Raw genomic sequence first — 57,671 nt, forward strand, 5'->3', positions numbered from 1 at the left:
AAATTTCTAATTGATTTAATTATAAATTATCAAAACGAAGTATATGTGCATAAATTTTCAAAAAATTAAATTTGTACAGCTTCTTTCTGGGCTTAATGTTCTTTTCTAGCTTACTTATTCTTGTTTTTGGCCCCCACCCACTAATTTAGGGCAAACTGAGGAAATTTTTTCTTCTATTGTGGGGCAAAACCATTTTGCTTTTGCCTCACATGTGAATTTGCGACAGCGAGTGAAAAAAAGCAATTTAAAGTTGGGTAGGGGAGTACTTAGTAGATTGTGACAGATAGAAACCCGTAAACACACACAAAAAGCACAAGACGCGCATGGACGCGCATGGACGCGCCATAAAAGCTGTAATAAGTCAATATTGTGGGGGCAAATATGGGGGCGAATAATAATTAATATCCACAACCTATTGTTTCTATTATATTAATTATGTTTAAATGGCGGAGGGTTATGAATCCGAAAGTGATTAAGTGGCGGGAACAATTCTATCCAGAAGTAAAAGAGTGGGAAGGCTTGAGGTTAGATGATTAACTACTAGCCATACTATCTGTTGGTATCTTTCTTCTTAAATTAGATTAGCTCAGACTGCGGTATTGGCGTTTCCAGATATTGATATAGTACCAAATTTATTCTTTTGCTATCATCACAGAAGACGCTGGAAATAAACAAATCACCGTATCGTCTAACTTAAGATTTAACTCATCAACCTGGTCTACGGGAATTGAAGAATATATATTTTCATCAGTATTATATTCTAGTAAGTCAATTGTAACCATGCAAACACTAGGTCCTGGATCTAAGGCTATAATCTTACCTCTTATCTGATTTTTAGCTGATATGTTAACGCGTTTCAAAACAATCTCCAATCCAGTTTAAAATAAATGAACAACCACTATGATTAATTTTTAATACTCGCTTTTAGAACACATTCATGAGCCAAACATTCTTGGGTATCGAAATAATTATAGCAAGAAATTTCTGAGGCCAAAAGTGATAATTCTGTACAGCCCAAGATAATTGTTTTGTCACTTGCCTTTAATGATTTATGGGTATTTTTATCAAGAATTTTTTGAACACAACGTCTAGCTTTCTGAATTTTTCCACTTTTTACATAACCTATAGCTAAATTAATTAAATTCTGCGTAATCTCATCGGGCAAGCAAATCTCAAAATTGTGAATGTGAGCAGGTTTTTGAAAAATTGCCGAAGAGATGGTGCCATCCGTGGCCCATAATTCAGCTTCTTGAACTTCAGACTTTTGAGCAGCGGCGATTGTGATTTCAGGCATATTTAATATTGGTACATTTGAAATAGCCTGTAATTCTTCAAACCAAAAGTGAGCAGAATTGCAAGGCATAACAATGTATTTACACCCAAGAAAGTTAAGATATTTTACTCCCTTTATTAAATGCCTAAGTGGTTCGTTCGAACCTTCTATAATTGAAGTTGACCTGTCTGGGATCTTTGTGTCCATTAAAGTAACTGATGAGATATGATCTTGGTCACAACATGCAGGAGTAAGTTCAATTAATCTCTTCAAAAACGATGTTGTTGCTTCAGGCCCCATCCCCCCTAATACCCCCAATTCAAATGTCATTTATCGTCATCTCTGTTTTTTGGTGTTTTTTTGGACAAACTAAAGCAGAGATTGCCATGTTTCCTACCACGAGTAGAACTGTTCTCAGTACATCACTAATTACATCGACAGCTATAAATAAGATCAAAGCTGCTTCAAAGGGCAAACCTAGAAAACCGCAGGCTATGCTTACCATTGACAGCGCTACTATTCCACTTGCGCCAGCTGACGCCATCCCAGCTAAAAAACACGCCAATCCAACCAGTATTAATTCACCAAACTCAATTGGCCTTCCATAAAGTTCTGATATAAACATTGTAGCTATAATGTAAAATACTGTCGGTCCAATTCTTGCTAATGAAACAGATAAGGGCACTAAAAGTTCAGCCTCAAATTTTGAGAATTTAAGTCTATGCAACCCTTCAATCATTGAAGGCATGCTTGCAACACTGCTTCTCGTTGCAAGCGCAACAGATACAGGTAATTGAATCGCCTCAATCACCGACAAAAAAGTTTGTTGAGACCTCCTCCACAAAACAACCACAGATAGGAGTAAAATTACTAAAGAAGCAACTAAAAGTGTCCAGAGAAAGTCTCCCATAACTACAAAAGGTCCAAACCCGGTTTTTCCAATTTGGCTTGATACAGCTGCAAAAAGCGCTAGGGGAAGGGGGACGATTAACCAACTAGTGAACATTAAACAAGTTCTATAGACGCCTTCTACTGCCGAAGTGAGAGTGCCTTTTAGGGTGGCCGAGACTGAACCTAATGCAGAACCAAAAAAAAGAGCAAATATCAGAACAGATAAAGCTTTTCCTTCTGCCATAGCAGAAAAAATATTACTTGGGACAATGTCTAATAAAATTTCCGCGAATGATAATGTCGCTTCCTCAATATTATTACCAAAAAGTTTCATACTTTCGATAGGTTCGGAGCTTGTTTCTTCTACTAACAAACCCAAAGAGTTCTGATTTTCAGATCCAGAACCACCCCCCGGCTGAAATAAGAGCCCCACTATTAGTGTGATAGCTATTGTTAGGGGAAGAAAGATAGAAAAAACAAGCAAAAATCTTGCTAAAAGTTGTTTTGCGTTACCATCTCCAAACAGACGGCTGATGCTAAAAATAACTGCAGAAATCATCAAAGGTAGCGTCACAACCTTAAGAAGGTTTATGTAAACTGAAGACAAAAATTCTAAACTAATCGATAACTGAGGAAAATATTGACCAAAGACCAACCCACTAATAATAGCGAAGATTACGGCTAACGGATGTTTCAAGATTAAAATTAAAGTCGACATTAATATTTTTCATCTTCTATTTGTCGTGCTTTATCCAGTAATTCTTTTATACCTATATTGTTAAAATTTTGTTCCAAAAACATCTCTACAAAACTATGAAGAGTCGTATTTTCAATAGACACTGCTATACCAATAGTATCTAACTGATCATCAAACGCGACAGGTCTCAAAAGCAAAGAGTAAGATTTCTCAGATTGCATGATTTTTTGGACCTCAAACTCATCCAAATATAGGGCTGTGATGTTCCCTGAGATTAAAGAAAAAATAAGTTCTTCAAGATTTGCATATTCTTTTAGTATTGCTTTTGGAAAATTATTAATTGCATATCTTGAGAAAGAAGAGCCTTCAATTACGCCCAAAGTCCCATCAAAGTTTTGAACTAAAGACTCGAGAGATCTGCCTTTTTTAATTTTTGCCAACTCTTTTCTATTTAATAAAATTGCTTGTCGCAATGTCATATATGGAGAACTAAATACTACTCTTTTAGATCTTTCTAGTGTCCGAGAAATTTTACTTATGCCGAGGTCAGCTTTGCCTAAGGCAACCTGGTCAACAACCTCGTCAAAAGTATTTGCGTTACGTAAAAGTTTAAGTTTGACTCCCAGAGAGCTAGATATTTTGTTTGCCAGATCGACGTCTGTTCCAATTGTATTGTTATCATCAGTCCTATAAAAAAATGGAACGCGATCATTCTTATTCATAGCTACTGTCAAAAATCCTTTTTCAATGATTTTTTCTAAATCGGGGCTAAGAATTTCATTACGAACTGTATATTTAGCCATCTCATGTGAGGCTATACTTGTTGTAAACAAAAATGACAAAACCACTGTTATAGGAAAATACATAATTAACCAAATTTTTCGATTGGATAGTGTTTGTGTCATCGGGGCCAAGTGATTTTTGTTTTTTTTACTACTTGAAATATTGATTTGCAATGTGCCCAAGGTTATATTTTTTTTTTAAAAACCTACTATTTGTGGATAAAAAATGCGCAATTAAATGCTATCGTCTATTTTTTGTGCAAAACTAAACTGTGAATTGCTTCTCGTATCAAATAAAAGCTTAGTTGTAGTAATAAGCAGGGGCTTTTTGTCAATAACTGTATCATCGACCACTTCCTCTTCACTATTTTCCGTAATTTTAGCCTCTATGTTTTCAGTTACTATTGCCGTATTTTCAATTTTCAAAAAAATTAAAAGAGTGCTTCTTAAATAGGTATCATTTGTTTTTGCTACCATCGGGTTTCTGGGCATACTTCCAAGCAAAACAATAATTTATTTATGATTAAGTGGTGCCCCCACACGGACTCGATCCGCGGACCTATTACTACGAGACCGTTGCTAATGTTGCACTCGCTAAGGTGCGAATAACGGGTGTTATAGTTCTGATTAATGGTGGGTAGGCTGGTGGGTAGATAACGGCCAAATATATAATATATAATTATATCAATAATATATATTGGTATAGTGGCGGAGACGAAGGGATTCGAACCCTCGAGACGGTTTCCCGCCTACTCCCTTAGCAGGGGAGCGCCTTCGACCACTCGGCCACATCTCCAAGACTGTGTCTAAGCGGTTGAAAGATTGTTGACAAGAGCAATTTTTTTGATCCCATTCTAGACTGTTTCATTCTTTCAAAACAACGAATGACCTTGCCACCAAAAAGATCTAGGTATTGAAAAGAAAATGCATTACGTCTCCATCTTCTACTACGTACGCTTTGCCTTCAATCCGCATTTTCCCAGCTTCTTTAGCGCCACTCTCACCCTCAAATGCAATATAGTCTTTATATGAGATGGTTTCCGCACGAATAAAGCCTCTCTCAAAGTCGCCATGAATGACGCCAGCGGCTACTGGTGCTTTTGTACCCTTTTTAATAGTCCATGCCCTAGATTCCTTAGGACCGGCAGTAAAATAAGTTTCCAGATTTAGTAAATCATAACCAGCCCTTATAAGTCGATCCAAACCGGCCTCTGATAGTTTCATCTCTTCCAAGAACATCTGTGCTTCGTCAGACTCCAACTGGCTGATTTCTTCTTCAATTTGCGCACTGATAATTACCATCCCTGCATTATGTGAGGACGCCATTTCAGCAACTTTGTTTGAATGACTATTTCCAGTTGCTGCCGAATTTTCCTCAACATTACATACGTATAATATTGGCTTAGCAGTTAACAGCTGCAGCATTTGCCAATCCTTTTGATCTTCATCTTCCACTGAAACAGATCTAGCTGGCATACCCTGCTCTAACTGTTTTAATGCTGACTGTAACAGCCTTTCCTGTTGGACTGCTTCTTTATCTCCACCCCTCACTTTGCGGCTCAGGTTTTGCAAGCGCTTTTCAATGCTTTCGATGTCAGCTAACATCAATTCAGTTTCGATTGTGTCTGCATCAGCTAAAGGATCAACTCTTCCTTCAACATGGGTCACATCAGAGTCCTCAAAACAACGCAAGACATGTGCAACCGCATCTACCTCTCTGATATTTGCCAGAAACTGATTTCCGAGGCCTTCGCCCTTAGAAGCCCCTTTAACCAAACCAGCTATATCAACAAATGTCATTCTTGCTGGAATGACGTTTTGTGAAGCAGCGATTTTGGCTAACTTATCCAAGCGGTCATCCGGAACAGATACTTCGCCAATATTTGGCTCAATTGTACAAAACGGAAAATTTGCTGCTTGTGCAGTTGCTGTTTTCGTTAGCGCATTGAATAGTGTCGACTTACCAACATTTGGCAAGCCAACTATACCCATTTTAAAACCCATTAGAGACAACCTTGACTATAACTTCGTCTAGCTTTTAAGCTGACAGTCCTAGACTTGCAATAAACTATTAAGACTATCTCTTGCCCAACTAGAAATTTTGGTTCACAAGACTAAAATAACGGATGGGCGAAAGGAAATTTAATGACACGTATTGATAAAAAATTTGCTCAACTTAAAGCAGAATCTAAGAAAGCCTTCGTATCCTACATAATGGCAGGTGACCCCAATTTAGAACTATCTTACGAATTGATGGAGCGACTACCAGCTTCGGGAGTTGATATCATTGAGTTAGGACTTCCTTTCACCGACCCAATGGCAGATGGGTCAACGATACAATTAGCTGGTCAAAGGGCACTCAAAGAAGGAATGACACTTCAAAAAACATTGGATATGGCAAAGAAATTTAGATTGGTCGACGATGTAACCCCTATTGTTCTAATGGGCTATTACAATCCAATTTACAGCTATGGTGTTGAGAAGTTTCTGGAGAATGCCAAAGAGTGTGGCATCGATGGTTTGATAGTTGTTGATCTTCCTCCGGAGGAAGATGATGAACTTTGTATTCCGGCTCAAGCAGCGGGGATAAATTTCATAAGATTGGCCACTCCGACAACGGACGATAGAAGACTACCACGCGTATTGCAGAACACTTCTGGTTTTGTTTATTACGTGTCAATAACAGGTATTACTGGTGCAGCGTCGGCGAAGGCAAACAATGTCGGACCGGAAGTAGCCCGAATTAAATCAAAAACAGATTTGCCTGTAGTGGTAGGCTTTGGGATAAAAACCCCAGAAAATTCGCGTGAAATCGCATCCATAGCCGATGGCGCAGTGGTAGGATCTGCAATTGTAGAAAAGTTTGCTGATGGAGCATCTGTGGATGAAATTTGTAAATTTGTTGAAAGTTTAGCTACTGGTGCTCACGCTGCCTGAGGTTGCTAAGTAAACTTAAGATGCCATGTTTTGTAATATGAAATTTGTAAACCGTTACCTTGAAATCAGATAAAGCCGGATCATTATGCCAGTAATAACAAATATTTCAGACCTGCAAAGAATTTACAAAAAACGCGTTCCGAAGATGTTTCATGATTATGCTGAGTCCGGAAGTTGGGACGAGCAAACGCTCGAGGACAATTCGTCTGACTTCAAGAAAATCCGCCTGCGCCAACGTGTTGCAGTCGATATGACAGACCGCAAAACCAACTCGGAGATGATTAGGCAACCTGTAACAATTCCAGTAGCTTTGGCACCAGTAGGCCTCACCGGCATGCAGCGGGCTGATGGCGAAATTAAGGCTGCCAAAGCAGCTGAAGATTTTGGAGTGCCGTTCACCTTATCTACAATGTCAATTTGTTCAATTGAAGACGTTGCGAAAAATACCGACAAACCATTCTGGTTTCAGTTATACACCATGAAAGATACCGGATTTGTCCATAGTTTAATAGACAGAGCGAAAGCTGCTAAATGCTCAGCACTTGTAATTACACTTGATCTGCAAATCTTAGGTCAGAGACATAAAGACCTTAAAAATGGGTTATCAGCTCCGCCCAAACCAACTTTTAGAAATATGTTAGATCTTTCAACCAAATGGACTTGGGGCTTGGAAATGCTGCAAACTAAGCGTCGCACGTTTGGCAATATAGTTGGGCATGTATCTGGTGTTGGTGACACTTCGAGCTTGTCAGAATGGACCCACACTCAATTCGACCCTGCTTTAGATTGGGACAAAATTTCAAAAATTAGGGAATATTGGGGTGGCAAGGTAATTTTAAAGGGCATTCTAGACAAAGAGGATGCCAAGATGGCGCTTCAGGTTGGTGCTGATGCACTCATAGTTTCAAACCACGGTGGCCGCCAGTTAGACGGCGCTATCAGTTCTATGGAGGCCTTACCGTCTATACTAGAAGCGGTTGGAGATAAGATTGAAGTTCACTTGGATGGGGGAATAAGGTCTGGTCAAGATGTTTTAAAAGCGATTGCGATGGGAGCTAAAGGTACTTACATTGGTCGCCCATATATCTACGGCCTTGGGGCTTACGGCGAAAAGGGTGTAAAATTAGCCTTAGGACTGATGCAGAACGAATTAGATATTTCCATGGCATTATGCGGATACAAAAATATTAAAGACGTGGATCGCTCTGCGATTTTATTACCAAAAGACTTTGGTAAGGGCTGGTCGTGACCCCAAGTATTGGCAACCTAAACTTTCGACTTTAAATATTTTTTTTTTTGATATAAGGACATTTTTCAGTGGGCTACAGCCTTGGAGGAGCCCAAATATTAGGAGAAATTAAATGGCAAAAGAAATACCAGATTTAGTTGCTGTTGCGCGGACGGGGACAGGCAAGGGCGCCGCTCGTCAAGCTCGTCGTAATGGCATGGTACCCGGCGTAGTTTATGGTGGAGGCGTAGACCCCCTGCCTATCCAAGTACCATTCAATGAACTTTTTAAGCGCTTGAAAGCAGGACGATTTAAGTCCACTCTTTATAACCTGAAAGTTGATGGTCAGGATGACGTCAGAGTGATTTGTAGAGACGTACAGCGTGATGTGGTTAAAGACCTTCCTACTCATTTAGATTTTATGAGACTTCGAAGGACAACACAGATTAATTTATTCATTCCAGTTGAATTTATTAATGAAGCAGACGCTCCGGGGCTCAAGCGTGGCGGCGTTTTAACAGTTGTGCGTCCGGAAGTTGAACTCGTTGTTACCGCAGCAGATATACCAGAAAAAATTACTGTTGATCTGACCGGGCTCGATATTGGAGACGTTATTTCTATTTCATCAGTAACACTACCTGAGGGTGCAAAACCTACAATCGATCGAGACTTCGTAATTGCTAATATCTCAGCACCTTCCAGCTTAAGATCTTCTGAAAGTGATGAAGAGGAAACGTCAGAAGAAGAAGCAACAACTGATACAGAAGAAACCACTGAAGAAGAATAATTAACAACAAATTTTGTTTTTATCAGGGCGATGCATTGTATCGCCCTTTTTCTTTACAAACCTTCGGTCTATGCTAACGGTGGATTATTTATTTGCAGAGTTGCGCTATGAAGCTATTCGTCGGCCTTGGAAATCCTGGTGAAAATCATTCAAAAAATCGGCATAATATTGGTTTCATGGTCGTTGACGCCATTGTAAATCGGTACGGTGGAACACCTTGGAAAAAGAAATTTCAAGGCTTGGTAAGTGAAGTGACACTAAACCGGGGAAAACTAATTTTCTTAAAACCCTCGACATTTATGAATTTATCTGGACAATCAGTGATTGATGCATCCAGGTTTTTCAAGCTCCCTAGCACTGAGGTATGTGTATTTCACGACGAGCTAGATTTACCTTTTTTGAAGATAAAAACAAAAATTGGTGGAGGGCATGCAGGTCATAACGGGTTGCGCTCAATACAACAACACTTAGGACCTGATTATTTCAGAGTTCGCCTTGGTATTGGGCATCCAGGCGATAAAGCCAAAGTTGCCTCGTACGTCTTAAGTAATTTTCCAAAGAATAGTGAAGCTGATCTAAGTTTTTTGCTTGAAGCAGTCGCGGAAGGCTTTCCTCAACTACAAGAGGGAAATCAAGAAAAGTTTTTGAATATTGTAAGTGGGCAAAGTAACACTTCAAAAAAAACCTCAGATAGAAAAGTGCCGAAAACAAAGCCATCTCCTGGCAAACAGACACTCGATAGCAGTAAAGAAACAAAGAAAAGTGCTTTAGAGCGTTTACTAGAAAAATTTCGGTGAATTTTCATCATTTCCAATACTATCTGGATAAAATCAGAGTATAATCTAATTCACTAATTGGGAAATAAGTAAAGGTGGGTACATGAGTAGTGACTACAGTATGGCGGAAAGCTTAAATGTTTTAGGTGAAGAACTGCTTCCGTGTTCGAATGATCCTCTAACTGGTTTTTTCAGAGATGGTCATTGTAACACTTGTCAGGCCGACTATGGCAGTCATACAGTTTGTGCCGTTATGACGGAGGAATTCTTAGCCTTTTCTAAATATGTGGGCAACGATCTATCTACACCCAAACCAGAGTTTCATTTTAAAGGTCTTAAAGCTGGCGATCAGTGGTGTCTTTGCGCCAGTCGTTTCTTACAAGCATATGACGAAGGCTGCGCTCCAAAAGTTAACCTTAACTCTACACACAAGAAAGCTTTGGAAATAGTGCCAATAGACGCCTTAAAAGAATGTGAAAACATTTAGCAATACACTCATTCAGCCTGCACAGATAGTCAATTAAATAAAAAGTCGCCCACTTTCACTGATCTGTATACGTGAGCAATTCTCTCAACTGCCTTCTCAGGCGGAAGTTCCTCTGAAACGCCAGTTTTTCTGTTTGTAAGCTCTACCACTCCATTTTTCAAACCACGCGGCCCTACAGTCAAGCGCCATGGCAAGCCTATCAGGTCCATAGTGGCGAATTTCCCACCTGCTCTTTCATTCCGATCATCGTAAAGAGGTTCTAAGCCTAATAAGCTGAGAGAATTATACAGGGCTTCGCAAGCCTCATCCGCCTCCTCGTCACCCTGCTTCAAGTTTACAATCCCACAATGAAATGGGGTTACTCCTTCGGGCCAAATAATTCCATTTTGATCGTGTGATGCTTCTATAATCGCTCCAATAAGTCTCGAAACGCCAATCCCATGAGACCCCATATGAACAGGCATTTTACTACCCTCATCATCTGCAACATAAGCTCCCATAGCTTCTGAATATTTTGTTCCAAAATAAAAAATTTGACCAACCTCTATGCCACGCGCACTTTTTTGCCGCTCTTTCGGTAGCTCCGCAAATAACTTGGGATCATGTGTTTCATCAGTCCTGGCATAGAGCGATGTAAACTCATCCAGTATAGACTGGCACGCGGCTTTATCATTGTAGTCGATATCCCGATCACCAAAAGTCAAATCTGTCACTTTGGAGTCATAGAAAACTTCCGATTCCCCTGTTTCAGCAAGTACAAGAAATTCATGCGTGTTATCACCGCCGATTGGACCACTGTCAGCCCTCATCGGGATCGCTTGCAATCCCATCCGCTCATATGTCTTTAAGTAACTAACAAGGTGTCTGTTATAAGCATGCAATGCATCCTCTTTTGTTAAATCAAAGTTATACCCATCCTTCATGTAAAACTCTCTACCCCGCATGATCCCGAAACGAGGACGAATTTCATCGCGAAATTTCCATTGAATTTGATAGAGTGTAAGTGGCAAATCTTTATAACTCGAAACATGCGATCTGAATATATCAGTCACCATTTCTTCTGCGGTTGGTGTATATAGTAAATCACGATCTTGCCTGTCTTTTATCCTTAGCATTTCCTGGCCGTAATCATCGTAACGACCACTCTCACGCCACAAATCCGCAGATTGTAAAATAGGCATTTGTATCGGTATATGACCGGCCTTGATCTGTTCTTCATGAATAATGTTTTCAAGTTTACGCAAGACTTTGAAACCGAGTGGTAACCATGAGTAAATGCCAGCGGCTTGCTGCTTAATCATTCCTGCGCGCAACATTAATCGATGAGAAACCACTTGTGCTTCTGCTGGGGTCTCCTTTAAAACTGGTAAAAAGTAACTGGAAAGCCTCATAAAAACCCTCTTGTGATGGTATGTAACATAAACAATTAACGTTTAACGAGTGTATAGGGCACAAACAAGGGTTGTAAGATAAAAATACAACTTGAATCAAATGCTTGCATGCGCGATCTATGTAATAACAGTCTAGGAGAAACACATGGCCCTGCCAGTGAAAGATCAGATCAAATACTGGATGATTGCTGCGGCAATATTGCTTTTATTTGTTTGGCTTTTAGGAGATATTTTACTCCCATTTGTTCTTGGCGCTGCAATTGCATACTTGCTGGATCCAATTGTCGATAGACTAGAACGCCTCGGAACTGGAAGAGTGCTAGGAACAACATTGATTTTAGTGGCAGCTTTTTTTGTCGTATTTTTTATTTTCTTGCTAGTTATACCATTGGTAATCGATCAAATAAGACTTTTTGCTAAAGCCGCGCCAGATCTAATTAGTACAGTACAAGAGGTTATATTAAGTAAAATAGCCTCGATAGCTCCTGAATCTGGAGCTGTAAACTTAACTTTATCTAAGTTTACAGCAATTGCTCAGGAAAAATTGGGAAATATAGTTGGAAGTGTAATGGCCTCTGCTATTTCGCTGATCGATATAATAACACTTTTGGTAATTACTCCAGTCGTAGCCGTATATCTTCTGGTAGACTGGGACCGTATATTACTAAAAATAAATGAACTGCTTCCCCTTGATCACGCTGTAGTCATTAGAAGCTTAGCTGCAGAAATAGATACCACTTTGTCAGCATTCGTACGTGGCATGATTGCGGTTTGTTTGATTTTGGGGATTTACTATGCAACTGCTCTTAGCCTAATCGGGCTAGAATTTGGTCTCATAATTGGACTGATAGCAGGTTTGGTTAGTTTCATTCCTTACGTAGGCGCTTTGTTAGGCGGTGTTTTGGCAATTGGATTGGCTCTAATTCAATTCTGGGGAGATTTCGAACTCGTAGCGTTAGTTTTTGGCATATTTATTGTTGGTCAAATATTTGAGGGAAATATTTTAACTCCAAAATTAGTCGGTAATTCCGTGGGTTTACATCCTGTATCGTTAATCCTCGCACTTTCTTTGTTTGGAGCCTTTTTTGGTTTTATCGGTTTGCTGTTGGCGGTACCTCTTGCAGCCAGCGCAGGCATAATTTTAAGATTTTTAATCAAAAAATACAAAATGAGCAGGCTATTTTTGGGTGAAAATGGAAGCAAACCAGATACCTAGGCAGTTAGCATTTGATCTACCCTCTCGTCCCGCACTAGGGAAAAGTGACTTTTTCATTTCGGACTGCAATTCGATCGCTGTAAAGTTAATGGAGGACTGGTCTAACTGGCCCAACCGCCAGCATATATTATCGGGACCGTCAGGCTCTGGCAAAACTCATTTAGCACTAGTATGGGCCAAGTCGTTATCAGCAAACGTCATAAATATTTCGGATTTTTTTGATATTGATCTACAAAAGGTAACCTCAGCTTCCCTTGTAATAGAAGATATTGATGAACAACAAGGAAGCCCAGAATTAGAAAATAATCTTTTTCATTTGTTCAATATGCTACTTGCAAACAATTGTTACCTACTTCTTACAGGCAAAAAAGATCCAAAGTTTTGGAAAGTAAATCTGCCAGATTTGCGCTCACGAATTTTGGGTATGAGAAATGCACGTTTACTTCCACCTGACGATAAATTGTTTTTAGCCTTGATCGCTAAACTTTTTGCCGACCGACAAATTTACCCGAAGCCAGAAGTATTGCAATACATCGCACGCCACGGTGAGAGAAGTTTTAGCGCAGCCAGTAGATTGGTAGTCTTTTTAGACAAAGCAGCGCTTAGTGAAGGAAAAAAAATAAGTCTAAAATTTACTGCCTCACAACTGCACAAATTTAATGATTTACAATCATAAATTGAATGTTGACCCAATAATAATTGAATGCGAAATAAGTTAAGATAAAAATGCGCAAAGGTAACGATCGTAAATGCAAGACCTTGCCGTAACACCGCCTCTTTTCAAGGAAACGGTATTCGATGATCCATCTGTTCGAAACCTGTCCAGAGTAGGTGTTATCGATATTGGCTCCAACTCAGTACGTTTAGTAGTATTTGATGGAGCCGCCCGCTCACCAGCATATTTTTTTAATGAAAAAATAATGTGTGGTCTCGGTGTAGGGTTATCTTCACATGGCCGGCTGAATCCCGAGGGACGTACCAGGGCAATCTTGGCAATAGCTAGGTTTAAGCAGTTGGCAAAATCTATGGGCATTAAAGAAGTCACAGCAGTGGCCACTGCAGCGGTTAGAACTGCCTCTGATGGACGGGATTTCTGTCAAGAAGTTATGGAAAAAACTGGTCAGTTTATTGCCGTGATTTCGGGAGAAGAGGAGGCCAAACTATCAGCCCAAGGCGTACTGACAGGTTGGCCGGGAGCATACGGCTTGGTATGCGACTTGGGCGGGACATCACTCGAATTAGCGGAAATTAGCAACGGAAAAGTTGGAGCCTGCGCAAGTGCTGAACTTGGTCCATTAAAACTAATGGATATTGATACAAAGAAGGAACGTCTTGAATATATAAGCTCCCAATTATCTCACCTTGCTAAATCGTTTTTTCCCCAAAATAATCGATTATTCTTAGTCGGTGGATCTTGGCGTGCACTCGCACGAATAGATATGGAAAGATGTGATCACCCGTTAAGGGTTTTGCACGAATATCGCATGGAAAAAAAATCTATTAAAGAACTTAAATACTTTATTAAAGATCACGGTCTGGAAAACATAGCAAAACAATGCTCAATCTCAGCAAGTAGAATAATGTTTATCCCATATGCAATGGAGATTCTTGAAAAGTTATGTAGTGTTTTTAAACCTAAGGATATCGCCATATCAAGCTACGGGATAAGAGAGGGCATGTTGTACGAAAAAATGCCTCAGATGCTGAAAGATAGGGATCCTCTAATTGAAGCTTGTAGATTTGCAGAAGCAAAGGACTCGAGAGTGCCAGGCGCAGGAAAAGCGCTTTTTAACTTTGTTAAACCCCTATTCTCAAATGGTAAAAAGAGCCAAACGCGGCTAATTCAGGCAGCATGCTACCTGCACGATGTATCGTGGCGTGCTCATCCTGATTATAGACACGAAGCTTGTTTTGACTATATAACAAGGGCTAATCTAGGTGGCTTGAAACACTCGGAACGTGTGTTTTTAGGTCTTGCTCTCTTGTTTCGATATAAAAATAGTCACTCCAGAACATCTTTTGATCCTTTACTGCGCTTGCTAAGCTCGACGCAAATTAAAGATGCTGAAATTCTCGGTAAAGCCATGCGATTAGGCGCAAATCTCTGGGTTAATTCCCCACATTCAGAAGCATATTTAAAATATGCTAAAAAGAAGAACAAATTATTACTGAAAATAGGCGAGCTCGAGAAGAAGCGACTGGGCGAGGTTTCACTTATCAGACTAAACTCATTGGCTGAATCACTTAAAGCAGAAGTCGAAATTTCTAATGTTTAGTTACATATTTTCCACAATTTTCTCATAAGCATTATTAATCTGAGCCAGTTTGGTTTGAGCTAATTTAATGGCTTCCTCTGGCATACCCCTGGCAATAACTCGATCAGGGTGACATTCTCGTACTTTTTCTTTGTAAGCCCGTTTGATTTCCTGCATTTCAGAATTTGGCAAGACACCCAAAATTTCATGCGGGTCCAGATCCTCAAATTCCACGAAACGAGCTTTTAATTTCGAAAAATCACTATGAGAAAATCCAAATATTTCACTTACATTACGCAAAAATTCATTTTCTTTGGGATGATACTCCCCATCAGCAAGTGAAATATGAAACAAACTCTCCATAAGATCGGATAAAGTCTGATGCCGCTCTCCAAACATCTTTCTAATTCTGCGAGCATACACTTCATACCCAGCAACATCCTGTCTAGCTAAGTCAAATACTTTTCCGGCCGCCGCAACCTCTGACTCAGGGATATGGAAAATTCGCCGGAATACTTTAACTTCTTCTTTTTTAACGTTTCCGTCTGATTTAGCCATTTTTGCACCCAGTGCAATTACCGCAATTGTGAATGCAACAGATTTCTCAGGCGGAGTTTTTAATTTTGAAAAAATCTTAGCTAAAGGTTCGCCCTTAGCTAGCATGGAAATAGCAGTAGTTATTTTTGTCCAAATAGACATTTAAAAATCATCTCTGTGATCGGTTTGCAAAAATTTTTGCATCAAAATTAAATCAAGCCATTTGTCAAATTTGTATCCAACTCGGGGAAGTTCTGCCACAGCTTGGAATCCTAAAGATGCATGAAACTTAACAGCTCTTTCATTAGAACCACTAACGCCAGCAAAAATTGATTGAAAATTTTTTCTTTTTGCGTCTTCTAAAAGACTAGCCATTAGTGCTTTACCCACACCGCACCTTTGCATGTTTTCCGAAATAACTATCGTATGCTCTAACGTTTTTGCATAGCCAACACCGGCGCGGAATTGAAAATATGTGGCGAATCCAATTATCTTACCTTCGCATTCACTTACAAAAAAACCATAATTTTTTTTATTTGTTTCGAGAATTGTATCTTTAATTTCTACCTCAGTTTTTATGCGGCTATTAAACGTATTTAAGGTACAGCTAATGTTAGCATTCCAAATGTGCATAATAGCCTGAGCATCCTCGGCAGATGCATCGCGGACAATTATTTGATTATTACTGTATTGTTCTGTGGAGTTTCTATCCATAGTTCGTAAGATCCTGCTCCAGACGTAGAAAGAAATTCTATACGCTGATCAGATAATAATCCACTGAAAGATGAACACAAGTTGGTAGCAGATTTATGTTTGATAATAAATTTTTTTAAACGGATCCCGTTATCTTTAAGCGTCTCCGTAGGGTGCACTGATCCCCCCCAATCAATTAGTGCAGGCGCAAATCCCTCATATGGAAGTTGGCCGTCCTCCGGTACGGTAATATTCCACGTCAGGGATCCGCGCGAAAGATTTAGTATCTCCCCCATTCCATGCATTAAATCATTTGGAACAAATTCACTAAAACTAGTGCTGCAGACCCAATTTGTTATTCTCGGCTGACCATTGAAATTATCCAAGTTAAACCATCTAGGAACCCGCTCGGGAACTAATTCTGGAGATACAGCAATAATTTCAAGGTATGTGTCGCCGAAAGAAATTAATTTGTTGTGGGTGCCAAATACTGGATGTTCACCTCCAGGATCAGCCTTTACACCAAGCCTATCTTCGATAAATTCCTGACCAACCAATAAACTCTCTGCAGAAATCACAATATGATCTAAATTCAACATAGGCGGGCCCAACAGAGGAGTAGTTTCAATTATTAATTTAGGCTTTAGTTTGCCTAATTAACTCTAGTATTTTAGATGCTGCCGCAGGAATGTTGGTTCCAGGACCAAAGATTGCTTTGACGCCCTTTTCGTAAAGAAACTCATAATCTTGCTGAGGGATGACGCCACCACAAATCACTAAAATGTCTCCAGCATCGCGACTTTTGAGAGCTTCAATGAGCTTTGGTGCAAGTGTTTTGTGTCCCGCTGCTTGAGAGGAAATACCTATAACATGAACATCATTGTCAATTGCATCCTGTGCTGCCTCTTCAGGGGTCTGAAATAAAGGGCCCACGTCTACATCAAAACCTATATCTGCAAAAGCAGTTGCAATTACCTTTGCTCCGCGGTCATGGCCATCCTGGCCCATTTTCACTACCAACATTCGAGGACGCCTTCCCTCGTCTTTAGTAAACTTTTCTAACTCATGCTGTATGGCAATGAAGTCTTCATCTCCTTCATATGCGGCCCCGTAAACTCCTGCTAAAGTTTTAACTTCAGCACGATGACGCCCAAACACTTTTTCCATTGCCATTGAAATTTCTCCCACAGTTGCGCGAGCCCGCGATGCATCAACCGCCGCCGCCAACAGGTTACCACCACCTCCAGCTGCTTTTTCTAAATTAAGAAGGGCCGCTAAGCAGTTCTTTTCATCACGCTGTTTCTTTATATTTTCTAATCGTTTTACTTGTGCGGCTCGGACCGCATCATTATCTATGTCACGAATGTCTAATTCATCTTCCTGAGTAAGCCGGTATTTGTTCACACCAACTATAACTTGATCACGGCGATCTATATCAGCTTGTCGCTTAGCTGCGGTTTCTTCTATTCTTAGCTTCGGCATTCCAGCGGCTACAGCTTTTGTCATGCCACCCATTTCGTCCACTTCTTCTATTAACCGCCACGCGGCATCGGCCAGATCAGCAGTCAATTTTTCCACGTAATATGAACCTGCTAATGGATCAACGACATTGGACACACCTGTTTCTTCTTGCAGAATTAACTGAGTGTTACGGGCAATACGGGCACTGAAATCTGTAGGCAGCGCCATTGCTTCGTCCAGCGCGTTTGTGTGAAGAGATTGAGTGCCTCCCAGAACAGCAGACATTGCCTCATAGGCAGTACGGATAACATTATTATAAGGGTCCTGCTCTTGTAATGACACTCCTGATGTCTGACAATGGGTTCTAAGCATTTTAGATCTAGGATTTTTCGCCCCAAGATCTGTCATAATTCTGTGCCAGAGCAAACGGGCAGCCCGCAATTTTGCTGCCTCCATAAAAAAGTTCATCCCAATTGCAAAAAAGAATGATAACCGACCTGCAAAAGCATCTATGTCGAGACCTTTCTCAATAGCTTTTTTAGCATATTCCTTTCCGTCAGCCAAAGTGTAGGCCAACTCCTGAACAAGGCTCGCTCCAGCTTCTTGCATATGATATCCAGAGATAGATATGGAGTTAAATTTTGGCATTTCACTAGATGTGTATTCAATAATATCAGCAACTATTCTCATTGACGGTTCAGGAGGATAAATATAGGTATTTCTTACCATAAACTCCTTAAGAATATCATTTTGAATGGTACCGGAGAGATCAGATTTCTTATGCCCTTGCTCTTCGCCTGCAACAATAAAATTAGCTAAAACTGGAATTACTGCACCATTCATTGTCATAGATACAGAAATTTCATTTAACGGTATCCCATCAAAAAGAATTTTCATGTCTTCGACGCTATCGATCGCAACCCCAGCCTTTCCGACATCACCTATGACGCGCTCATGGTCACTATCATAACCTCTGTGTGTTGCTAAATCGAAGGCAACTGAAACACCCTGCTGTCCAGCGGCTAGTCCACGTTTGTAAAAAGCATTAGACTCTTCCGCGGTAGAATATCCAGCGTATTGCCGAATTGTCCAAGGCCTGCCAGCGTACATAGTAGCCTTCACACCTCTTACATAGGGCTCAAATCCCGGCAAGTTGCCAAGGTGTTCAATCTCTTTGAGGTCTTCTTCAGAATAAACTGGCTTTACCTTTATGCCTTCAATTGTTGTCCAATCTAGCTCTGCTACTGATTTACCACGAAGTTCTTTTTCTGCCAGTCTTTGCCAATCTATCTTGCTTTTATCCACTACAAGCTCCTAAATCTATATTTTGCAATGAACATAGGATTCTCAGCCGAACTCAAGTATGATATCATCAACGGCCAAGCTATCTCCAACACTAGAATTAATTTTAGCTACAACGCCTTTACGTTCTGCTCTTAAAATATTTTCCATTTTCATCGCCTCAACGGTACATAATGGCTGACCCTCTTGGACCTCCTGCCCTATCTCAACATCAATCTTTACAATTAATCCTGGCATTGGGCACAGCAACATTTTGGAAGTATCAGGCGGAAGCTTTTCTTGCATATGTTTCGATAGTTCCGCTTGTCTAGGCGACCTGACAAGAACCTTTAAATCCGCTCCTCTGGTGCGCATTCTGAAACCGCCCGTTACCTTGTTGATTTTAATAACTAAATTTTTATCACCAGCTGTCATATTTGCTAATTTTTTTCCTGGCAACCAGTCTCCAGAAACACGAATGGATGTTTCATCCTCAAAAATTACATTTGCTCCAGCGGTATCAGCTATTACATTCACCAAAAACACTTTCCCAGCAACTTGGACCACCCAGTCATCACCAACACGTCTTTCGTGATTATCCATCCTACCAGAGATTTTTGTCCTCCGAATTTCTGCTACACGATTCATAGCCGCAGCACATGCTGCAAGATCTTTTATCTTATCATCACTTAAATCAACACCATTAAAACCTTCTGAATACTCCTCAGCAATAAATGCGGTAGTGATCTTACCAGAAATAAACTTTTTATGATCCATGACAGCAGATAAAAACGGCAAATTATGCCCAATGCCCTCCACCTCAAATCGGTCAAGAGCAATCCGCATTTGCTCAATAGCTTTCGCCCTATCAGGAGCCCAAGTACAAAGTTTTGCGATCATAGGATCATAGTACATAGAGATCTCGCCACCTTCGTAAACGCCTGTATCATTTCTGACAATAGAATGTTTATCCTTTATTTCAGCAGGAGGTCGATAGCGGGTTAATCTTCCAATTGATGGTAGAAAATTTCGATAGGGATCCTCTGCATAGAGGCGGCTCTCTATTGCCCAGCCTGTCAGCTTTATATCCTTTTGGGTGATTGATAAAGGTTTGCCAGTAGCCACTAATATCATCTGCTCCACTAAATCTATGCCGGTTATTAGCTCAGTTACAGGGTGTTCAACCTGCAACCGAGTGTTCATCTCCAGAAAATAGAAGTTTTTGTCTTTATCTACTATAAATTCCACAGTTCCTGCACTGGAATACCCAACTGCTTTTGCTAGGTTGCAAGCTTGCTCACCCATTTCTCTACGGGTATTTTCATCTAGAAAAGAACTTGGTGCTTCTTCAACTACTTTTTGATTTCTTCGCTGTATAGAGCATTCCCGCTCTCCTAAATAAATACAGTTACCTTTAGTGTCTGCCAGCACTTGGATTTCTATATGTCGAGGTTGGGTTACAAATTTTTCTATGAAGATCCTATCATCTCCAAAGCTGCTGGCCGCTTCATTTTTTGAGGACTGAAAGCCCTCTTTCACTTCGGTATCGTTCCAGGCTATCCTCATCCCTTTACCACCGCCACCTGCAGAAGCTTTGATCATTACAGGATAACCGATCTTCTCACTTATACTTAGAGCCTCATCCTCATCCTTTATTACACCGATGTAACCTGGAACCGTATTCACTCCAGCTTCCTGTGCAATCTTTTTCGATGTGATTTTGTCACCCATACTTTCGATAGCATTCTGGGGTGGTCCAATAAACGTTACGCCGATATCAGATAATGACTTAGCAAACTTTGCATTCTCAGATAGGAAGCCATAGCCAGGATGAACAGCTTGAGCATTAGTTTTTTTAACTGCAGAGGTTACCTTTTCTATATCGATGTACGATTGATTGGCTGGAGGTGGTCCAATATTGACTGCCTCATCTGCCAATTGCACATGCAAAGCGTTCCTGTCCGCATCGGAAAAAACAGCGACAGTCTTAATTCCCATTTGTTTTGCTGTTTTTATTACGCGGCAAGCGATTTCACCTCGATTGGCTATCAATATTTTATCAAACATCGTTCATCCTCTCTGATCGGAATCAAAGGTTTCAGGAAAATTAATTTTTATCAAATTGAGATCTAAAATAAGCTTTGCCTCATATGATTTGGCGTCAAATTCGTCCTCATATGCTTTAACTTCTCGTCCAAACAGCCAACTTAAACGACCGGCATCCAAATTACCTCTTTCAAAAGGCTGATCCCAAAACTGTTCCATCAAAGCTCTAACAAAACCATTATCCGCTCTTTTGTCAGCTGACTTACGGTCTCTGTACCGTTCCCGCTCTACAATCGGTGTGACCCCCTTAGGATTAGGCCTTCGGATAGTAAATTGATAGTCTGTTCCGGGCAAGCGTGATGGAAATCCTCTGTGCTTCATCATAGTGTTAAAAAATCCAAGAAAAACAATTTAATATGCATATAGGTCTTTCAGTTAAAGAGGTATATTATCGTGTTTTTTCCACGGATTTTTTAATTTTTTATTCCTCAAAGCTGCAAACGCACGGGATACCCGTTTTCTAGTGGAGCGTGGTTGAATTACTTCATCTATAAAGCCTCTTTCCGCAGCGATAAATGGGTTGGCGAAGCGATCCTCATATTCTTGAGCATGCTTTGAAATCTTTTCCTTATCACCTAAATCCGCGCGATGGATTATCTCTGTTGCACCTTTTGCACCCATCACAGCAATTTCAGCAGTAGGCCATGCATAATTAAAGTCTCCTCTTAGATGCTTCGATGACATGACGTCATATGCTCCCCCGTAGGCTTTTCGAGTTATAACAGTAACTTTTGGAACTGTTGCTTCGCCGTAAGCAAATAGCAATTTCGCACCATGCTTGATAACGCCGCCATATTCCTGTGACGTACCCGGTAGAAATCCTGGAACATCTACTAAAGTTAGGATTGGGATTTCAAATGCATCACAAAACCTAACAAATCGAGCCGCTTTTCTCGAACTATCAATATCCAGACATCCAGCTAACACCATTGGTTGATTTGCAACGACACCAACTGTCTGACCTTCCAAGCGAACAAAACCCGTAATTATATTTTTTGCAAATTCACCTTGTATTTCGTAGAAATCACCTTCATCCGCTAACTTTTCAATTAACTCCTGCATATCATACGGGGTATTTGGGTTATCCGGTATTAATGTGTCTAAAGACGACTCTATCCGATTTGGGTCATCAAAAAATGGCCGCACGGGTACTTTTCCGCGATTATTTAAAGGTAAGAGGTCGACGAGCCTCCGTACTTCAAGCAAAGCTTCGATATCGTTTTCAAATGCTGCATCTGCAACAGATGATCTTTTTGTATGAGTTGATGCACCACCAAGTTCTTCCGCGGTTACTACCTCATTAGTAACTGTTTTAACAACATCTGGGCCAGTCACAAACATGTAAGAGCTATCTTTCACCATAAATATAAAGTCGGTCATCGCGGGTGAATAGACAGCACCGCCAGCACACGGCCCCATGATCACTGATATCTGAGGGATTACTCCTGAGGCCATTACATTGCGTTGGAAAACTTCTGCATAGCCAGCAAGAGATGCCACGCCTTCTTGAATTCGAGCTCCGCCAGAATCATTAAGCCCAATGACCGGTGCTCCATTTTGGATTGCCATATCCATTATTTTACAGATTTTTTGCGCATGCGTTTCAGACAAAGACCCTCCAAAAACTGTAAAATCTTGGCTAAAAACATACACCATTCTACCATTTATAGTGCCCCAGCCTGTCACAACCCCATCACCGGCAGTTTTAGATTGTTCCATGTCAAAATCATTACAACGATGCGTAACAAACATGTCAAACTCTTCGAAACTATCCTGATCCATAAGAATTTCAATTCGTTCGCGAGCCGTTAACTTTCCTTTAGAATGTTGGGCTTCTATGCGATCTATACCTCCACCCAGACGCGCATTTTCTCTTCTCTTTTTTAATTCTTGCAAAACGTCTTTCATCAAAAACCTCAAAATTCAGCTCGCTAGTTTGTAGACATAACTAAGGATAAATGGAAGATTTATTTCCGCAACGTCAGTTGTTCGAAGCATCAATAGTTACCGGAAATCTGTGAGGCATTTATTGTCTTATGATATCTGGACAATTATCAACATCGCGTATATCGGGTTTGAATGACAATGTTAGAGACTGCTCGGTTTTTAGATAAAAAATCACAACCACATACGTTTACTCTCGTAGTACTAGCTAGCATTTCTGCCATGGCTATGAATATATTTCTACCAAGCCTTCCATCGATGGCTGATCATTTTAATACGTCAACGGCAACTTTGGGCCTAACCGTAGGCCTATATCTCGCAGCAAGCGCTGTTATTGGAATATTCGTTGGGCCCATCTCAGATTTATACGGACGACGACCAGTCATTCTGACCTCACTAGCAGTTTTTATTATTTCTTCTATTTGGTGTATTTACGCACCCACAGTTTTCTGGCTACTAACGGCAAGAGTATTTCAAGCCTGCGGAGCTGTAACTATTGTTTTATCCAGAGCAGTTATACGGGATACAACCGAAGCAAATTTAGCTGGTTCCAAAATTGGTTATGTAACGATGGGCATGGCACTCGTCCCTATGGTGGCCCCTGGCGTTGGCGGGTTTATCGATGCATACCTCAGCTGGGAGTATAATTTTTGGGCTTTAGCCTTCGCGGGCCTCATAACTTTTGTCCTAGTTTACTTCGATCTTGGCGAAACTGTTCTAGACCGTAGCTCTTCCATTTTTGAACAATTTAATGATTATCCCACATTGCTAAAATCACGTCGCTTTTGGGCTTATTCCGTAGCCTCAGGCCTAGGTGCTGGTACCTTTTTCGCATATCTTGGAGGTGCTCCATACGTAGCTTCAGAAGTTTTTTACCTACCACCAGAAAAATTAGGAGTTTTCTTTGGAGCACCTGCGATAGGTTATTTTGTTGGTAATTATCTGGCAGGTCGGTTTTCGACTCAGGTTGGGATAGACCCCATGATATCGATCGGTATGCTCATAAACGTATCAGGCATGGTGTTATCACTTGCTTTAAGTATTCTGGGATTTGGCTCGGAATGGAGTTTTTTTGGCACAATGACATTAGTAGGATTAGGAAATGGAATTTCTTTACCGAACGCTAATGCAGGATTATTATCAATCAACCCTAAATTGGCGGGAACAGCTTCTGGTTTGGGAGGGTCAATAATGATAGGTCTTGGCTCTATACTATCAGCTATGGCTGGAATTTTGCTGACTGGTAGTAGTACTGAAATACCACTGATTAGCTTAATGTTGATATCTGCCTTCCTCGGCCTCTTATGCACTTTTTACGTGATAAGACGTAACAGTCAGCTTAGTGCTTGAAACGGTTCATACTATTACCGCTGCTGATCTTTCCAATTGGGATGCACCCAAACATTTTCATTAGCACGAGGCATTGGATCTTTACCTAAAATATGGTCACTTGCTTTTTCACTCACCATTATAGTTGGACCATTTAGGTTACCGTTGGTTATTTGTGGGAATATACTGCTATCAACTACTCTCAATTTTTCAATACCGATAACTTTTGTGAATTTGTCAACTACTGCCATAGGGTCACTTATGTCACCCATCTTACAAGTGCCACATGGGTGGTAAGCACTTTCTACATTTTGCGAGATAAATTCATCAAGTTCATCATCAGTTTGCAGACTATCACCAGGCTGAATCTCATACTTTATAAATTTTTTAATCGAAGGCTGCTCAAAAATTTCTCGAGTCAGGCGAATACATCTTCGAAAATCATCCCAGTCCTTCTCAGTGGACATGTAATTAAATAATATTGCCGGATGATCATAAGGGTCATTTGACCTGAGAGAAACCGATCCACGAGATGGACTTCGCATTGGACCAACATGCGCTTGAAAACCATGCCCATTTACTGCAGCCTTTCCGTCATACCGTACAGCAATCGGAAGAAAATGATACTGAATATCAGGATACTTAACACCAGCTTTTGTTCTAATGAAAGCGGCGCTTTCAAACTGATTAGACGCTCCTGGTCCTGTTTTACTTATCATCCATCTTAGTCCAACGTAGGCTTTACCTAATAAATTCCAATATTTGTACAAACTTACAGGTTCATTGGCTGCCATCTGTATGTATAATTCCAGATGATCTTGCAAATTCTGGCCAACACCAGGACGGTCTGCCACGACTTCAATTCCGTTCTCTTTTAAATGTTTAGCAGGCCCAATACCCGATAACATTAACAATTTTGGAGAATTTATAGAGGAAGCAGATAAAATCACTTCTTTACTAGCATTCAAGACGGCTTTTGCCTGACTAATGTCATCATATTCGACTCCCGTGGCTTTACCATTCTCAATTATAATTTTTCGTGCAAAACCTGAAACCAGCCGACATAAACCCGTTTTGATTGCTGGTCGCAAATACGCTTTGGCAGCTGACCAACGTTGACCCTGAAAGATGGTGTGATCCATTGGGCCAAAACCTTCCTGTTTTCTCCCGTTATAATCATCAGTCACCTCATAACCTGCCTCACAGCCGGCATTTACAAATGCTTTTACTAATTTATTTGATCTTGACCCTCGAGTTACATGAAGTGGCCCTGATTTTCCTCGCCATGCTGGGTCACCACCGTGACCGGCTGAATTCCAACTCTCTAGCTTTTTAAAATAAGGTAAAATGTCAGCATAGGCCCATCCTGACGCACCCATCTCGGCCCATGTATCATAATCCAAAGCATGTCCCCGAACATACACCATTCCATTAATACTTGAGGAACCACCAACAACTTTGCCGCGAGGACAAGCTAGACTCCTACCATTCAAATAGGGTTCCGGTTCTGAAAAAAAGCCCCAATCATATTTAGGCATATTCATTGGATAACTTAATGCTCCTGGCATTTGAATGAGAGGGCTTCTATCACTGCCTCCATATTCCAGAACTATTACCCGATGACCAGCTTCACACAATCTGAAAGCAGTTGCACAACCGGCACTACCGGCACCAACGATTATATAGTCTGCTTCCATGATGATTAATCACTCCTGACCGCCAGATTAAACATACACTTTGATATAAGACAATTGTTACAACTTCGTCTCATGGGTCACAGGTGTGACTTGTTTCTTTTTTGACACCGCTTCCCTCCAAGTCATAAAACTTACCGAGGAAACTATTATAATGCCGCCTGCGATAACAAAAGGATCTATATTTTCGTTGAAAAACAGAGCACCAACGGAAATCGCCCAAATTAGCTGTAAAAATGTGACCGGTTGTGTCACCGTAACTGGTGCTGCCATAAAGGCTTTGGTCATGGTATAGTGACCCAAAGTAGCCAGAACTGCGACCCCGAAAAGGATCATTAGTTCATCCACTCTCGGCGGCACCCAAACGATGTATGCAAGTGGAAATAAACCTATTGTGACCAGTATAGATAGCATGATTACTACTGTCTCGGCGCTTACCCGATTTGTGAGGTGCTTAGCAAAGAGATATGAACCTGCAAAGAATATCGCAGTACCCATCATTGCAACATGCCCCACACTGACTTCTCGAAACCCAGGCCTCAGGATGACCAAAGCACCGACTAATGCAAAAATAACAGCAAGAACTCTGCGAATTGCCATTTTTTCATTTAAAAACAATACGGCACCCAGCGCTACATAAACCGGTGATAAGTAGTTCATCGCGGTAACTTCCGCTATAGGAATTTGCGTCATAGCAAAAAACCAAAGCACAACAGCCAAAGTATGGAAAATCCCTCTTGCTATGAAATTGACCCATAACACAGAGTCTAATTTATCCTTCAGAGATGTTTTTAACATTGGGATCAGCAATACTAGACCCAGCAAGTAACGCAAAAATGCCGCCTCAGGAGCCGGCACTCTGGGTCCTAAAATTTTTACAAGAACAGTTACTCCTAGGAAAAGTAGTCCCGTCAATACCATCCAGAGTATTCCAAGAATTTCTGGCTGATTAACTCTAGTAACCATATTTTTTTGACCCGCCATAGCTTAATAGTTTCCCAGTATTAGCGACAAAGCAATAGACCACATAACTAGAGCGATAAAAACATCTAATACACGCCATGATTTCTCATTACGAAAAAGTGGTCTAAGTAACCTAGCCCCAAAACCTAAGCTAAAAAAGAAAACAAAACTGGCAACAACAGCCCCTACTGAAAATAGCAACGGATCCTTACTTTGATTGGCGATAGCTCCCAGAAGTACTACTGTATCAAGATAAACGTGAGGGTTTAGCCAGGTTAACATTAAACATGAAATAACGGCCTTGTATGGAGATTTAAGTACACCGTCTGCCTCTAAACTCTTACCACCCTTAATTGCTGATTTGATCGCGTAAAAACCATAAAAAAATAGAAATGCAGAACCTGCATAGGCAATAAAGCCAGTCAAGTTGGGAAATGTTTCAAAAAATACTCCAACACCAAAGACACCGAAGAGTATCAAAATGGCGTCAGAAGCTGCGCATACCAGGCATAATAAAGGAACAAACCGCTTTATTAGACCAGCTTTGAAGATAAAAGCATTCTGCGGACCTATCGCAAGTATGAGTGATAAGCCCAGGAGAAACCCAGACAAAAAATTTTCCAAAAATTTATTACCTTATTAAGAGTCGTGCTTATGCGATGCCGATTAAAATTACATTTCTTGCAGAGCCAACATAACCTCATCAGATGCCTCAAAGTTTGTCGTCACCCTTTGCACATCATCGTCATCCTCCAGGGAATCCACAAGTTTCATAAGTTTTTGCATAGAATCTAGATCAAGTTCAGTAGTTGTTGTCGGCTTCCAAATAAGTTTAGTAGCCTCACTCTCACCTAATTCTGTCTCCAAAGATGAAGCTACATCATTGAGATCTAAATCAGCGCACCATATTGTATGGCCCTCACTTATGCTTTCAACGTCTTCGGCACCAGCTTCAAGGGCAGCCATCATTATCGTATCAGCATCTCCAGCTTCAGGGCGATATAAAATCTCCCCCTTTCTCTCGAACATGAAACCAACGGAACCTGTTTCACCGAGATTTCCACCGTGTTTGGAAAATATGGATCGTACATTTGAAGCCGTACGATTTCTATTATCGGTCATCGCTTCAACAATTACAGCTACTCCATTTGGCCCGTATCCTTCGTAACGAATTTCCTCATAGTCGTCACCGTCGCCAGCCAAAGATTTCTTTATAGCTCTTTCTATAACGTCTTTTGGAACTGAGTTAGATTTTGCTTCCTTCACTGCCAAACGTAGACGTGGATTTTTTTCCGGATCCGGATCACCCATTTTAGCTGCTACTGTGATTTCTCTGCTAAGCTTGGAAAATAATTTTGATCGAGCGGCATCTTGGCGCCCCTTACGGTGTTGGATATTCGCCCACTTCGAGTGACCCGCCATTTATTCCTCCATATCAAAACGTCTTTTATTTAATAACTGCTTAATGCTAGGGCAAGAACAAATTCGATGCATTGCCATTAATGAACCCTCACGTTGCTCTTTGTTTTAACACGATTGTTTTTTGGCAAGACCAAAAACATTCCAAAAAACATGAAAGCTACTGAGAGCCATAGGTACCGAGATGTCTCCTCTCCCAGAATTAAAATAGACCAGGCCACGCCCCAAGCAGTGACGAAATATGCAACTTGTGCGGTAAAAACAGCTCCAGCACGAGAGACCAACCAAACATAAGCACAATAAGCAAATGCATGACAACAAGATGAGGCTACATGGGTATAATTTTCTATAGGCCAAGGTTGGAAGGGGTCTATCCATTGTCCTGTAGAAATAGTTACTGGTAGGATCAGAACAGTCCCTAAAATAGATGCCCCAGTGAATGTTTGCATGGGATCTTGGCCAGCAGTGCCATATTTGTCGACATAATTTCCCTCAATTGCATAAAAAAACGGAGCTAAAAGCGCCAGTGGTATAAAAATAAGTAGATGTCGGTCTGGGAAGCTCGCCTCAGGTCCTGTTAATATAACGACCCCTATTAAACCAATAAATAATCCAGAAATTCGCCTAAAATCTTTTTTCTCAAGCCCGATTAACATAGCTATTGGAAAAGAAAACATAGGTACGGTCGCGATCAATATTGCAATAAAACTTGCAGGCAAATAGTAGGTTGCCACATAAGATGCTGAGTTAGGAAAAATTGTCCCCAAAAGAGCTAAAACTGTAAAAAGAAAAATTGTTTTTCGCTCAAAAAGAGGCCTCTTTCGGCGTACGATTAGCACAAATCCTAGGACGATGACAGCAATAACAAATTGCCAAAATATTAATCCAAATTGACCATAACCTATAGAAACAGTGATCTTTGTCAGTGGAATACTTAAGCCCCACGCAGCCCCCATCAAAATTAAAATTATATAAGGAATTAACGAAACGTTCATTCTAAGTTGTGGCTATTTTTCCACCGAGTTTAAACGGTTTTATAGATAAAGATTTTCCGGATATATCGTCTGTCTCTACAAGCACGCCACACAAAGTAGCAGAGCCAGTGGCAGGTGAAAACCTTCCTTTTGCCATCCCAGTTACAAACCGACGTAATGGTTCACTCTTTTCCATTCCAATCACGCTGTCATAATCACCGCACATACCAGCATCCGTTTGGTACGCAGTACCTTTAGGTAATAACATTGCGTCAGCAGTGGGTATGTGAGTATGCGTACCAATCACGGCGCTCACTCTTCCATCACAAAAATGTCCCATGCCCATCTTTTCAGAAGTTGCTTCACAATGAATATCAACAAAACTTGCTTGTATTGAGCCACCTAGGGTGTGCTTTTTCAAAATTGAATCTATGCATGAAAATGGATCATCAAACGTTCTTTTCATAAATACTTGACCGAGAATTTGTGAAACTAAAATTCTTCTGCCTCTCTTATCGCTAAAAATATTAGCGCCCTTACCTGGTGCAGATTTGGCATAGTTCAATGGCCTAATAATCCTTGGTTCTTTCTCAATAAACTGCATCATATCTTTTTGATCAAATGCATGATCGCCTAAGGTTATACAATCTGCGCCCGCGCTCAGGATATCCATTGCATGTTGTGAACTTAACCCCAGACCGCTGGATGCATTCTCAGCATTTATAATTACAAAATCAGCACCATTTTTAGAGCGCAAATTCTGCAGTTCGTTGATGATTGCAGAACGCCCTGCCCGACCCATTACATCGCCAAAAAACATAATTCTCATTAAAGATTCCAATCTTTAAAAGGCCAACTTACCGAGCGCCTAACATTTACTATGCTTGTTTGAAAGCCTAATCAAGGTTTAGACCTAAGATCTAACACTGCCTTCTCTGTAATAACAAAATCTAAACTCTGATCTGTCATTTCCAATGGGACTTGCTCAATCTCTTGGCAGCTATAGGCAAATCCAACAGCGAGTACCGGTTTCTTCATTTTAAGTTTTTCCAGCGTTCTATCATAAAACCCGCCGCCATACCCTAACCTTCCACCTTGCCGGTCAAATGCTACCAAAGGCACAATTAATAATTCTGGATCGAAAAAGTTCTTTGACACGGGAACTTTTGCACCGAATTGCCCTTCTGTCATCTCGGTGCTTGGCGTCCACTCAGCAATTAATAGTGGCTTATTCATTTCCTGAATAACTGGAACACCAACTTTACTATAACATGACATCTCAGTCATAGCAGGAAGTGGGTCAATTTCAGTCCTTATTGGCATATAGCCTGCTACAGAATGGCCACGAAAATCCTCTAAAAAAGAAGATAAAAGGACTGTCTCAGTGGTATCTCCCACGTTGCGGGCTAACTTGCGTTTTGCAAATATTTTTTTGCGAATATCATTTTTTAAAGCCTGGGTATCCATCATAATAATAAAATCCCAGCAATGCTTAAAAATGCGAAAAAACCTACTACATCTGTTACAGTTGTAACGAACGCTCCTGATGCCAAAGCAGGATCAATTCCCAATTTTTCCAGAATAACCGGTACTGTTGTTCCGGCAAGGTTTGCAACCACAAGATTTATTAACATGGATATGGCAATGACGACGCCAAGCATAGCAGTGCCAAACCAAAATACCCCAATCAAGCCCATCGAAACAGCAAAGATCAAACCGGTAAGAATGCCAACTCCCACTTCACGGCGAATAACGCGACCAATATTTGTGCTCGAGATATCTTTTGTTGCGATAGCTCGAACAGCCACTGTCAAACTTTGAGTTGCAGCATTTCCACCCATCGAGGCGATTATTGGCATCAGTATTGCGAGCGCCACAAACTGCGCAATTGTTGCCTCGAATTGTGCTATAACAATGGAGGCAAGTATTGCGGTTACCAAATTTACTGCCAGCCAGGGCAATCGGCCTCTAACTGTTTCAATGATAGTATCACTAACGCTGCTATCCCCTATACCAGCCAATAGCATAATATCTTCTTCTAACTCTTCATCTAGAACAACCATTGCATCATCAATTGTTATTACACCAACAACTCTGTTTTCCATGTCAACCACTGGTGCCGAAATTAAATGATATTGCTTGAAAGCATAGGCCACATCAGCTTCATCTTGATCAGCGGGTATCACCTGGAAAACATCTTCAATGATTTCTTTCAGTAGAACCGATCTTTTTGATGACATTAATTTCCCAAGAGAAACATTGCCCACAGGATGTAAGCGTGGGTCAACCAAGACAATATGATAAAACTGTTCAGGTAAATTAGCGTCATTTCTCAGGAAATCGATTGCCATGCCTACCGACCAATGCTCTGGAGCCATCACTACTTCTCTCTGCATTAGGCGACCAGCCGATTGTTCTGGATAGCTTAGTAAGCTTTGAACTGCTACTCGGTCACCCTCGTCTAGCGCGCTTAATATAGTTTCTTTTTGCTCTTCTTCCAAATCCTCGACGATATCGACGACATCGTCACTTTCAAGATCTCTTACAGCCTCTGCGAGAACATCTGGCTTTAATTCTGAAATAACTTCTTCTCGGATATGTTCATCAATTTCTGATAAAATATCGCCATAAAATTCTGTATCGTATAACCTAATAAATCGCGCTCGGTCAGTCGTATTTAACTGTTCAATTATGTCCGCAATATCAGCAGGGTGTAATGGTTCGAGTACTTCAGTGAGATCTACTCTATTTCCACTAGCAAGAGCAGACAACACAATTGCCATTTTCTGCTTATCGATAACGTAAGAAGCATCTTTTGAACCCAAATCGCTCTCATTTTTTTGTTCATCATTTAGCATCTTAAACCTCCAAGCAGTAATATGTACCTGCATAATAGGAAGTTTATTGCAAAAACAATGCAAATAGCACTATTCCTTTTAAAAAGTATCGATTTAACAATCGCATTCATTGGAGCCGTCCTTTTGAACAACAATACAGCAGATAATAAAAAAGTTCTGATCGGAACAGTTTTAAATTTTATGGAAAATCCATTCCATTATGAATTGAGCGATAGTGTTAATATTGCTGAAAATAGCGCAATTTTAGTTGTTGGATCAAAGATATCAAAAATTGGAAGCCCTGATGAACTTATAGCCAATAACCCAGATGCAGAAGTTCATGATTTTCATGATAAGTTGCTTTTACCCGGATTTATAGATGCGCACGCTCATTATCCCCAAACTCCAATAATCGCGAGTTGGGGCAAACGATTAATTGACTGGCTGAATACTTACACGTTTCCGGAGGAACAAAAATACGGAAATACCGAGTATGCGGCAAAAATAGCAGAAATTTACTTGGACTTTTTAATTTCTAATGGAACAACGTCTGTGTCGACCTTTTGTACAACTCACCCTGAAAGTACCGATGCAATATTTTTAGCAGCCCAAAACAGAAATATGTGTTTAGTTGCTGGAAAAAACGCCATGGACCGAAATGCACCAGAGGCATTATTAGACACTCCTCAAATAGCATACGATCAATCCAAAAACCTGATACAAAGGTGGCATCTCAACGGAAGACTGCGATACGCCATAACTCCTCGTTTTTCACCAACTTCCTCTCCAGAACAGCTCTCTATGCTTGGAGAATTGTGGACCGAATACCCTGACTGCCTGATGCAAACACACCTCAGCGAACAAGTCGACGAACTTGAGTGGGTTCAGTCTCTATTTCCAAACGCAAGAGATTACCTAGATACTTATGAGCAGTTTGGATTACTCGGTAAAAATGCAGTTTTTGGTCATGCGATACACTTAAAAAAAAGAGAAATAGACAGATTAAAAGATATTGGTGCTGGGGTTGTTCATTGCCCAACATCAAATACTTTTATCGGCTCAGGGCTTTTTGATATGGGGCATTTACAAAAACAACGAATAACGATCGGGTTAGCAACTGATACAGGTGGTGGTTCAAGTTTTTCTATGTTGCGCTCAATGGCATCTTGCTACGAGATTGCGCAATTGCGCAAGAATACACTGCACCCTGCTCAGCTACTTTGGCTTGCAACAATGGGATCTGCCAAAAGTTTACATTTAGATCAGGAAATTGGAAATCTTAAACCAGGTTATCATGCTGACATTATAGCTTTAGATCTGTATTCTACTAGTATTATAGCTCAAAGAGTGAGGTCAGCGGATAACATATGGGGGGCAATTTTTCCAACCCTGATGATGGGAGATGACCGCGCAATTACCGCAACCTTTGTTGCAGGCAATTTAGTTTATTCTAATGAAGCGCAAACCGTACTTTCATGTTAAATGATGTTTCGAAAAAAACCTAAATTGACTATAATTGCAAATCTTGAACCAGCCTTTTGGTTTCAGAAAGAACTTCCGACATGTTAACTGTTAATATGTTCCCATCACAAACTATAATGCGTCCTTCTACAAATAAATGCTTAACATTTTTAGGACCAGCAAGTAACAACGCAGCGGGATCCCAGCTTCCAGCAGAATCAATCCCAGAAATATCCCAGATAGCTAGATCGCCTCGGGCACCAACTTGAATACGGCCACATTCCGGTCGCCCAAGAATATCTGCCCCACCGCGTGTTGCAAGTTCTAGTGCATCCATTGCTGACATTGCATCTGCACCGTTGCTGACGCGCTGGAGCAACATAGCCTGACGAGCTTCACTTATTAAGCTACCACTGTCGTTGCTCGCGGACCCATCAACACCTAAACCTACATTAACGCCACTTGTTAGCATTTCATTAATGGGCGCTATGCCTGAACCTAAGCGGCAGTTAGAGCATGGGCAATGCGAAACTCCCGTGCGACTTCTCGAAAAAAGATTTATTTCTTGCTTATCCAACTTAACGCAATGGGCGTGCCAAACATCTTTTCCAGTCCAACCTAGCTCTTCTGCATACTGTCCAGGCCTGCAGCCAAATTTTTCCAAAGAATAGGCAATATCCTCCTGATTCTCGGCAAGGTGGGTATGCAAAGTAACTTTTTTATCTCTGGCAAGCACTGCAGTGTCTCTCATCAACTCTCGTGTTACCGAAAATGGCGAGCAAGGAGCAAGTCCAACCCTTATCATTGATGCAGGTGAAGTATCATTGAACTTATCGACTAACCGTATACAATCATTAATTATATCTTGCTCTTTTTCAACTAAACTATCAGGGGGTAAGCCACCCTGACTTTCACCTATACTCATAGAACCTCTCGTCGGATAAAATCTTAAGCCAACTTCGTGAGCCGCAAATATTGTGTCATCCAAAGTCGCGCCATTTGGAAACAAGTAGAGATGATCCGAACTCATGGTGCAACCGCTTAAAGCAAGCTCTGAAAGACCGAGTATTGTAGAAACTCGAATTTCTTCTGGCCCAAAGCGCGACCAAATCGGGTATAGAGTTTTCAGCCATCCAAACAAGAGAGCATTCTGACCACCGGGCACTGCCTTGGTCAAAGATTGGAATAAATGATGATGCGTATTGACGAGTCCAGGAGTAACCAAACAACCAGCCGCATCAATAACTTTTTCCAATCCATTCAATCTAATATTTTTCTCTACTTTCTGAATTTGACCGTCAGAGATAAGAATATCATAATTATTAAGGACCCGCCGAGCATCATCCATTGAAATAATTAAATCAGCATTTTTTATTACTGTGAGGTTTTTATTTGTCATCAGAATAAGGATTTAAAATATCTAATGCTTGTTGATGCAATTTTTGGTTAGCAGCTGCTATAACCTGTCCTCCAAGATGAGCTGGTTTACCCGACCAAGAAGTTACAACGCCACCCGCCGCTTGAATGACACTGATTGGAGCCTGAATGTCATAGGCATTTAACGAAGCCTCAATAACTAAATCTACTTGTCCTGCAGCTACTAAAGCATAGGCATAGCAGTCTAGTCCGTATCTAACCAATTTGGCTTCTCGCGCAACTGCAGAAAAACCCATTTTTTCCTTTTCCGTACCAACTTCAGGAAATGTTGTGAAAAGTTTGCTTTCTGAAAGTGATGCAGTAGCCGAAACCTGAAGAGACCGTACTCCTAAAGGTCCTTGCACTTCCGAAGCGCCAAAACCACCAATGAACCTTTCTTTAATATATGGCTGATCTATTATGCCCAAGATTGGACCATTTCCAATTTGTTCTAGAGAAATCAGTACACCCCAAGTTGGAGTACCTGATATAAAGCTTCTCGTTCCATCGATTGGGTCTATCACCCATCTATATCCAGAGTTACTTTCGCTTTCTCCATTCTCTTCCCCCCAAATACCATCGTCTGGCCGATAAAACGAAATAACTTGTCTGATAGCATCTTCGCCAGCTTTATCAGCCTCAGTCACTGGGTCAAAAGCTTCCTTATCTTTATTATTGACATCAATATTTTTTCGAAAATATGGGAGAATGGCTTCACGGGCACGATCTGCAGCCTCATTAGCTAACTCGATTAATTCCTTTTTCTCTTTATTCGACAGAACTGGAAAACTAGTCATTGAGGTGCCCTTTACTAAAAAAACAGCTAAACTAATAAAAAAATAAAAACAAGTTTGCTAAAACCTATTGGTCCCATTGGTTTGACTCCAAATTCATCATGGTAATACTGTTCGTAAAATAGGAAGCATAAAATGAAAGCCTTTAGAGTAGTAGATTTTGAGAAACCTGCGATGTTTTGCGATATACCTCGCCAGGAACCACAACATGGACAAGTTGAACTAAAAATTGAAGCTTGCGGTTTGAATTTCGCAGATCTGTTGATGCAGAAAAATCAGTATCAAGATACTCCCAATGTTCCATTTACAATGGGTCTGGAAGTGGCAGGTACAATAACTGCTGTCGGCCCTAATACAAAATCACCTAAAATTGGAACTCGTGTAACCGTATTTGCAGGCCAAGGCGGCTTAGCAGAATATGGATATTTTCCCTCAGACCGATTAATAGAAATTCCTGATACAATGCCAAGTGAGGTGGCCGCCGGCTTTCAGGTAGCCTACGGAACAAGCCATTTGGCATTAAAACATTGCGCAGGTTTGAAGAAAAATAACACATTATTGGTTTTGGGTGCTGCGGGGGGCGTCGGTCTCACAGCTGTTGAGCTAGGAAAATATTTTGGCGCGCAGGTTTTGGCAGCGGCACGTGGAGAAGAAAAGTTGAAAATAGCGCAAGAGTTCGGTGCCGATGTGCTTATAGATACGAATACAGATAATCTAGTTGAAGTAGTAAAATCTTTGGGAGGTGCAGATGTTGTTTACGACCCTATCGGAGGAGAACTATTCAAGGAAGCCATGAGGGCCTGTAAACCAGAGGCAAAAATACTCACCATAGGCTTTGCAAGTGGGGATATCCCTTCAATTGCGGCAAATCACCTGTTAGTAAAAAACTTGTCAGTTATCGGCTTAAATTGGGGCGGTTATTTGAAATTTAACCCGACGGTTCTCTCCAACAGCTTGAGAGAATTAATGGAATTATACACACAAGAAAAATTGACACCACATATCTCTCACATATATCCATTTTCCGAAACTACAGCTGCCTTAGAATTAATCAAAAACCGAAAATCCACTGGTAAAGTTGTCGTAAAAATATAATATTTAAAAAAAATACTTTTTTTTCTTGGAGAAGGTTGAAAAAGCAAAGAAATCAGCCAATATAAAGGTTGATTGCATGTTTTCACTGGAGGCATAAATGGCAGATTATAAAACTATAAGATCATCCGCTGGTTCTAGAAGCGAAGTAATAGACAGCGGACTTCGAGCTCACATGAACAAAGTTTACGGGACTATGTCTGTTGGGATGCTTATTACAGCTCTGGCAGCGTGGGCTATTTCTGGGCTAGCAACCACGACAGACCCTTCCTACGCAACAGCTCAAATGGCAAATGGTACATTGCTAACGGCGCTAGGTTCAGCACTATATCTATCTCCTCTACGATGGATAATAATGTTGGCGCCACTGGGTATATTATTTTTTGGCTTTGGGCATGTAATGCGTAAATCATCGGCAGCTGCAGCGCAGTTACTGTTTTTTGTTTTCGCATCCCTGATTGGTGTTTCATTAAGTTCTATTTTTATTGTGTATACTTCGGTATCAATAGTTCAAACTTTTTTGGTAACTTCCATAGCATTTGCAGGTTTGTCATTGTGGGGTTACACGACGAAAAAAGATATCTCGGGATGGGGTGCTTTTCTAATAATGGGCGTAATTGGTATAATCATTGCGTCGATTATAAATATTTTCTTGGGGTCGCCAGCTCTTATGTTCGCGATTTCCATTATTGGATTGCTTGTGTTTGCAGGCCTTACGGCATACGACACTCAAAACATTAAAATTCAATATTTACAGCACGCTCATCATGGAGATCAACAATGGTTGGATAAGTCAGCGATTCACGGCGCTCTAAGCCTGTATCTTGACTTCTTAAATATGTTTCAGTTCTTGTTGATGTTTATGGGTAATCAAGAATAAAATAGATTATATATTTAGAGAAAAACCGCGTCTCTGGCGCGGTTTTTTTTATTTAATTTTGCCTTCTTTATACTCGACGTGCTTTCGTGCTACCGGGTCATATTTTCGTACGACCATTTTTTCCGTCATTGTTCGGGCATTCTTTTTGGTAACATAGAAATGGCCAGTACCTGCTGATGAATTCAAGCGTATCTTAACTGTGGTTGGTTTAGCCATATGATTTCTCCTGATAAAGTCACGACCATAAGTCGAGATAGCCTTGTACTGAACATTTCGTCTGTGTCAACGTCAATGCGCCATTATTACAAATTATTTTTTCTGACTATTAAAGTATGCGGGAAGCCTATAAGCCGGATTCTGTCCTAAAGGATTAACCTTCATAAATGGCCATTCATCTAAGTCCGATGTTACCAACGAACCTCTAGCTGCCTACCCGAGCCACTGATCCAAAGCAAATCTGCGAAATCAAGCGTATAACGCTAACTAACGCGCGTGGCTCCTATTTGGCATTGCTCCCGGTGGGGCTTGCCATGCGGCTCATGTTACCATGAACCCGGTGGGCTCTTACCCCACCTTTTCACCCTTACCCAAGAAATGACTTAGGCGGTTTATTTTCTGTGGCGCTTTCCGTCGGGTCACCCCGCCCGGGCGTTACCCGGCACCGCCGCTTTGTGGAGTCCGGACTTTCCTCGAAGCTTGACAACTCCGCGACCATCCAGCCTCCCGCATACAGTCGTCGTGTAAGCCGCAGATATTAATTGGTCAACATTTTTTGACTAATTTCCTACCGCCTTTCGAAAAGGACTAGGATCCCATCTACAAGCATAACCATCCCCATCGGGATCAATTCCGAATTGATCTCTCTGTGGACCTCCAGCCATCAGAAAGGCCTCCTGAGCAGAACTATCTGATACATATCGGTTACAGTTACGCTCGAACCGAGCTTGTGACTTGAAACGACGCTCATAAATCGTGACCCCTGGTGGGTTATTCGTTATCAGTGCATATTCAACAACATTAGGTATGTTAGTTCCCGGTCTTCTTGGAACGTTAGTAGGTTGAATTATGGTGTATACTTCCTGATTTTGCTTTAAACGCTCTGCGTCACTCTCAATGGTCTGACGCTCTGCTACCGCTTCAAAATCGTTTTCATCAGACAAACCAGGGTTGTCTAGCGTTGGCTTACTTACGACGCCATTATTTTCTTCTATTACATCTACATTTACTGGCGGTATCCCAATACTATTATCATTACTTGAAACACATGCAGATACAAAAAAGAAAAGGGCAAGGATAGAGTACCGCGACTTAATTAAGTAAAGGAACTTCAATGCCACTTTTCTTTACCACCACTTTTCAGGTTTCTTAGAGAATCCTGTAGCAGTTTCCAAAGTGTAGGCGATATTCATCAAGTCTCCCTCCTCCCATGGACGTCCAATTAACTGAAGCCCAAGAGGAAGTCCCTCACTATTCAGTCCAGCGGGTATCGATATACCGGGCAATCCAGCCAAATTAACTGTTACAGTAAAAACATCATTTAAATACATTTCAACTGGATCCGCACTTTCCATTTTACCAAGCTCAAAGGCTGCTGATGGTGTTGTGGGTGTTAAAATTGCATCAACCCCAGTCCCAAAAACATCCTCAAAATCCTTCTTGATAAGCGACCTGACTTTTCTTGCACGATTGTAGTAAGCATCGTAGAAACCTGCTGATAAAACATAAGTGCCTATCATCACTCTTCTTTGAACTTCCATCCCGAAACCTTCAGATCTAGATCTTTCATACATTTCAGTGATGTTTTCACTTGCACTTAAAGTAGCTCGTCGGCCAAACCTCACTCCGTCATATCTTGCTAAATTTGACGAGGCTTCCGCTGGAGCTATCACGTAGTAAGCCGGAAGTGCGTATTTGGTATGCGGCAGTGAAATATCTACGATCTCAGCACCAGCGTCACGCAACATATCGGCGCCATCTTGCCACAAACTTTCAATTTGAGGCGACATGCCTTCGAGCCTATATTCACGGGGTATCCCAATTTTTTTACCTTTAATATCACCTGTTAGCATAGCTTCAAAGTTGGGGACCTGACTTTCGGAACTAGTACTATCCTTATTATCAAAACCACACATTGCCTCTAGCATAATTGCAGTATCACGCACTGATTTACACATCGGGCCAGCTTGGTCGAGCGAACTAGCAAAAGACACTATACCCCATCGAGAACACCTACCATAGGTAGGCTTTATGCCGACAATCCCAGTAAAGGCTGCAGGCTGGCGAATAGAACCTCCAGTGTCTGTACCTATTGCCCCCAGACATAAGTCAGCAGCAACGGCTGACGCTGACCCTCCCGAAGATCCCCCCGGCGTCAAAACTTTGTCAGAAACCTTCCAGGGATTAATAGCATTGCCATAAACAGATGTTTCGTTTGAACTGCCCATAGCAAATTCATCCATGTTCAGTTTACCAAGAGTTATAGCACCAGCATTCTTCAAATTTTGCGTTACAGTACTCTCATACTCTGGCTTGAAACCCTCAAGAATTTTACTAGCAGCTTGGGTTAAGACACCTTTACAAGCGAAAAGATCCTTGACCCCAATAGGAATTCCACAAAGAGCAGGAGCATCTCCTTGTTTTAAACGTAAATCTGCAGATTTTGCTTGATCAATTGCCTCATCAGGCGTCTTGTGAACAAACGCTCCAAGGGCATCTGCATCATCAATCGCCGAAATGCACGAAAGTGTAAGTTCTTCAGAAGTTATTTCCTTTGCTCGAAATTTGTCTCTGGCCTCTGCAATTGTCCAATTATTATATGCGGCCATTACTCCACCACCTTCGGAACAGCAAAAAAACCTTCCCTGGCATCTGGAGCATTAGAAAGCACCCTGTCTTGTTGATCCCCATCACTAACCTGATCGATGCGGCGTTTTAACTTTTGCGGCGAGACAGAAGTCATAGGCTCTATACCTTCAACATTCACTTCATTCAGCTGTTCAATAAAACCTAAAATCTGATTAAATTCGCTTGCTAAGCTATCTAACGAACTTTCCTCAACTTTAATTCGTGCGAGCTTTGCCACCCTTGCCGCTGTTGCTCTATCAATTGACATATAATCTCTCCATTAAATGGGCTAAGATCATTTAACGTTCATTAGGGGTTACTGCAAGTATCTGTAAGCGATATTTGCAACGTGTCAAAAGTTATAAATGGGTCGATTACTAAAGTTGCTTTATTTGGCGATAAGTTGCTAAGAACATAGTGCAGAAAAACGAAAGATATATGACAGATAATTTTCCAAAAATGAATTTCGTGGGGCTGGATGGCATTTTGGTTCAGTTTTCCCAAGAAATTTGTGAAAGTGGGAACTCAGCGGCTCTAGCTTTTCGACAAGAAATAGAGAAAAAAAATCACCCGTATATAATAGAAAGCTCCAACTCATTGACAGCCGCATATTTCAGACTCGATATAAAAATATCACCAGCCGATTCAATCCTAAATTTTTTTGATGATGTGCTTAAAGAAAAAAATTGGTACACGTCAGAGCTACCCTTAAATCGCAAGCTATTTAAGATACCCTGCGTGTTCGGAACTGACTTGGCGCCACAGTTTGAAAAAGTCATAAAGTTAGCAAAACTTAGCAGAGCTCAAGCAATAAGCGAATTTACCACAACGAAAACCCGCGTTATGACTATCGGATTTTCTCCAGGTCAGCCTTATGCCGGTTTGCTTTCTGAAAAATGGGACGTACCGCGGTTGGCTGAGGTATCAAAAAATGTACCCAAAAGTGCGCTGGTTTGCGCAATTCGACAATTAATTATTTTTTCAAATAGCACCCCAACTGGCTGGCACCATATTGGCCAAACAGCATTCGAATGCTTCAATTCTAACAGACAACAACCAATTTTACTCAACCCAGGCGATGAAATAACTTTTTTGGAAATTAATCCAAGCGAGTTGGCTCAAATAAAGAGTAACAATTCTGATGGGCTTGGTGGAGTAAAAATATCAGAAATTAGGACCTAATATGTTGGAAGTGATGTCAATTTTAGGATTTTCCTCCTTTCAAGACATAGGAAGAAGTGGCTTTCGATCTCTGGGACTATCAAGGTCTGGTGCCGCAGACTATTATGCAATGGCCGAGGGCGCGGCTCTACTTGACCAAAGTCCAAATAGTACCGCTCTTGAGCTTATTGGGAACGGAGGAATATTTAATGTTTTAGAAGACTGCATGGTAGCCCTTACGGGAGCCACTATGCTTGCTAGTGCAGATCAAAAACCCTTGGCTTGGAATGCCAGTCATTATCTATATAAAGGCAACATACTAAACCTGACAACGCAGCAAAATGGCCGATACAGCTATTTGCATTTAAGGGGAGGTTTTAAAGCACCCAAAATATTTAACTCTTGTTCGGCCCAACCAGTTGCCGGTATCGGGCAATACACTCGACCCAAAGACATATTGGCTCAGCTTGAAAATAAACAAGATCCAATCGAATGCCAAAAAATTGAACCATTCAACAGATTTGATTTAACTACTTTTAGATTAGTTGAGTCTTTTCAGACTAAATTATTTAATCAAGAAACAATTGAAAGGTTTATAGATACAGAATTCTCAATTGATAATCAGTCGAGTAGAGGGGGAGTTAAATTAACCCATACTGGTTCGGGCTTTTCTACTTCCAATCAACTGAAAATATTGTCAGATGTGATAGTCCCGGGGGATATTCAAATGACAGGTTTTGGGCAACCATTTGTACTTTTGGCTGACTGTCAAACAATGGGAGGTTATCCACGCATAGGATGTATCATTCCTCCTGATCTACCAGCAATTGCTCAGCTAAAACCTGATAAAAAAGTTAAATTTAAGTTTATAGCACGAGAGGAAGCAAATAGGATTGTTGCAGAAGATACTAAAAGTTTAGAACTCATCAAACGGAGATGCTCAGCACCAATTCGTGATCCCGAAAAAATGGAAGATTTGCTTGATTTTAATTTGATTGACGGTGCGGTATGGGCCAAGGATTAATCTAGGAGAAGTTTATGCGTGTAGATTTAAATGCGGATATGGGTGAAAGCTTTGGATCTTGGGTAAAGGGGAATGATGAGGCTCTATTAGATATAATATCCTCTGCAAATATCGCTTGTGGATTTCATGCCGGAGATCCTGATGTAATGGCAAAAACTATAAAATTAGCAAAACAAAGAGGCGTGGGGATTGGAGCGCATCCAGGTTTCGATGATTTAGTAGGATTTGGACGGAGACGCCTAGACCTGCCGATTAAAACTATCCAAAATCAAATTCGGTACCAAATTGGGGCAATTAAAGGAATGGCGAATGCGCAAGGCACTGAAATAACTCATGTTAAATTACATGGTGCACTTTCAAATATGTGTTCGGAAGATTACGAACTAGCCAAAGCATGTTATGAAGCAGTACTCTCAGTTTCGAGCGAAGTGCCGATTATGGCCTTAGTGAAGACAAGACAGCAGGAAGCAGTTGAAAACCTTCAAGCTAAATGGGTGGGAGAAATTTTTGCAGACCGCAGTTATAATGATGATGCAACATTAGTAGACCGCTCGATTCCAGGTGCAATCATAAGTGATCCAAAAATCGCCGGAGCGCGCGTTGCCAAAATGGTCGAAAGCGGTACGATCATTACCCGATCTGGTAAAGAAATAAAAACTAGAATTGATACCGTTTGCCTTCATGGCGATACGCCTGAAGCCGTCAATATAGCTAAGGCGATTAAGGATGCACTCGAAAAAAGTGGTATAAATATAAGAAAATTTTAATCTTGAAGTGTATGGTGAATAGGATAGGCCTTGAACCGGATGCAAATTATTAAGTTGAAAAGTTGTTAATTATTGTGATTCCAGCTTCAGATCTTTTACCAAATTGCGACAAAGCCTCAGAAACCTGACTTAGTTTTAGCTTTTTGGAAATCAGACTATCTATTTTAATCGAACCCTCGTCAATCATTGTCAGTAATGAACTAAATCCAGCAGACGCCATTCCCCTTGTTCCAATCACTTTCAATTGTCGAGAGTATATCAAATCTAGAAGGGCAAGCGAAACATTGGCATTGTTACCAGTGGGCATCCCTACTTGAATATGCCTGCCAAGCTTTCTAAGGGAACGAATGCTATTTTGAAATGTTTCCTCTATGCCCAACGCATCTATAGATACATGAACACCTCCATTTGTTAGTTCCCTAACTTCTTGCCATATATTCAGAAATTTTGCCGAGTCCAAAACAATATCAGCACCTAGATCGCGGGCTTTTTCCAATGCCAAGGTATTGATATCGATGCCGATAACTTTTGCACCCAGAGCTTTTGCGATCAAAATGGCGGACGTCCCAATACCGCCACAACCATAAACGGCCAACCATTCTCCCGACAACAAACGCGCACGGTCTGTGAGTGCTCTAAATGCTGTTGTAACTCTGCATCCCATCGCCGCTGCTGTTTCAAAACCAAGCGAACATGGAAGTCTTACCAAATTAAAATCAGCAAAATAAATTTCTACAAATTGAGCAAAACCGCCACTTACAGTAAAACCAATCGTTTCCTGTTTGTCGCATATCGTTGAATTGCTCATTTGACAATCAGAGCATATTCCACACCCGAGAATGAATGGAACGGTTACATAATCACCAACGGAGAATCTTTTAATTCCAGATCCAGTTTCAGCTATAATACCAGCCAATTCATGCCCCATAATATGAGGCAGTTTGACATCCGGATCACTACCCGACCAGGCATGATAGTCAGATCTACAAACGCCACATGCCTTTAATTCTATTACTACCGAGTTTGGTCCGCATACTGGGTCTACTATTTCTTCAAAAGTCGGCGGTGTACCAAATTTATGTAAAACAGATGCTTTCATATAAAGATCCAATCTTATTGTCCCAGTTTATCTTAAATTTTTAAACAAAGCCATTGACAAAACTCCCCAAAAAGATCGTCTATGATTTCTAAAAAAGTTATGTGATGAGATGTTAAGCCAAGCAACCATAGACTCTTTTCAAAATGACGGAATTGCATTTTTACCTGGGTTGTTCAAAGAACATTTAGACAGTTTAAGAATGGGCGTGCAAAAGAACATCGAGGAACCCGGTCCATACGCTGCAGAAAATTTAAATGAAGGCGAGATCGGGCGCTTTTTTGACGACTATTGTAACTGGCAACGTATCAATGAATTTCGGAATGCTGCATTTGATAAAAATATTGCCAAAGCAGCGGCACTTCTTATGCAATCTACAACTGTACAGCTGTTCCATGATCATGTTTTAGTAAAAGCTGCGGGAACTTTAAAACCGACTCCATGGCATACAGATGGACCGTATTATTTTGTGAAAGGAAAAAAGACTTTAAGTTTCTGGGTTCCTCTTGATCCAGTCAAAAAAGCTACTTTAAGAATGGTGACGGGGTCACACAAATGGCCAAAGCCTGTACTCCCAACAAAATGGTTATCAAACGAAAATTTCTATCCTAATGCGGATGAATATTTACCCGTTCCAGACCCGGACAAAGAACAAATGGATATCAGAGAGTTCGATATGAAACCTGGAGATGCCGTGGCATTTAACTTCGACATTTTGCACGGCGCTCGTGGTGCTGCAGCAGACCAACAGAGGCGAGCATTTTCGTTGAGGCTACTAGGTGACGATACCAGATATACAGAGAGACCTGGCCCAACTTCTCCCCCATTTCCAAATCATAAGATGGTAGAAGGCCAGGTTCTTCGAACAGATTGGTTTCCGTTTATTGATTTTTGAAATTAATATTACTTGAATTTAAAATAAACTAACGTAGATAACTAGTGGGAATATAATGAGCTAGTATGATTAATTACACTTTGAAATGCGACAAAAACCATAGATTTGACAGTTGGTTCAAATCAGTTGAAGCTTTCGATATGCTAATAAATAAATCACTGATTATATGTTCAGAATGTGGTTCAACAAATATTACCAAGGCTATAATGGCGCCAAGTGTAAGCACTTCTAGAAAAAAAGATGAACCGCGTAAAGAAATACAAACAAAATCAAAAATCAAAAATGACATCCTAGAATTGAAAAAGAAAATAGAAGCAAATTCTGAGTACGTTGGAAACAATTTTGCTAATGAAGCTAGATCAATGTATCTAGGTGAAGCTCCAGAACGATCAATTTATGGCGAAGCGAAGGCCGACGATGCCAAAAAACTCATAGATGATGGAATTCCCGTTATGCCATTACCATTTCTTCCGGCAAAAAAAACCAACTAAGTATTTATTTTAAACAAAAAATAACCTTATTTTAGGTTCATGGTTACTTTTACATGTGACTTGTATGTTATGTAATTAACATTTACACCGCCTGCGATGGAGTAAATAGGATAACATGTCTCTACTTGTAATGAAATTTGGCGGTACTTCTGTTGCAAATGTCGACCGAATAAAAAGGGCGGCTAAACGAGTTGCGCTTGAGGTGGCTCATGGGAAGAATGTTATTGTTATAGTATCAGCAATGTCTGGTAAAACAAACGAATTGGTTGATTGGGTAAACGACACCTCACAGTTTTATGACGCACGTGAATATGATGCTGTAGTTTCATCAGGTGAGAATGTCACGGCAGGTCTTATGGCACTTACTTTGCAGGAAATGGATATTCCAGCCAGAAGCTGGCAAGGCTGGCAAGTCCCAGTTCAAACTACTTCGGCTCATTCGTCAGCGAGGATAGAAAGTATTTCGCCTCAAATAATTAATGAAAAGTTTGCTCAAGGAATGAAAGTTGCAGTAGTCGCGGGGTTTCAAGGAATTAGCAATGAAGACCGCATTACAACCTTGGGCAGAGGGGGGTCTGATACCACTGCCGTGGCATTTGCTGCAGCGTTTGAAGCGGAAAGATGTGATATCTATACTGACGTCGACGGAGTCTACACTACAGATCCACGAGTATGTGGCAAAGCGATAAAGCTCGATAAAATTTCCTATGAGGAAATGCTTGAGCTTGCATCTCTCGGTGCGAAAGTTTTGCAAACACGATCTGTCGAAATGGCTATGCGATTTAAAGTTAAGTTGCGGGTTTTATCTAGCTTCGAAGAGCCCAGCAACAAAGCGGGAACACTTGTCTGCGATGAGGAGGAAATTATGGAATCAAATGTAGTATCAGGAATTGCATATTCACGAGACGAGGCCAAAATGACATTAGTATCAGTAGCAGATAGACCTGGGATTGCTGCTGCTATTTTTGGTCCACTGTCCGATGCGGGTATAAATGTCGATATGATCATTCAGAATATCGCTGAAGCTGGAAGAACTGACATGACTTTCTCATGTCCAATAGATCAGGTAAGCAGGGCTGAAATGGCATTAAATACCGCAAAGGAGTCTGAATTAATAAATTTCCAAGACTTACTTGCAGATACAAATGTTTCGAAAATTTCTGCAGTTGGAATTGGAATGAGATCACAATCAGGTGTTGCAGCCAAAATGTTTCAAACTCTTTCAGATGAAGGAATAAATATTAAAGTGATTGCAACCTCTGAAATAAAGATATCTGTTTTAGTTGACAGAAAATATTTGGAACTTGCAGTACAGTCATTGCATGATGCATTTGAATTACATGAAGTTTCCTCCTAAAAACGAGAGAGATAAAGCGTGTCAGAACGTACTCAGACAGATAGCCAGCAACTACTGCGTCGTTTGCGCGATACAATGGCCGAAGAACAGAAAGGCCAGGCGAGATTAGATAAAATCACCCATTTAATTGCCGACTCTATGAGTGCCGAAGTATGTTCGATCTATTTATTCAGAGATAATGAAACCCTCGAGCTATGTGCAACTGAGGGTCTAAAGGCAGAAGCGGTTCATCAAACTAGGCTTAGAATTGGTGAAGGACTTGTAGGTAGAGTTGCCCGATCAAAGAAAGTAATAAATACAGAAAATGCTCCATCATCAAAAGGCTTCAGATTTATGCCAGAAACTGGAGAAGAGATTTTTTCTTCTTTTGCCGGTGTGCCCATTCAAAGATTAGGAGAAACTCTTGGCGTTCTTGTAACCCAATCCAAACAGTTACGGAAATTTAGTAGCGAAGAAATTTACGCACTTGAAGTAGTTGCAATGGTTCTTGCCGAGATGACTGAACTTGGGGCTTTTGTGGGTGATGAAACAGGACTTACGGCATTGCATCAGCAATCCGTCTTGTTTCGCGGAACAAGCGGACAAGAGGGAGCGGCAAAAGGTAGTGTTTGGCTTCACGAGCCCAGAGTAGTTGTAACAAATTTAGTCTCTGATGATCCAAAAGAAGAAAAAATAAGACTCCAAAATGCTGTAGATCTTCTTAGGCAGGGCGTAGATGAAATTGTAGATAAGATTGCCGACGGAGATAAAGAACAAACTGAAATTCTTAAAGCTTTCCGCATGTTCGCAAACTCACGCGGGTGGCTTCGGCGTATGGAAGCTGATATCGATCAAGGCTTATCAGCCGAAGCAGCCGTAGAAAAAGAGCAATCCGCTGCAAGAGCCCGCATGAGCCAAGTGGCAGATAGTTACATGAGAGAAAGGCTTCATGATCTAGATGATTTGTCTAATAGGTTGTTACGAATTTTAACCGGACAGGGTACTGATACTGGAGCAGAAATTCCAAAAGATCCGATCCTGATTGCTCGTAATATTGGACCGGCAGAGCTATTGGATTATGGACGGAAACTTAAAGCAGTTGTTCTAGAAGAAGGATCTGTTGGCAGCCATGCCGCAATCGTGGCGCGCGCCCTGAGTATACCTTTAGTGATAAATGCAGCAAACATAACAACTGAAGCTTTGAATGGTGACCCTATTCTAGTGGATGGTACACAAGGAATAGTGCATTTGCGTCCTGATGATAATGTTGCGAATGCATTTTCTGAAAAAATTGCAATGGAAGCTGAAAACCAAGCCCGTTACACAGCTCTTAGAGAGGAACCCGCAAAGACTACAGATGGCAAAATAATTGACTTACGCATGAATGCTGGTTTGATGGCTGATTTACCAAGTCTGACCAGCTCAGGTGCTAACGGCGTCGGGTTGTTTCGTACTGAGTTACAATTCTTAATAAGAAACCAGATGCCCAAAAGATCCGAGTTAAAAAACCTTTACTCGAGAGTACTAGAGGCTGCGAAAGGCAAAGAAATTGTTTTTCGAACGCTTGATATAGGTTCCGATAAAGTTTTATCTTACATGCCCAATATAAACGAAGCCAACCCTGCCTTAGGCTGGCGGGCAATAAGAATTGCATTAGACAGACCCAGCATTATGAGAATGCAAATAGAAGCATTAATTCGTGCCTCGAATGGACGCAATTTATCAATAATGTTTCCACTAATTTCACAAGATAGTGAGTTTTATAAGGCAAAAGAATTAGTCGATAGAGTTTTGAGTGGAGAAAAACGGTTGGGACATAACATTCCGAATGAACTCAAAGTTGGAGCAATGCTCGAAACTCCATCTCTCGCCTATGCTCCAGAAGACTTTTTTACGGCTGTAGATTTTTTATCTGTTGGAGGCAACGATCTTAAACAGTTCTTTTTTGCTGCGGATAGGGAAAATGAATTGGTGAGACGAAAATATGACACTCTAAGCAGTAGTTTTCTCACTTATCTCAAGTTTGTAATCAATCGCTGTAAAGAATTGAAAACGCCTATTTCCTTCTGCGGAGAAGATGCAGGGCGACCAATAGAAGCCGTTTGCCTCTGTGCTATTGGGTTCTCGAGTCTATCCATGAGACCAGCGTCAATAGGCCCAGTCAAACACTTGCTTAGACGCGTAAATCTTGAAGAATTAAGCAATATCATGAATTCAGAAATTGCAAGCGGATCATCGAGCGTTAGGACTGCAGTTGAAAAATATATTAAATCAATTTGATATATCAGTCGAAAGAGCTTTGCTCTGGACGCGCAAGTTTGATTTCGCTATACGTACGCTATGTGTAACATCAGGACATCATTCTTCCTAATTATTTGCCCGGCGCTTATTGATTAGAAGTGGCCGGGACTAGCTATCTACAAATCAAATCAATTCGAAAAATACCAAAAAATTAGAGAACATTCGTAATGTGTGCTGAAATACCAGACTACAAAGATACCTTAAATCTGCCAAAAACAGATTTTCCAATGAGAGCCGGATTACCAAAACGAGAACCAGAATGGCTCGCAAAGTGGGAAAATATTAAGGTTTATGACACTCTTCGCCAAAAAAAGAGCAGATCTTCATTTATATTACATGATGGCCCCCCATATGCGAACGGACATCTGCATATTGGCCATGCACTTAACAAAATTCTGAAAGATATGGTCGTTCGTAGCCAACAAATGATGGGAAAAGACGCGAGATATATCCCTGGATGGGATTGTCATGGATTACCAATTGAGTGGAAAATCGAGGAACAATATCGGTCCAAAGGAAAAAATAAAGACGATGTTGATATTATAGATTTCAGACAGGAATGCCGAAAATTTGCCGCTGGCTGGGTAGAGACCCAGAGGGAGGAATTCAAAAGATTAGGAGTTATGGGAAAGTGGGAAAACCCATACCTTACAATGGACTTCCATGCTGAAAGAGTAATCGCAGAAGAGTTCATGACATTCTTAATGAATGGGACCCTTTACCAAGGATCGAAACCTGTAATGTGGTCACCGGTTGAAAAGACTGCATTGGCAGAAGCTGAAATAGAATATCATGACCACAAGTCTCACACCATTTGGGTCGCCTTTAAAATTAAAAATGCATCAGCGAAAATATCAAAAGCTCGAATAGTTATTTGGACCACGACACCGTGGACCATTCCATCAAATCGCGCAATCGCCTTCAATCCCAAAATTTCTTATGGTTTATATCACGTTGATGAAACATCAGAGGAAAGTTGGACCGCAAAAGGTGAGTACTATATAATTGCTGACAACTTGGCCAGTGAAACATTAGAAAAATCTAGAGTTACCAAACACACGAGAGTTAAAGATGTTCTGAGTTCCGAGTTAAAAGATTGTGTGTGCCAACACCCCTTCTCAGAATTAGATTCATTTTGGAGCTATGATGTACCAGTAATAGATGGAGATCATGTTACAGACGATGCAGGCACAGGGTTTGTGCATACGGCGCCCAGTCACGGAGCAGACGACTATGAGTGTTTTTTAAAACGTAACTGGCTGGACAGAATGACCCACAATGTGGGTGAAGAAAGTGAATTTTTGGCACATGTCCCCTTCTTTGCAGGTCTTACAGTTTTCGATCGAAAAGGCAAAGAAGGGAAAGCGAACACTGAGGTTATAAATAAACTTGTCGAGGCCGGGAATATTATTGCTCGAGGACGTCTGACCCACAGCTATCCCCATTCTTGGCGGTCAAAAGCACCAATAGTTTTCAGAAATACACCACAGTGGTTCGCAGCTATTGATAAGAAAGTCGATGATACTTTTGATGAATATGGCGATACAATTCGGCAAAGAGCGCTAAAGTCGATTGATAAGCTCGTTCAGTGGACGCCAAAAACTGGACGCAATCGACTGTATTCAATGATAGAAGCAAGGCCAGACTGGGTCTTGTCTCGGCAGCGAGCATGGGGAGTTCCGCTTACTTGTTTTACGAAAAAAGGCGCCCAACCGACTGATCGTGATTTTTTACTTCGTAATGAGCAAGTAAACAAACGGATTGCGGAAGCCTTCGAAACAGAAGGTGCAGACGCTTGGTATAAGCAGAATGCAAAAGAGCGTTTTTTGAAAGGACTAGAAAATCCAGATCATTACAACCAAGTTTTTGATATCTTAGATGTTTGGTTCGATAGCGGCTCAACACACGCTTTTGTTTTAAGAGACCGCGACGATGGATCTGACGACGGTTTTGCTGATTTGTATCTAGAGGGAACTGATCAACATAGAGGTTGGTTCCATTCATCGATGCTTCAGTCATGCGGGACAAAGGGACGGGCGCCGTATCATGGCGTTCTAACGCATGGGTTCACGCTGGACGAAAAAGGCACGAAAATGTCAAAGTCTTTGGGAAATACGATAGCTCCCGAGCAAGTTATCAAGCAATATGGTGCTGATATTTTAAGATTGTGGGTTGCTCAATCGGACTATACTGCAGATTTACGAATTGGGCCTGAAATTTTGAAGGGTGTAGCGGACAGTTATCGAAGACTGCGAAACACAATGCGTTTCATGCTGGGATCACTTAGTGATTACGATGTATCAGACGAAACAGTCTCAAATGAAATGCCAGAATTAGAGCGTTGGGTTTTGCATCGGCTTTGTGAGTTAGATGAAAAAGTACAACAAGGATACGACTCTTACGATTTTCAGGGTGTTTTCCAAGCCGTTTTTACCTTTGCAACCGTAGATTTATCATCCTTTTACTTTGATATCCGGAAAGATGTCCTCTACTGCGATGGAGATACCATCGAACGAAGATCGGCTCGAACAGTACTGAACTTACTTTTTCATCGTCTAACGACATGGTTAGCACCGATTTTGGTATTTACAATGGAAGAGGTCTGGCTTGAACGTTATCCTGACAAAGATAGTTCCGTTCATCTTGTAGATATACCAAACACACCATCTGAATGGCGGGATGATAAACTCGCAAAAAAATGGTCAATTGTAAGGAACTACAGACGACTAGTCACATCTGCTCTAGAATTACAGAGGGTAGATAAGGTCATTGGATCTAGTTTAGAAGCCGCACCAACCGTTCATGTACAAGACAAGGATGCGCTTTCAGTTCTAGAATCTGTACCCTTTAAGGATATTTGTATAACCTCCGATATAAAACTTACTTCTGCAAATCCCCCTAAAGACGCATACAGGTCAAGTGAAATTGATGGCGCTGCAGTTGATTTCAAGAAATCAGTTGGAACGAAATGTGAGCGATGCTGGAAAATTCTACCCGATGTAGGAAATTTCAAGCACCCGAGCACATGCGGTCGGTGCAGTACAGCCCTTAAATAGTTTACAAGCCAATTACCAACCCTTTTGGTCCAATGACTTATAGCCATATTCTTTGAATATTTTACTGTCTTAAATCGCCAAAAAAACTCGACATAAGTCCAACTACTTCTTCTTCACATATTCCCGGATATATTTCAGGTCGATGATGCGTTTGACTGTGTGAAAAGATACGAGCACCTTGTTCAACACCACCTGATTTTATATCACTCGCACCATAATAGAGCCGGCGAATTCGAGAAGCTGAAATTAAGGCAGCGCACATAGCACAAGGTTCCAAAGTAACATATAAATCACAACCAATTAATCTTTCATTTCCTAGAACTTGGCAAGCTTCCCGGATTACTAATACTTCAGCGTGGGCTGAGGGGTCTTTGAGTTCTCGAGTTCTGTTTCCTGACTTTGCCCAGATATCACCAGCTGGACCTAACAATACCGCACCCACTGGAACCTCTCCCGCAGATTGCGCTATTTTAGCTTGTTCTATGGCCATTTTCATAAAATTTGTGAAGCCACTACTAGTAAAAGAGTTCAATTGGCCCTTCCTAAATTATTAATAATAACATACACAAATTCTAATGAAACACCAAGCAAACAAATGCGAGCGTATTGCTAAAATCATTGCTAGAGCTGGGCTAGCAAGCAGAAGAGAATCCGAAAAATTAATCCTAGATGGACGGGTCAAGGTGAATGGTAAGACTATAAATAGTCCTGCGCTGAATCTAACTAAAAACGACGTCATAGAAGTTGATGGTAAATTATTGTTACCACCAGAACAGACACGTTTATGGATATATAATAAACCTGTTGGTCTCGTCTCTACCTCAAAAGATGAAAAAAATCGCCCGACTATTTTTGACAATCTGCCAAAGGAACTGCCGAGAGTAGTTTCAATCGGAAGACTGGATTTAAACTCCGAAGGACTATTGCTGCTAACAAACGATGGAGAACTAAAAAGACGTCTTGAATTACCCTCAACTGGTTGGCTGAGGCGATACCGAGTACGAGTTAAAGGTAAGTTGAAGGATAGTATGCTCGAACCATTAAGGCACGGAATTTTTGTAGAAGGCACACACTTTAAACCAATGGATGTTTCCTTTGATCGTCAAACGGGCGCAAATGCTTGGCTAAGTATTGGGCTTCGTGAGGGTAAAAACCGAGAAATCCGCAAAGCACTCGGCTTTGTGGGATTATCTGTAAATCGGTTATTGAGAATTAGCTTCGGAGATTTTGAACTTGGCACGTTAAAAAAGGGTGAAGTCCAAGAGGTTCGATTGAGTAGGGTAAAGAACTTACTAAAAGATAGAGTTGATAATTCGCAAGCAGAAAAAAGCCAGAAAAAGTATTCTGGAACAAAAAGCTTAAATGATAATAGTAACATTTCGGGAAAACGTAACGTTAATAGAAGTGAAAGGCGAAATAAGTAATGAGGGTACTCTTACAAAGGGTTTCATCAGCAAAGGTATATGTCGATGGCAAACTTAAGGGTAGCTGTGCTAAGGGACTCTTAATTTTTGTTTGCGCTATGAAAGGCGACGACGAGAATGTTGTAAATACACTTACACAAAAAATTTCAAAACTAAGGATCTTTGAGTCATCTGAAGGAAAGATGGACTTAACTCTTCATGATATCGGTGGAGAAGCGTTAGTTGTTTCACAATTTACGTTAGCTGCAGACATTAAAAAAGGAAACCGACCTGGTTTTTCAAGTGCTGCAAACCCACAAGACGCAAACTACTTCTATGAACTTTTCATTGCGAACCTCAAACGAATAAAAATTCCAACGCAGCAAGGGGTATTTGGCGCTAGCATGAAAGTCGAATTATTGAATAACGGTCCTGCAACTTTTTGGCTCGATAGCAATAGCTGATCAATTATATTTGCTCATGTAATTTGCCACTGGCTTTGACCACTTAATTTAGATCGGAAATATCAAGAGGGCTAACTGGCTTCGACAAACGACTACGGGTAATCCAATAGAGTTTTTCCTGGGCACGCGTTATTGCAACATATGCTAGCCTTTTCCAAAGTGGCAAACCTGACTCCATCCTGTTGGTCTGGGCTGCCGCGTAAATATCTGGCCCAAAAACTTGTACATTTTCCCATTGTGAGCCTTGAGCTTTATGAATAGTCACAGCAGAGCCATGCAGAAAAACAGCTCCCATAGTGGCAGCAAACGGAATGAATGGTTCATCTTCATTCGGCAGTTCAATTTTGATTATTGACGCAGCTGAAAGCCTAGGCGCATCAGACCCCACCACAAAAAGCTTTGAGAACCCCATCTTTTTACCAGGTCCTAGATAAATAACGTTAGCACCTTTAGTTAGTCCACGAGCTTCAAGATCAATCCTTTTTTTCCTATGTTTAAGTGGTAATTCCAGTCCATCACAAATAAGCGGTTCACCTTCAAGTAATCTATCATTTGGCGCATTATATACAGTGCGAAAAGCATTTATTAACCTTATTCGAGTAGCATTCCGCCAAACCAGAACTGGGCTACGGGCCATAAGATCTACATTCACTCTTTGAGCCCAAACAACTCTATTATCTTCGTTTGCAATTTCACGTAATTGCCGTTCAAAGTCTGTAAAGTCGGTTGCAGTATCTAGTAAAAAATTTGAAAGCTTTAGAATTGGATTATCCGAAGCCTGCCTGTGAATTTGTGATAGAACTGACTTATTCTCAGACGAAAGCTTGTCAAAAATCATCCGTCCTGATTGGTTGATTGGCGCGAGTTGAGCTGGATCGCCAAATAATATTAAGGTTGAAAAAATCTCCTTCAAATCATTTAACTGATCATCATCAAGCATTGATGACTCATCAATAAAACCAATGTCCAAGGGCTCTTCTCTCCTTTTCCAGCCACTTATAAAATCAGAGCCTTTCAGGCCCGCCGCTGCCAGCGCCCCAGGAATAGACTTATTAGATCTGTAAAAATCCCATGCGCGACTTAACGAATTCTCTGACAAACCATCCAAAACAGGCTTTTCATCTCTTTCACCGACCAGCCACTCCACTATTCTTTCATAATCGGGATCATAAACGGGGGTATATAGTATTCGGTGAATAGTAGTTGCGGGCACACCTCTCATTCGGAGTATATTTGCCGCTTTATTTGTCGGAGCTAAAATTGAAATTGTACGCTTTTTCTTATTTTTCCTAATTTCAAAATCACCCGATATACTTTCTACACCGACCTCAACCATTTTTTCAGTTATATGACTTAATAACGCAGTTTTACCTGAGCCGGCACTTCCTATAAGCGCGTGTACTGATTTAGTCTTAGGAATTTGCGCTGAAATTTGACCAGTTCTTAAATTTATTCCGGCTCGCTCTAAAATAACCAAAACATTACTTAGAGCTTGGTCTTGATCAAAAGATAGCGGGTTAAAATTCTGATGCATTTTATGCACCATATATAAAAGATTAATGCTTACCAGTTAAACATGATAAAAAGGTATAGTTTACCGTTATATAGTTAATTTATTAAATGCTTTTATTATTTAGAGTGGATAAAATTGTACAAAGTAGTTTCAAGCTGGCTTAAGCCAGCTTGGTTCTCTTATTTAATTACTTCTTCAAATGTCGATAGACCAATACGCGGGCTTTGTACTAAAACTGCCATATTTCCTGGTTTATGTTCATTTTTCATCATTTTAGTATGGGCCTGAGGAATTTGATCCCACGGAAGCACTTCTGACATACATGGATCAAGGCGACGCTCGACCATCAGCCTATTTGCAGAAGCTGCTTGCTTTAAGTGAGCGAAGTGACTGCCCTGGATTCTCTTTTGGTGCATCCATAAATACCTCACGTCAAACGTGCAGTTATAACCGGTGGTGCCAGCACAAATCACGACCATTCCTCCTTTTTTACAGACAAATGTTGAAACAGGAATAGTCGCTTCACCAGGATGCTCAAAAACTATATCTACATTATTACCCTTACCAGTGAAGTCCCATATTGCCTTACCAAATTTACGAACTTCTTTGAACCATTCAGCGTACTCTGGAGTATTTACAGTGGGTAATTGACCCCAGCATTTGAAGTCATTCCGATTAATAACACCTTTTGCTCCCAGGCCGAGGACAAAGTCTCGCTTACTTTCATCAGATATTACTCCGATTGCGTTACCACCGGCCGCTTTAACTAACTGGATCGCATATGAACCAAGTCCTCCAGATGCACCCCATACCAAAACATTCTGTCCAGGCTTTAATTCATGTGGATCGTGACCGAACAGCATTCTGTAGGCTGTGGCTAGTGTCAAAGTATAGCAGGCACTTTCTTCCCAACTTAAATGTCTAGGTCGTGGTAAAAGCTGCTGAGCTTGCACGCTAGTAAATTGAGCAAAAGACCCGTCTGGAGTTTCATATCCCCAAATGCGCTGACTTGTTGAATACATAGGGTCACCACCATTACATTCTTCGTCGTCGCCATCATCTTGATTACAATGAATTACAACTTCGTCACCAACTTTCCAGTTACGCACTTTATCACCTACGGCCCAAACGATACCTGATGCATCAGAGCCAGCGATATGATACTCTGCGTTGTGACCGTCAAAAGGCGATATGGGCACTCCCAAACCAGCCCAAACGCCATTATAATTGACGCCTGCAGCCATAACTAGCACTAATACCTCGTTACCAGATGGCAGTGGTGTATCAACAACTTCTACTTGAAAGGCCTTTTCTGGCTCACCATGCCTTTCTCGGCGTATTGCCCATGCATACATTTGTTTTGGAACATATCCAAATGGAGGTATTTCACCTAACTCATATAAATCTTTTTCTGGTGCATCATAGGTTGGGTATGCAACGTCAGCGTCTAAGGCCATAATCATCTCCATATTAAATTTCTCATGATTGCCGCAATGCAGAATCATATCTGCCGCAAGCATTATAATTCTCCACGAAAGATTGCAACTTTTATTGTATCTAATTTGTAATTTTATTGCTTTTTCAAAATACGAACCATATTAAGTAGTAGCTCAGTTGAGGGTTTAAAAAAGATTTTGTTTCAATATCGATTAAAATATCCTGCTAAAAAGCGTTCAATATCTTTTGCCGCGATGCAGCGAATTGACTCCGACATAATAT

The 57,671-nt window shown here is 40.9% G+C and carries 54 protein-coding genes, 1 tRNA gene and 1 other RNA gene; 22 read left to right on the forward strand and 34 right to left on the reverse strand.

Annotated features, from left to right (window positions below; genetic code table 11):
* Positions 1–632: 632 nt before the first annotated feature.
* The 7 genes from ACTF5Q_RS06545 to ychF all read right to left on the reverse strand — a co-directional run bounded on the left by ACTF5Q_RS06545 (position 633) and on the right by ychF (position 5,647).
* Positions 633–860, reverse strand: a complete 228-nt coding sequence (locus ACTF5Q_RS06545) for a TOBE domain-containing protein (RefSeq protein ID WP_438953839.1) — start codon at positions 858–860, stop codon at positions 633–635.
* Positions 861–904: 44 nt separating this feature from the next.
* Positions 905–1,603: an aspartate/glutamate racemase family protein gene (locus tag ACTF5Q_RS06550; RefSeq protein ID WP_438953840.1), complete on the reverse strand. Its 699-nt coding sequence runs from the start codon at positions 1,601–1,603 to the stop codon at positions 905–907.
* Positions 1,593–2,882 (reverse strand): dicarboxylate/amino acid:cation symporter, encoded by a 1,290-nt coding sequence (locus ACTF5Q_RS06555; protein WP_438953841.1) that lies wholly within the window; start codon positions 2,880–2,882, stop codon positions 1,593–1,595. The genes ACTF5Q_RS06550 and ACTF5Q_RS06555 overlap by 11 nt, the downstream gene beginning before the upstream one ends.
* Entirely contained in the window at positions 2,882–3,817 is a 936-nt protein-coding gene (locus tag ACTF5Q_RS06560) for an ABC transporter substrate-binding protein (protein ID WP_438953842.1), read from the reverse strand. The genes ACTF5Q_RS06555 and ACTF5Q_RS06560 overlap by 1 nt, the downstream gene beginning before the upstream one ends.
* Positions 3,818–3,877: 60 nt before the next feature.
* Positions 3,878–4,120: a hypothetical protein gene (locus ACTF5Q_RS06565; RefSeq protein ID WP_438953843.1), complete on the reverse strand. Its 243-nt coding sequence runs from the start codon at positions 4,118–4,120 to the stop codon at positions 3,878–3,880.
* Between the two features lie 229 nt (positions 4,121–4,349).
* Positions 4,350–4,439: transfer RNA gene (locus tag ACTF5Q_RS06570), tRNA-Ser, on the reverse strand.
* A 110-nt stretch (positions 4,440–4,549) separates the two neighbouring features.
* Complete coding sequence (gene ychF, locus ACTF5Q_RS06575; protein WP_438953844.1) at positions 4,550–5,647, reverse strand: redox-regulated ATPase YchF; 1,098 nt, start codon at positions 5,645–5,647, stop codon at positions 4,550–4,552.
* A 141-nt stretch (positions 5,648–5,788) separates the two neighbouring features.
* On the opposite strand from ychF, the gene trpA reads away from it, so the two are divergent.
* The 5 genes from trpA (at position 5,789) to ACTF5Q_RS06600 (ending at position 9,858) form a co-directional block, all read left to right on the forward strand.
* Positions 5,789–6,580: a tryptophan synthase subunit alpha gene (trpA, locus tag ACTF5Q_RS06580; RefSeq protein WP_438953845.1), complete on the forward strand. Its 792-nt coding sequence runs from the start codon at positions 5,789–5,791 to the stop codon at positions 6,578–6,580.
* Between the two features lie 85 nt (positions 6,581–6,665).
* Positions 6,666–7,829, forward strand: a complete 1,164-nt coding sequence (locus ACTF5Q_RS06585; RefSeq protein WP_438953846.1) for an alpha-hydroxy acid oxidase — start codon at positions 6,666–6,668, stop codon at positions 7,827–7,829.
* Between the two features lie 112 nt (positions 7,830–7,941).
* On the forward strand, positions 7,942–8,595 hold the full coding sequence (locus tag ACTF5Q_RS06590) for a 50S ribosomal protein L25/general stress protein Ctc (protein ID WP_438953847.1): 654 nt from the start codon (positions 7,942–7,944) through the stop codon (positions 8,593–8,595).
* A gap of 107 nt (positions 8,596–8,702) precedes the next feature.
* A complete protein-coding gene (pth, locus tag ACTF5Q_RS06595) occupies positions 8,703–9,392 on the forward strand; it encodes an aminoacyl-tRNA hydrolase (RefSeq protein ID WP_438953848.1) in 690 nt (229 codons plus the stop codon).
* An 82-nt stretch (positions 9,393–9,474) separates the two neighbouring features.
* Entirely contained in the window at positions 9,475–9,858 is a 384-nt protein-coding gene (locus tag ACTF5Q_RS06600) for a DUF2237 family protein (protein WP_154039140.1), read from the forward strand.
* A gap of 29 nt (positions 9,859–9,887) precedes the next feature.
* On the opposite strand, the gene proS is transcribed toward ACTF5Q_RS06600, so the two are convergent.
* Positions 9,888–11,249: a proline--tRNA ligase gene (gene proS / locus ACTF5Q_RS06605; RefSeq protein ID WP_438953849.1), complete on the reverse strand. Its 1,362-nt coding sequence runs from the start codon at positions 11,247–11,249 to the stop codon at positions 9,888–9,890.
* Positions 11,250–11,394: 145 nt separating this feature from the next.
* Here proS and ACTF5Q_RS06610 point away from each other — a divergent pair, with 145 nt between their 5' ends.
* The 3 genes from ACTF5Q_RS06610 (at position 11,395) to ACTF5Q_RS06620 (ending at position 14,741) form a co-directional block, all read left to right on the forward strand.
* The gene (locus ACTF5Q_RS06610) at positions 11,395–12,465 is read left to right on the forward strand and encodes an AI-2E family transporter (RefSeq protein ID WP_438953850.1); all 1,071 of its coding nucleotides are present in this window, start codon (positions 11,395–11,397) and stop codon (positions 12,463–12,465) included.
* Positions 12,443–13,141 (forward strand): chromosomal replication initiator DnaA, encoded by a 699-nt coding sequence (locus tag ACTF5Q_RS06615; RefSeq protein ID WP_438953851.1) that lies wholly within the window; start codon positions 12,443–12,445, stop codon positions 13,139–13,141. The genes ACTF5Q_RS06610 and ACTF5Q_RS06615 overlap by 23 nt, the downstream gene beginning before the upstream one ends.
* 73 nt (positions 13,142–13,214) lie before the next feature.
* Positions 13,215–14,741: a Ppx/GppA phosphatase family protein gene (locus ACTF5Q_RS06620; protein WP_438953852.1), complete on the forward strand. Its 1,527-nt coding sequence runs from the start codon at positions 13,215–13,217 to the stop codon at positions 14,739–14,741.
* Here ACTF5Q_RS06620 and ACTF5Q_RS06625 read toward each other — a convergent pair whose 3' ends face one another.
* From ACTF5Q_RS06625 to ACTF5Q_RS06655, 7 genes are read right to left on the reverse strand one after another with little or no spacing between them, the layout of a single operon-like run.
* A complete protein-coding gene (locus ACTF5Q_RS06625; RefSeq protein ID WP_438953853.1) occupies positions 14,742–15,419 on the reverse strand; it encodes a TerB family tellurite resistance protein in 678 nt (225 codons plus the stop codon). It abuts the gene before it with no gap.
* Positions 15,420–15,971 carry a GNAT family N-acetyltransferase gene (locus tag ACTF5Q_RS06630; protein WP_438953854.1) on the reverse strand — a complete coding sequence of 184 codons (552 nt, stop codon included), beginning with the start codon at positions 15,969–15,971 and terminating at the stop codon, positions 15,420–15,422.
* Positions 15,929–16,549: a VOC family protein gene (locus tag ACTF5Q_RS06635; RefSeq protein ID WP_438953855.1), complete on the reverse strand. Its 621-nt coding sequence runs from the start codon at positions 16,547–16,549 to the stop codon at positions 15,929–15,931. The genes ACTF5Q_RS06630 and ACTF5Q_RS06635 overlap by 43 nt, the downstream gene beginning before the upstream one ends.
* Before the next feature lie 37 nt (positions 16,550–16,586).
* Positions 16,587–18,716, reverse strand: a complete 2,130-nt coding sequence (gene scpA, locus ACTF5Q_RS06640; RefSeq protein WP_438953856.1) for a methylmalonyl-CoA mutase — start codon at positions 18,714–18,716, stop codon at positions 16,587–16,589.
* Between the two features lie 42 nt (positions 18,717–18,758).
* On the reverse strand, positions 18,759–20,759 hold the full coding sequence (locus ACTF5Q_RS06645; RefSeq protein ID WP_438953857.1) for an acetyl-CoA carboxylase biotin carboxylase subunit: 2,001 nt from the start codon (positions 20,757–20,759) through the stop codon (positions 18,759–18,761).
* A 3-nt stretch (positions 20,760–20,762) separates the two neighbouring features.
* Positions 20,763–21,122: a hypothetical protein gene (locus tag ACTF5Q_RS06650; RefSeq protein ID WP_438953858.1), complete on the reverse strand. Its 360-nt coding sequence runs from the start codon at positions 21,120–21,122 to the stop codon at positions 20,763–20,765.
* Positions 21,123–21,173: 51 nt separating this feature from the next.
* Positions 21,174–22,706, reverse strand: coding sequence for an acyl-CoA carboxylase subunit beta (locus tag ACTF5Q_RS06655; protein WP_438953859.1), 1,533 nt, complete (start codon positions 22,704–22,706; stop codon positions 21,174–21,176).
* Positions 22,707–22,883: 177 nt separating this feature from the next.
* Between ACTF5Q_RS06655 and ACTF5Q_RS06660 the strand changes: the two genes are divergently transcribed.
* A complete protein-coding gene (locus ACTF5Q_RS06660) occupies positions 22,884–24,092 on the forward strand; it encodes a multidrug effflux MFS transporter (RefSeq protein ID WP_438953860.1) in 1,209 nt (402 codons plus the stop codon).
* A gap of 14 nt (positions 24,093–24,106) precedes the next feature.
* On the opposite strand, the gene betA is transcribed toward ACTF5Q_RS06660, so the two are convergent.
* The 8 genes from betA to mgtE form a co-directional block, all read right to left on the reverse strand.
* Entirely contained in the window at positions 24,107–25,768 is a 1,662-nt protein-coding gene (gene betA / locus ACTF5Q_RS06665) for a choline dehydrogenase (protein ID WP_438953861.1), read from the reverse strand.
* Between the two features lie 57 nt (positions 25,769–25,825).
* On the reverse strand, positions 25,826–26,749 hold the full coding sequence (locus ACTF5Q_RS06670; protein WP_438953862.1) for a DMT family transporter: 924 nt from the start codon (positions 26,747–26,749) through the stop codon (positions 25,826–25,828).
* 3 nt (positions 26,750–26,752) lie between these two features.
* Complete coding sequence (locus ACTF5Q_RS06675; protein WP_438953863.1) at positions 26,753–27,340, reverse strand: LysE/ArgO family amino acid transporter; 588 nt, start codon at positions 27,338–27,340, stop codon at positions 26,753–26,755.
* Between the two features lie 60 nt (positions 27,341–27,400).
* Positions 27,401–28,150, reverse strand: a complete 750-nt coding sequence (locus tag ACTF5Q_RS06680) for a YebC/PmpR family DNA-binding transcriptional regulator (protein ID WP_438953864.1) — start codon at positions 28,148–28,150, stop codon at positions 27,401–27,403.
* A 77-nt stretch (positions 28,151–28,227) separates the two neighbouring features.
* Positions 28,228–29,142 carry a DMT family transporter gene (locus ACTF5Q_RS06685; RefSeq protein WP_438953865.1) on the reverse strand — a complete coding sequence of 305 codons (915 nt, stop codon included), beginning with the start codon at positions 29,140–29,142 and terminating at the stop codon, positions 28,228–28,230.
* A 1-nt stretch (position 29,143) separates the two neighbouring features.
* Positions 29,144–29,950 (reverse strand): TIGR00282 family metallophosphoesterase, encoded by an 807-nt coding sequence (locus ACTF5Q_RS06690; protein ID WP_438953866.1) that lies wholly within the window; start codon positions 29,948–29,950, stop codon positions 29,144–29,146.
* A 71-nt stretch (positions 29,951–30,021) separates the two neighbouring features.
* A complete protein-coding gene (locus ACTF5Q_RS06695; RefSeq protein WP_438953867.1) occupies positions 30,022–30,591 on the reverse strand; it encodes a 5-formyltetrahydrofolate cyclo-ligase in 570 nt (189 codons plus the stop codon).
* The gene (mgtE, locus tag ACTF5Q_RS06700; protein WP_438953868.1) at positions 30,588–31,979 is read right to left on the reverse strand and encodes a magnesium transporter; all 1,392 of its coding nucleotides are present in this window, start codon (positions 31,977–31,979) and stop codon (positions 30,588–30,590) included. Before mgtE ends, ACTF5Q_RS06695 begins: the two co-directional genes overlap by 4 nt.
* 123 nt (positions 31,980–32,102) lie before the next feature.
* Between mgtE and guaD the strand changes: the two genes are divergently transcribed.
* Positions 32,103–33,440: a guanine deaminase gene (gene guaD, locus ACTF5Q_RS06705; RefSeq protein WP_438953869.1), complete on the forward strand. Its 1,338-nt coding sequence runs from the start codon at positions 32,103–32,105 to the stop codon at positions 33,438–33,440.
* Positions 33,441–33,468: 28 nt separating this feature from the next.
* Here guaD and ACTF5Q_RS06710 read toward each other — a convergent pair whose 3' ends face one another.
* Together ACTF5Q_RS06710 and hisN are read right to left on the reverse strand one after the other, a co-directional pair.
* Positions 33,469–34,818: an 8-oxoguanine deaminase gene (locus tag ACTF5Q_RS06710; RefSeq protein ID WP_438953870.1), complete on the reverse strand. Its 1,350-nt coding sequence runs from the start codon at positions 34,816–34,818 to the stop codon at positions 33,469–33,471.
* Positions 34,808–35,632 (reverse strand): histidinol-phosphatase, encoded by an 825-nt coding sequence (gene hisN / locus ACTF5Q_RS06715; RefSeq protein WP_438953871.1) that lies wholly within the window; start codon positions 35,630–35,632, stop codon positions 34,808–34,810. Before hisN ends, ACTF5Q_RS06710 begins: the two co-directional genes overlap by 11 nt.
* A 132-nt stretch (positions 35,633–35,764) precedes the next feature.
* On the opposite strand from hisN, the gene ACTF5Q_RS06720 reads away from it, so the two are divergent.
* Positions 35,765–36,724 carry an NADPH:quinone oxidoreductase family protein gene (locus ACTF5Q_RS06720; RefSeq protein ID WP_438953872.1) on the forward strand — a complete coding sequence of 320 codons (960 nt, stop codon included), beginning with the start codon at positions 35,765–35,767 and terminating at the stop codon, positions 36,722–36,724.
* 97 nt (positions 36,725–36,821) lie between these two features.
* The gene (locus ACTF5Q_RS06725; protein WP_438953873.1) at positions 36,822–37,601 is read left to right on the forward strand and encodes a Bax inhibitor-1/YccA family protein; all 780 of its coding nucleotides are present in this window, start codon (positions 36,822–36,824) and stop codon (positions 37,599–37,601) included.
* A 48-nt stretch (positions 37,602–37,649) separates the two neighbouring features.
* Here the strand turns inward: ACTF5Q_RS06725 and rpmG are convergent, their stop codons facing one another.
* The 5 genes from rpmG to gatC form a co-directional block, all read right to left on the reverse strand.
* On the reverse strand, positions 37,650–37,817 hold the full coding sequence (rpmG, locus tag ACTF5Q_RS06730; protein ID WP_153691892.1) for a 50S ribosomal protein L33: 168 nt from the start codon (positions 37,815–37,817) through the stop codon (positions 37,650–37,652).
* 114 nt (positions 37,818–37,931) lie between these two features.
* Positions 37,932–38,328: RNase P RNA component class A (rnpB, locus tag ACTF5Q_RS06735), an RNA gene on the reverse strand.
* Positions 38,329–38,377: 49 nt separating this feature from the next.
* Positions 38,378–38,938, reverse strand: coding sequence for a hypothetical protein (locus tag ACTF5Q_RS06740; RefSeq protein WP_438953874.1), 561 nt, complete (start codon positions 38,936–38,938; stop codon positions 38,378–38,380).
* Between the two features lie 6 nt (positions 38,939–38,944).
* Entirely contained in the window at positions 38,945–40,426 is a 1,482-nt protein-coding gene (gene gatA, locus ACTF5Q_RS06745; RefSeq protein ID WP_438953875.1) for an Asp-tRNA(Asn)/Glu-tRNA(Gln) amidotransferase subunit GatA, read from the reverse strand.
* Entirely contained in the window at positions 40,426–40,713 is a 288-nt protein-coding gene (gene gatC, locus ACTF5Q_RS06750; protein WP_153693666.1) for an Asp-tRNA(Asn)/Glu-tRNA(Gln) amidotransferase subunit GatC, read from the reverse strand. Before gatC ends, gatA begins: the two co-directional genes overlap by 1 nt.
* Before the next feature lie 170 nt (positions 40,714–40,883).
* Here gatC and ACTF5Q_RS06755 point away from each other — a divergent pair, with 170 nt between their 5' ends.
* From ACTF5Q_RS06755 to ACTF5Q_RS06765, 3 genes are read left to right on the forward strand one after another with little or no spacing between them, the layout of a single operon-like run.
* Entirely contained in the window at positions 40,884–41,627 is a 744-nt protein-coding gene (locus ACTF5Q_RS06755) for a 5-oxoprolinase subunit B family protein (protein ID WP_438953876.1), read from the forward strand.
* A 1-nt stretch (position 41,628) separates the two neighbouring features.
* Positions 41,629–42,630 (forward strand): biotin-dependent carboxyltransferase family protein, encoded by a 1,002-nt coding sequence (locus tag ACTF5Q_RS06760; protein WP_438953877.1) that lies wholly within the window; start codon positions 41,629–41,631, stop codon positions 42,628–42,630.
* A 14-nt stretch (positions 42,631–42,644) separates the two neighbouring features.
* Positions 42,645–43,397: a LamB/YcsF family protein gene (locus tag ACTF5Q_RS06765; RefSeq protein ID WP_438953878.1), complete on the forward strand. Its 753-nt coding sequence runs from the start codon at positions 42,645–42,647 to the stop codon at positions 43,395–43,397.
* A gap of 49 nt (positions 43,398–43,446) precedes the next feature.
* Here ACTF5Q_RS06765 and ACTF5Q_RS06770 read toward each other — a convergent pair whose 3' ends face one another.
* Positions 43,447–44,496 carry a zinc-binding dehydrogenase gene (locus ACTF5Q_RS06770; protein WP_438953879.1) on the reverse strand — a complete coding sequence of 350 codons (1,050 nt, stop codon included), beginning with the start codon at positions 44,494–44,496 and terminating at the stop codon, positions 43,447–43,449.
* Between the two features lie 109 nt (positions 44,497–44,605).
* On the opposite strand from ACTF5Q_RS06770, the gene ACTF5Q_RS06775 reads away from it, so the two are divergent.
* From ACTF5Q_RS06775 to ileS, 5 genes are all read left to right on the forward strand, one after another.
* Entirely contained in the window at positions 44,606–45,388 is a 783-nt protein-coding gene (locus ACTF5Q_RS06775) for a phytanoyl-CoA dioxygenase family protein (RefSeq protein ID WP_438953880.1), read from the forward strand.
* A gap of 65 nt (positions 45,389–45,453) precedes the next feature.
* Positions 45,454–45,879, forward strand: a complete 426-nt coding sequence (locus ACTF5Q_RS06780; protein WP_438953881.1) for a DUF1178 family protein — start codon at positions 45,454–45,456, stop codon at positions 45,877–45,879.
* A gap of 115 nt (positions 45,880–45,994) precedes the next feature.
* Positions 45,995–47,236, forward strand: coding sequence for an aspartate kinase (locus ACTF5Q_RS06785; RefSeq protein ID WP_438953882.1), 1,242 nt, complete (start codon positions 45,995–45,997; stop codon positions 47,234–47,236).
* An 18-nt stretch (positions 47,237–47,254) separates the two neighbouring features.
* Positions 47,255–49,495, forward strand: a complete 2,241-nt coding sequence (gene ptsP / locus ACTF5Q_RS06790) for a phosphoenolpyruvate--protein phosphotransferase (protein WP_438953883.1) — start codon at positions 47,255–47,257, stop codon at positions 49,493–49,495.
* Between the two features lie 188 nt (positions 49,496–49,683).
* A complete protein-coding gene (ileS, locus tag ACTF5Q_RS06795) occupies positions 49,684–52,572 on the forward strand; it encodes an isoleucine--tRNA ligase (protein WP_438953884.1) in 2,889 nt (962 codons plus the stop codon).
* A 61-nt stretch (positions 52,573–52,633) separates the two neighbouring features.
* On the opposite strand, the gene ACTF5Q_RS06800 is transcribed toward ileS, so the two are convergent.
* Entirely contained in the window at positions 52,634–53,068 is a 435-nt protein-coding gene (locus ACTF5Q_RS06800; protein WP_438954008.1) for a nucleoside deaminase, read from the reverse strand.
* 79 nt (positions 53,069–53,147) lie between these two features.
* Here ACTF5Q_RS06800 and ACTF5Q_RS06805 point away from each other — a divergent pair, with 79 nt between their 5' ends.
* Positions 53,148–53,996, forward strand: coding sequence for a pseudouridine synthase (locus ACTF5Q_RS06805; RefSeq protein ID WP_438953885.1), 849 nt, complete (start codon positions 53,148–53,150; stop codon positions 53,994–53,996).
* The gene (gene dtd / locus ACTF5Q_RS06810; protein WP_438953886.1) at positions 53,996–54,439 is read left to right on the forward strand and encodes a D-aminoacyl-tRNA deacylase; all 444 of its coding nucleotides are present in this window, start codon (positions 53,996–53,998) and stop codon (positions 54,437–54,439) included. The genes ACTF5Q_RS06805 and dtd overlap by 1 nt, the downstream gene beginning before the upstream one ends.
* 43 nt (positions 54,440–54,482) lie before the next feature.
* Here the strand turns inward: dtd and ACTF5Q_RS06815 are convergent, their stop codons facing one another.
* Together ACTF5Q_RS06815 and ccrA are read right to left on the reverse strand one after the other, a co-directional pair.
* Positions 54,483–55,973 carry an AAA family ATPase gene (locus ACTF5Q_RS06815; protein WP_438953887.1) on the reverse strand — a complete coding sequence of 497 codons (1,491 nt, stop codon included), beginning with the start codon at positions 55,971–55,973 and terminating at the stop codon, positions 54,483–54,485.
* 158 nt (positions 55,974–56,131) lie between these two features.
* Positions 56,132–57,409 carry a crotonyl-CoA carboxylase/reductase gene (gene ccrA / locus ACTF5Q_RS06820; RefSeq protein ID WP_153693681.1) on the reverse strand — a complete coding sequence of 426 codons (1,278 nt, stop codon included), beginning with the start codon at positions 57,407–57,409 and terminating at the stop codon, positions 56,132–56,134.
* Positions 57,410–57,671 lie beyond the last annotated feature (262 nt).

This window comes from Candidatus Salinivivens marinus (assembly GCF_965655845.1).
In the GTDB taxonomy this organism is placed as follows: domain Bacteria; phylum Pseudomonadota; class Alphaproteobacteria; order Rhodobacterales; family Rhodobacteraceae; genus Salinivivens; species Salinivivens marinus.

Excerpts from the sequence above, each read along its gene's own strand:
- ACTF5Q_RS06550 (WP_438953840.1), bottom strand. The coding sequence starts at position 1,603 with ATGACATTTGAATTGGGGGTATTAGGGGGGATGGGGCCTGAAGCAACA.
- ACTF5Q_RS06555 (WP_438953841.1), bottom strand. The coding sequence starts at position 2,882 with ATGTCGACTTTAATTTTAATCTTGAAACATCCGTTAGCCGTAATCTTC.
- ACTF5Q_RS06565 (WP_438953843.1), bottom strand. The coding sequence starts at position 4,120 with ATGGTAGCAAAAACAAATGATACCTATTTAAGAAGCACTCTTTTAATT.
- ychF (WP_438953844.1), bottom strand. The coding sequence starts at position 5,647 with ATGGGTTTTAAAATGGGTATAGTTGGCTTGCCAAATGTTGGTAAGTCG.
- trpA (WP_438953845.1), top strand. The coding sequence starts at position 5,789 with ATGACACGTATTGATAAAAAATTTGCTCAACTTAAAGCAGAATCTAAG.
- ACTF5Q_RS06585 (WP_438953846.1), top strand. The coding sequence starts at position 6,666 with ATGCCAGTAATAACAAATATTTCAGACCTGCAAAGAATTTACAAAAAA.
- ACTF5Q_RS06590 (WP_438953847.1), top strand. The coding sequence starts at position 7,942 with ATGGCAAAAGAAATACCAGATTTAGTTGCTGTTGCGCGGACGGGGACA.
- pth (WP_438953848.1), top strand. The coding sequence starts at position 8,703 with ATGAAGCTATTCGTCGGCCTTGGAAATCCTGGTGAAAATCATTCAAAA.
- ACTF5Q_RS06600 (WP_154039140.1), top strand. The coding sequence starts at position 9,475 with ATGAGTAGTGACTACAGTATGGCGGAAAGCTTAAATGTTTTAGGTGAA.
- proS (WP_438953849.1), bottom strand. The coding sequence starts at position 11,249 with ATGAGGCTTTCCAGTTACTTTTTACCAGTTTTAAAGGAGACCCCAGCA.
- ACTF5Q_RS06610 (WP_438953850.1), top strand. The coding sequence starts at position 11,395 with ATGGCCCTGCCAGTGAAAGATCAGATCAAATACTGGATGATTGCTGCG.
- ACTF5Q_RS06615 (WP_438953851.1), top strand. The coding sequence starts at position 12,443 with ATGGAAGCAAACCAGATACCTAGGCAGTTAGCATTTGATCTACCCTCT.
- ACTF5Q_RS06620 (WP_438953852.1), top strand. The coding sequence starts at position 13,215 with ATGCAAGACCTTGCCGTAACACCGCCTCTTTTCAAGGAAACGGTATTC.
- ACTF5Q_RS06625 (WP_438953853.1), bottom strand. The coding sequence starts at position 15,419 with ATGTCTATTTGGACAAAAATAACTACTGCTATTTCCATGCTAGCTAAG.
- ACTF5Q_RS06630 (WP_438953854.1), bottom strand. The coding sequence starts at position 15,971 with ATGGATAGAAACTCCACAGAACAATACAGTAATAATCAAATAATTGTC.
- ACTF5Q_RS06635 (WP_438953855.1), bottom strand. The coding sequence starts at position 16,549 with ATGTTGAATTTAGATCATATTGTGATTTCTGCAGAGAGTTTATTGGTT.
- ACTF5Q_RS06645 (WP_438953857.1), bottom strand. The coding sequence starts at position 20,759 with ATGTTTGATAAAATATTGATAGCCAATCGAGGTGAAATCGCTTGCCGC.
- ACTF5Q_RS06650 (WP_438953858.1), bottom strand. The coding sequence starts at position 21,122 with ATGATGAAGCACAGAGGATTTCCATCACGCTTGCCCGGAACAGACTAT.
- ACTF5Q_RS06655 (WP_438953859.1), bottom strand. The coding sequence starts at position 22,706 with ATGAAAGACGTTTTGCAAGAATTAAAAAAGAGAAGAGAAAATGCGCGT.
- ACTF5Q_RS06660 (WP_438953860.1), top strand. The coding sequence starts at position 22,884 with ATGTTAGAGACTGCTCGGTTTTTAGATAAAAAATCACAACCACATACG.
- betA (WP_438953861.1), bottom strand. The coding sequence starts at position 25,768 with ATGGAAGCAGACTATATAATCGTTGGTGCCGGTAGTGCCGGTTGTGCA.
- ACTF5Q_RS06670 (WP_438953862.1), bottom strand. The coding sequence starts at position 26,749 with ATGGCGGGTCAAAAAAATATGGTTACTAGAGTTAATCAGCCAGAAATT.
- ACTF5Q_RS06680 (WP_438953864.1), bottom strand. The coding sequence starts at position 28,150 with ATGGCGGGTCACTCGAAGTGGGCGAATATCCAACACCGTAAGGGGCGC.
- ACTF5Q_RS06685 (WP_438953865.1), bottom strand. The coding sequence starts at position 29,142 with ATGAACGTTTCGTTAATTCCTTATATAATTTTAATTTTGATGGGGGCT.
- ACTF5Q_RS06690 (WP_438953866.1), bottom strand. The coding sequence starts at position 29,950 with ATGAGAATTATGTTTTTTGGCGATGTAATGGGTCGGGCAGGGCGTTCT.
- ACTF5Q_RS06695 (WP_438953867.1), bottom strand. The coding sequence starts at position 30,591 with ATGATGGATACCCAGGCTTTAAAAAATGATATTCGCAAAAAAATATTT.
- mgtE (WP_438953868.1), bottom strand. The coding sequence starts at position 31,979 with ATGCTAAATGATGAACAAAAAAATGAGAGCGATTTGGGTTCAAAAGAT.
- ACTF5Q_RS06710 (WP_438953870.1), bottom strand. The coding sequence starts at position 34,818 with ATGACAAATAAAAACCTCACAGTAATAAAAAATGCTGATTTAATTATT.
- hisN (WP_438953871.1), bottom strand. The coding sequence starts at position 35,632 with ATGACTAGTTTTCCAGTTCTGTCGAATAAAGAGAAAAAGGAATTAATC.
- ACTF5Q_RS06720 (WP_438953872.1), top strand. The coding sequence starts at position 35,765 with ATGAAAGCCTTTAGAGTAGTAGATTTTGAGAAACCTGCGATGTTTTGC.
- ACTF5Q_RS06725 (WP_438953873.1), top strand. The coding sequence starts at position 36,822 with ATGGCAGATTATAAAACTATAAGATCATCCGCTGGTTCTAGAAGCGAA.
- rpmG (WP_153691892.1), bottom strand. The coding sequence starts at position 37,817 with ATGGCTAAACCAACCACAGTTAAGATACGCTTGAATTCATCAGCAGGT.
- gatA (WP_438953875.1), bottom strand. The coding sequence starts at position 40,426 with ATGGCCGCATATAATAATTGGACAATTGCAGAGGCCAGAGACAAATTT.
- gatC (WP_153693666.1), bottom strand. The coding sequence starts at position 40,713 with ATGTCAATTGATAGAGCAACAGCGGCAAGGGTGGCAAAGCTCGCACGA.
- ACTF5Q_RS06755 (WP_438953876.1), top strand. The coding sequence starts at position 40,884 with ATGACAGATAATTTTCCAAAAATGAATTTCGTGGGGCTGGATGGCATT.
- ACTF5Q_RS06760 (WP_438953877.1), top strand. The coding sequence starts at position 41,629 with ATGTTGGAAGTGATGTCAATTTTAGGATTTTCCTCCTTTCAAGACATA.
- ACTF5Q_RS06765 (WP_438953878.1), top strand. The coding sequence starts at position 42,645 with ATGCGTGTAGATTTAAATGCGGATATGGGTGAAAGCTTTGGATCTTGG.
- ACTF5Q_RS06770 (WP_438953879.1), bottom strand. The coding sequence starts at position 44,496 with ATGAAAGCATCTGTTTTACATAAATTTGGTACACCGCCGACTTTTGAA.
- ACTF5Q_RS06775 (WP_438953880.1), top strand. The coding sequence starts at position 44,606 with ATGTTAAGCCAAGCAACCATAGACTCTTTTCAAAATGACGGAATTGCA.
- ACTF5Q_RS06780 (WP_438953881.1), top strand. The coding sequence starts at position 45,454 with ATGATTAATTACACTTTGAAATGCGACAAAAACCATAGATTTGACAGT.
- ACTF5Q_RS06785 (WP_438953882.1), top strand. The coding sequence starts at position 45,995 with ATGTCTCTACTTGTAATGAAATTTGGCGGTACTTCTGTTGCAAATGTC.
- ileS (WP_438953884.1), top strand. The coding sequence starts at position 49,684 with ATGTGTGCTGAAATACCAGACTACAAAGATACCTTAAATCTGCCAAAA.
- ACTF5Q_RS06800 (WP_438954008.1), bottom strand. The coding sequence starts at position 53,068 with ATGAAAATGGCCATAGAACAAGCTAAAATAGCGCAATCTGCGGGAGAG.
- ACTF5Q_RS06805 (WP_438953885.1), top strand. The coding sequence starts at position 53,148 with ATGAAACACCAAGCAAACAAATGCGAGCGTATTGCTAAAATCATTGCT.
- dtd (WP_438953886.1), top strand. The coding sequence starts at position 53,996 with ATGAGGGTACTCTTACAAAGGGTTTCATCAGCAAAGGTATATGTCGAT.
- ACTF5Q_RS06815 (WP_438953887.1), bottom strand. The coding sequence starts at position 55,973 with ATGCATCAGAATTTTAACCCGCTATCTTTTGATCAAGACCAAGCTCTA.
- ccrA (WP_153693681.1), bottom strand. The coding sequence starts at position 57,409 with ATGGCCTTAGACGCTGACGTTGCATACCCAACCTATGATGCACCAGAA.